Source organism: Gammaproteobacteria bacterium (assembly GCA_016195665.1).
Lineage (GTDB): Bacteria > Pseudomonadota > Gammaproteobacteria > SURF-13 > SURF-13 > JACPZD01.
The window spans coordinates 1-57,671 of record JACPZD010000020.1 but is presented as its reverse complement, the minus strand read 5'-3'; the positions used below and the strand labels follow the sequence as shown (position 1 = coordinate 57,671).

General features: G+C 58.5%; 54 protein-coding genes, 1 tRNA gene and 1 other RNA gene (1 of these 56 running past the window's edge). 10 read left to right on the top strand and 46 right to left on the bottom strand.

Translation table 11 applies throughout. The annotated features are described in order from the left end of the window. From HY028_05445 to HY028_05335, 23 genes are all read right to left on the bottom strand, one after another. Positions 1 to 753, bottom strand: partial view of an EAL domain-containing protein gene (locus HY028_05445; GenBank protein MBI3344289.1) — the 5' end (the start) only. 1,884 nt of this gene lie to the left of the window's left edge; only the first 753 of its 2,637 coding nucleotides appear in the window; its start codon is at positions 751 to 753; the stop codon falls past the left edge of the window. Continuing rightward, a complete protein-coding gene (locus HY028_05440) occupies positions 746 to 1,780 on the bottom strand; it encodes a c-type cytochrome (GenBank protein ID MBI3344288.1) in 1,035 nt (344 codons plus the stop codon). Before HY028_05440 ends, HY028_05445 begins: the two co-directional genes overlap by 8 nt. 197 nt (positions 1,781 to 1,977) lie before the next feature. Further along, positions 1,978 to 3,435 carry an NADH-quinone oxidoreductase subunit NuoN gene (nuoN, locus tag HY028_05435; protein ID MBI3344287.1) on the bottom strand — a complete coding sequence of 486 codons (1,458 nt, stop codon included), beginning with the start codon at positions 3,433 to 3,435 and terminating at the stop codon, positions 1,978 to 1,980. After that, entirely contained in the window at positions 3,432 to 4,946 is a 1,515-nt protein-coding gene (locus tag HY028_05430) for an NADH-quinone oxidoreductase subunit M (protein MBI3344286.1), read from the bottom strand. The genes nuoN and HY028_05430 overlap by 4 nt, the downstream gene beginning before the upstream one ends. 6 nt (positions 4,947 to 4,952) lie before the next feature. Further along, the gene (nuoL, locus tag HY028_05425) at positions 4,953 to 6,917 is read right to left on the bottom strand and encodes an NADH-quinone oxidoreductase subunit L (GenBank protein ID MBI3344285.1); all 1,965 of its coding nucleotides are present in this window, start codon (positions 6,915 to 6,917) and stop codon (positions 4,953 to 4,955) included. 3 nt (positions 6,918 to 6,920) lie between these two features. Then, positions 6,921 to 7,226, bottom strand: a complete 306-nt coding sequence (gene nuoK, locus HY028_05420) for an NADH-quinone oxidoreductase subunit NuoK (protein MBI3344284.1) — start codon at positions 7,224 to 7,226, stop codon at positions 6,921 to 6,923. Beyond that, a complete protein-coding gene (locus tag HY028_05415; protein ID MBI3344283.1) occupies positions 7,223 to 7,837 on the bottom strand; it encodes an NADH-quinone oxidoreductase subunit J in 615 nt (204 codons plus the stop codon). Before HY028_05415 ends, nuoK begins: the two co-directional genes overlap by 4 nt. A gap of 99 nt (positions 7,838 to 7,936) precedes the next feature. Then, complete coding sequence (gene nuoI / locus HY028_05410; protein ID MBI3344282.1) at positions 7,937 to 8,425, bottom strand: NADH-quinone oxidoreductase subunit NuoI; 489 nt, start codon at positions 8,423 to 8,425, stop codon at positions 7,937 to 7,939. 16 nt (positions 8,426 to 8,441) lie between these two features. After that, a complete protein-coding gene (nuoH, locus tag HY028_05405; GenBank protein MBI3344281.1) occupies positions 8,442 to 9,488 on the bottom strand; it encodes an NADH-quinone oxidoreductase subunit NuoH in 1,047 nt (348 codons plus the stop codon). Positions 9,489 to 9,502: 14 nt separating this feature from the next. Beyond that, positions 9,503 to 11,872, bottom strand: a complete 2,370-nt coding sequence (locus tag HY028_05400; GenBank protein MBI3344280.1) for an NADH-quinone oxidoreductase subunit G — start codon at positions 11,870 to 11,872, stop codon at positions 9,503 to 9,505. Positions 11,873 to 11,885: 13 nt separating this feature from the next. Beyond that, entirely contained in the window at positions 11,886 to 13,160 is a 1,275-nt protein-coding gene (gene nuoF / locus HY028_05395) for an NADH-quinone oxidoreductase subunit NuoF (GenBank protein MBI3344279.1), read from the bottom strand. 132 nt (positions 13,161 to 13,292) lie between these two features. Then, positions 13,293 to 13,796, bottom strand: a complete 504-nt coding sequence (locus HY028_05390) for an NAD(P)H-dependent oxidoreductase subunit E (protein ID MBI3344278.1) — start codon at positions 13,794 to 13,796, stop codon at positions 13,293 to 13,295. A gap of 196 nt (positions 13,797 to 13,992) precedes the next feature. Next, positions 13,993 to 15,267 carry an NADH-quinone oxidoreductase subunit D gene (locus tag HY028_05385; protein MBI3344277.1) on the bottom strand — a complete coding sequence of 425 codons (1,275 nt, stop codon included), beginning with the start codon at positions 15,265 to 15,267 and terminating at the stop codon, positions 13,993 to 13,995. Further along, the gene (locus tag HY028_05380; GenBank protein ID MBI3344276.1) at positions 15,230 to 15,919 is read right to left on the bottom strand and encodes an NADH-quinone oxidoreductase subunit C; all 690 of its coding nucleotides are present in this window, start codon (positions 15,917 to 15,919) and stop codon (positions 15,230 to 15,232) included. The genes HY028_05385 and HY028_05380 overlap by 38 nt, the downstream gene beginning before the upstream one ends. A gap of 19 nt (positions 15,920 to 15,938) precedes the next feature. Further along, positions 15,939 to 16,415, bottom strand: a complete 477-nt coding sequence (locus tag HY028_05375; protein ID MBI3344275.1) for an NADH-quinone oxidoreductase subunit B — start codon at positions 16,413 to 16,415, stop codon at positions 15,939 to 15,941. Between the two features lie 4 nt (positions 16,416 to 16,419). Then, entirely contained in the window at positions 16,420 to 16,776 is a 357-nt protein-coding gene (locus tag HY028_05370) for an NADH-quinone oxidoreductase subunit A (GenBank protein ID MBI3344274.1), read from the bottom strand. 84 nt (positions 16,777 to 16,860) lie between these two features. After that, positions 16,861 to 16,945: transfer RNA gene (locus tag HY028_05365), tRNA-Leu, on the bottom strand. Positions 16,946 to 16,967: 22 nt separating this feature from the next. Further along, the gene (gene secG, locus HY028_05360) at positions 16,968 to 17,429 is read right to left on the bottom strand and encodes a preprotein translocase subunit SecG (protein MBI3344273.1); all 462 of its coding nucleotides are present in this window, start codon (positions 17,427 to 17,429) and stop codon (positions 16,968 to 16,970) included. Between the two features lie 7 nt (positions 17,430 to 17,436). Beyond that, positions 17,437 to 18,198, bottom strand: coding sequence for a triose-phosphate isomerase (locus HY028_05355; protein MBI3344272.1), 762 nt, complete (start codon positions 18,196 to 18,198; stop codon positions 17,437 to 17,439). A gap of 377 nt (positions 18,199 to 18,575) precedes the next feature. Further along, the gene (locus tag HY028_05350) at positions 18,576 to 18,908 is read right to left on the bottom strand and encodes a hypothetical protein (protein MBI3344271.1); all 333 of its coding nucleotides are present in this window, start codon (positions 18,906 to 18,908) and stop codon (positions 18,576 to 18,578) included. After that, positions 18,908 to 19,267, bottom strand: coding sequence for a hypothetical protein (locus HY028_05345; GenBank protein ID MBI3344270.1), 360 nt, complete (start codon positions 19,265 to 19,267; stop codon positions 18,908 to 18,910). The genes HY028_05350 and HY028_05345 overlap by 1 nt, the downstream gene beginning before the upstream one ends. 55 nt (positions 19,268 to 19,322) lie before the next feature. Next, positions 19,323 to 23,714 carry a choice-of-anchor D domain-containing protein gene (locus tag HY028_05340; protein MBI3344269.1) on the bottom strand — a complete coding sequence of 1,464 codons (4,392 nt, stop codon included), beginning with the start codon at positions 23,712 to 23,714 and terminating at the stop codon, positions 19,323 to 19,325. A gap of 28 nt (positions 23,715 to 23,742) precedes the next feature. Beyond that, positions 23,743 to 24,048 (bottom strand): hypothetical protein, encoded by a 306-nt coding sequence (locus tag HY028_05335; protein ID MBI3344268.1) that lies wholly within the window; start codon positions 24,046 to 24,048, stop codon positions 23,743 to 23,745. On the opposite strand from HY028_05335, the gene HY028_05330 reads away from it, so the two are divergent. Beyond that, a complete protein-coding gene (locus HY028_05330) occupies positions 24,035 to 24,274 on the top strand; it encodes a hypothetical protein (protein ID MBI3344267.1) in 240 nt (79 codons plus the stop codon). The two genes, HY028_05335 and HY028_05330, sit on opposite strands and share 14 nt — an antisense overlap. On the opposite strand, the gene HY028_05325 is transcribed toward HY028_05330, so the two are convergent. After that, positions 24,218 to 26,029: a hypothetical protein gene (locus HY028_05325; GenBank protein MBI3344266.1), complete on the bottom strand. Its 1,812-nt coding sequence runs from the start codon at positions 26,027 to 26,029 to the stop codon at positions 24,218 to 24,220. The two genes, HY028_05330 and HY028_05325, sit on opposite strands and share 57 nt — an antisense overlap. Positions 26,030 to 26,657: 628 nt before the next feature. Between HY028_05325 and HY028_05320 the strand changes: the two genes are divergently transcribed. The 3 genes from HY028_05320 (at position 26,658) to HY028_05310 (ending at position 28,780) form a co-directional block, all read left to right on the top strand. Continuing rightward, positions 26,658 to 26,942 carry a DUF1778 domain-containing protein gene (locus HY028_05320; GenBank protein ID MBI3344265.1) on the top strand — a complete coding sequence of 95 codons (285 nt, stop codon included), beginning with the start codon at positions 26,658 to 26,660 and terminating at the stop codon, positions 26,940 to 26,942. After that, the gene (locus tag HY028_05315; protein ID MBI3344264.1) at positions 26,939 to 27,433 is read left to right on the top strand and encodes a GNAT family N-acetyltransferase; all 495 of its coding nucleotides are present in this window, start codon (positions 26,939 to 26,941) and stop codon (positions 27,431 to 27,433) included. Before HY028_05320 ends, HY028_05315 begins: the two co-directional genes overlap by 4 nt. Before the next feature lie 354 nt (positions 27,434 to 27,787). Beyond that, positions 27,788 to 28,780: a helix-turn-helix transcriptional regulator gene (locus tag HY028_05310; protein MBI3344263.1), complete on the top strand. Its 993-nt coding sequence runs from the start codon at positions 27,788 to 27,790 to the stop codon at positions 28,778 to 28,780. Here HY028_05310 and HY028_05305 read toward each other — a convergent pair. The 16 genes from HY028_05305 to hrcA form a co-directional block, all read right to left on the bottom strand. Then, the gene (locus HY028_05305; protein MBI3344262.1) at positions 28,755 to 29,150 is read right to left on the bottom strand and encodes a type II toxin-antitoxin system VapC family toxin; all 396 of its coding nucleotides are present in this window, start codon (positions 29,148 to 29,150) and stop codon (positions 28,755 to 28,757) included. The two genes, HY028_05310 and HY028_05305, sit on opposite strands and share 26 nt — an antisense overlap. Before the next feature lie 3 nt (positions 29,151 to 29,153). Further along, the gene (locus tag HY028_05300) at positions 29,154 to 29,393 is read right to left on the bottom strand and encodes a type II toxin-antitoxin system Phd/YefM family antitoxin (protein MBI3344261.1); all 240 of its coding nucleotides are present in this window, start codon (positions 29,391 to 29,393) and stop codon (positions 29,154 to 29,156) included. A gap of 121 nt (positions 29,394 to 29,514) precedes the next feature. Further along, positions 29,515 to 30,879 carry a phosphoglucosamine mutase gene (glmM, locus tag HY028_05295; GenBank protein MBI3344260.1) on the bottom strand — a complete coding sequence of 455 codons (1,365 nt, stop codon included), beginning with the start codon at positions 30,877 to 30,879 and terminating at the stop codon, positions 29,515 to 29,517. Between the two features lie 10 nt (positions 30,880 to 30,889). Continuing rightward, positions 30,890 to 31,681 (bottom strand): dihydropteroate synthase, encoded by a 792-nt coding sequence (gene folP / locus HY028_05290; GenBank protein ID MBI3344259.1) that lies wholly within the window; start codon positions 31,679 to 31,681, stop codon positions 30,890 to 30,892. A 145-nt stretch (positions 31,682 to 31,826) separates the two neighbouring features. After that, positions 31,827 to 33,746, bottom strand: a complete 1,920-nt coding sequence (gene ftsH, locus HY028_05285) for an ATP-dependent zinc metalloprotease FtsH (protein ID MBI3344258.1) — start codon at positions 33,744 to 33,746, stop codon at positions 31,827 to 31,829. A gap of 106 nt (positions 33,747 to 33,852) precedes the next feature. Further along, on the bottom strand, positions 33,853 to 34,473 hold the full coding sequence (gene rlmE, locus HY028_05280) for a 23S rRNA (uridine(2552)-2'-O)-methyltransferase RlmE (protein MBI3344257.1): 621 nt from the start codon (positions 34,471 to 34,473) through the stop codon (positions 33,853 to 33,855). Positions 34,474 to 34,529: 56 nt separating this feature from the next. After that, positions 34,530 to 34,994 (bottom strand): DUF4149 domain-containing protein, encoded by a 465-nt coding sequence (locus HY028_05275; protein MBI3344256.1) that lies wholly within the window; start codon positions 34,992 to 34,994, stop codon positions 34,530 to 34,532. 8 nt (positions 34,995 to 35,002) lie between these two features. Further along, complete coding sequence (gene greA / locus HY028_05270) at positions 35,003 to 35,479, bottom strand: transcription elongation factor GreA (protein MBI3344255.1); 477 nt, start codon at positions 35,477 to 35,479, stop codon at positions 35,003 to 35,005. Further along, positions 35,476 to 38,808 (bottom strand): carbamoyl-phosphate synthase large subunit, encoded by a 3,333-nt coding sequence (gene carB, locus HY028_05265; protein MBI3344254.1) that lies wholly within the window; start codon positions 38,806 to 38,808, stop codon positions 35,476 to 35,478. The genes greA and carB overlap by 4 nt, the downstream gene beginning before the upstream one ends. Then, positions 38,787 to 40,022, bottom strand: a complete 1,236-nt coding sequence (carA, locus tag HY028_05260; protein MBI3344253.1) for a glutamine-hydrolyzing carbamoyl-phosphate synthase small subunit — start codon at positions 40,020 to 40,022, stop codon at positions 38,787 to 38,789. The genes carB and carA overlap by 22 nt, the downstream gene beginning before the upstream one ends. Positions 40,023 to 40,149: 127 nt before the next feature. Then, a complete protein-coding gene (dapB, locus tag HY028_05255) occupies positions 40,150 to 41,007 on the bottom strand; it encodes a 4-hydroxy-tetrahydrodipicolinate reductase (protein MBI3344252.1) in 858 nt (285 codons plus the stop codon). A gap of 49 nt (positions 41,008 to 41,056) precedes the next feature. Beyond that, complete coding sequence (dnaJ, locus tag HY028_05250) at positions 41,057 to 42,196, bottom strand: molecular chaperone DnaJ (protein MBI3344251.1); 1,140 nt, start codon at positions 42,194 to 42,196, stop codon at positions 41,057 to 41,059. A gap of 78 nt (positions 42,197 to 42,274) precedes the next feature. After that, positions 42,275 to 42,451: a hypothetical protein gene (locus HY028_05245; protein MBI3344250.1), complete on the bottom strand. Its 177-nt coding sequence runs from the start codon at positions 42,449 to 42,451 to the stop codon at positions 42,275 to 42,277. 12 nt (positions 42,452 to 42,463) lie between these two features. Next, complete coding sequence (gene dnaK / locus HY028_05240; GenBank protein ID MBI3344249.1) at positions 42,464 to 44,395, bottom strand: molecular chaperone DnaK; 1,932 nt, start codon at positions 44,393 to 44,395, stop codon at positions 42,464 to 42,466. A gap of 86 nt (positions 44,396 to 44,481) precedes the next feature. After that, entirely contained in the window at positions 44,482 to 45,054 is a 573-nt protein-coding gene (gene grpE / locus HY028_05235; GenBank protein ID MBI3344248.1) for a nucleotide exchange factor GrpE, read from the bottom strand. A 94-nt stretch (positions 45,055 to 45,148) separates the two neighbouring features. Further along, positions 45,149 to 46,189 carry a heat-inducible transcription repressor HrcA gene (gene hrcA, locus HY028_05230; GenBank protein ID MBI3344247.1) on the bottom strand — a complete coding sequence of 347 codons (1,041 nt, stop codon included), beginning with the start codon at positions 46,187 to 46,189 and terminating at the stop codon, positions 45,149 to 45,151. A 166-nt stretch (positions 46,190 to 46,355) separates the two neighbouring features. Here hrcA and HY028_05225 point away from each other — a divergent pair, with 166 nt between their 5' ends. Both HY028_05225 and recN read left to right on the top strand, forming a co-directional pair. Continuing rightward, positions 46,356 to 47,234: an NAD(+) kinase gene (locus HY028_05225; GenBank protein MBI3344246.1), complete on the top strand. Its 879-nt coding sequence runs from the start codon at positions 46,356 to 46,358 to the stop codon at positions 47,232 to 47,234. 121 nt (positions 47,235 to 47,355) lie between these two features. Then, the gene (gene recN / locus HY028_05220; protein MBI3344245.1) at positions 47,356 to 49,071 is read left to right on the top strand and encodes a DNA repair protein RecN; all 1,716 of its coding nucleotides are present in this window, start codon (positions 47,356 to 47,358) and stop codon (positions 49,069 to 49,071) included. Positions 49,072 to 49,223: 152 nt separating this feature from the next. Here the strand turns inward: recN and HY028_05215 are convergent, their stop codons facing one another. The 3 genes from HY028_05215 to fur form a co-directional block, all read right to left on the bottom strand. Next, positions 49,224 to 49,805 carry a DUF882 domain-containing protein gene (locus tag HY028_05215; protein MBI3344244.1) on the bottom strand — a complete coding sequence of 194 codons (582 nt, stop codon included), beginning with the start codon at positions 49,803 to 49,805 and terminating at the stop codon, positions 49,224 to 49,226. Beyond that, positions 49,802 to 50,713 carry a L,D-transpeptidase family protein gene (locus tag HY028_05210; GenBank protein ID MBI3344243.1) on the bottom strand — a complete coding sequence of 304 codons (912 nt, stop codon included), beginning with the start codon at positions 50,711 to 50,713 and terminating at the stop codon, positions 49,802 to 49,804. The genes HY028_05215 and HY028_05210 overlap by 4 nt, the downstream gene beginning before the upstream one ends. A 72-nt stretch (positions 50,714 to 50,785) precedes the next feature. After that, a complete protein-coding gene (gene fur, locus HY028_05205) occupies positions 50,786 to 51,208 on the bottom strand; it encodes a ferric iron uptake transcriptional regulator (GenBank protein MBI3344242.1) in 423 nt (140 codons plus the stop codon). Between the two features lie 76 nt (positions 51,209 to 51,284). On the opposite strand from fur, the gene HY028_05200 reads away from it, so the two are divergent. Further along, complete coding sequence (locus tag HY028_05200) at positions 51,285 to 51,824, top strand: outer membrane protein assembly factor BamE (protein MBI3344241.1); 540 nt, start codon at positions 51,285 to 51,287, stop codon at positions 51,822 to 51,824. Between the two features lie 59 nt (positions 51,825 to 51,883). Here HY028_05200 and HY028_05195 read toward each other — a convergent pair whose 3' ends face one another. Continuing rightward, positions 51,884 to 52,333, bottom strand: a complete 450-nt coding sequence (locus tag HY028_05195) for a type II toxin-antitoxin system RatA family toxin (protein MBI3344240.1) — start codon at positions 52,331 to 52,333, stop codon at positions 51,884 to 51,886. Positions 52,334 to 52,490: 157 nt separating this feature from the next. Here HY028_05195 and smpB point away from each other — a divergent pair, with 157 nt between their 5' ends. Continuing rightward, positions 52,491 to 52,967, top strand: a complete 477-nt coding sequence (gene smpB / locus HY028_05190; GenBank protein ID MBI3344239.1) for an SsrA-binding protein SmpB — start codon at positions 52,491 to 52,493, stop codon at positions 52,965 to 52,967. Positions 52,968 to 53,046: 79 nt separating this feature from the next. Next, positions 53,047 to 53,416, top strand: a transfer-messenger RNA (tmRNA) gene (gene ssrA / locus HY028_05185). Between the two features lie 64 nt (positions 53,417 to 53,480). Here ssrA and HY028_05180 read toward each other — a convergent pair. Continuing rightward, a complete protein-coding gene (locus HY028_05180; protein ID MBI3344238.1) occupies positions 53,481 to 55,013 on the bottom strand; it encodes an FAD-dependent oxidoreductase in 1,533 nt (510 codons plus the stop codon). A 332-nt stretch (positions 55,014 to 55,345) separates the two neighbouring features. On the opposite strand from HY028_05180, the gene HY028_05175 reads away from it, so the two are divergent. Next, on the top strand, positions 55,346 to 56,557 hold the full coding sequence (locus HY028_05175; GenBank protein MBI3344237.1) for an NAD(P)/FAD-dependent oxidoreductase: 1,212 nt from the start codon (positions 55,346 to 55,348) through the stop codon (positions 56,555 to 56,557). 237 nt (positions 56,558 to 56,794) lie between these two features. Here the strand turns inward: HY028_05175 and HY028_05170 are convergent, their stop codons facing one another. Continuing rightward, positions 56,795 to 57,031, bottom strand: coding sequence for a hypothetical protein (locus tag HY028_05170; protein ID MBI3344236.1), 237 nt, complete (start codon positions 57,029 to 57,031; stop codon positions 56,795 to 56,797). Positions 57,032 to 57,671 lie beyond the last annotated feature (640 nt).

The window sequence follows — 57,671 nt, the reverse complement described above, 5'->3', positions numbered from 1 at the left end:
GTAGGCTTGGTAAGACCGAATAAGTTTGTCGGCGGCCTGGGCGCTAGGCGCGTGTATGATTCCGGCCACCAAGCCGTCTACTTCGCCCTTGTTGACCAGAATGGTACGTGCATGCGAAATCAGGATGTCAAGGCTGCTGAGCACTTCCGGTGAGACCGAGTCGCGTTTGCCCGCCAGGCTGTCCAGGGAGCGGCCGATTTGTTGTTTAAGCTCCGGGCTTGCGGTGAGATTGTAAATGAGCACGTCGGTTAATAGCTTGCCGAGCAGCAGGGTCAAATCATCGCCGCCCTTTGATGCCCTGACAAGGTTGATCAGCTCAGCGGTGACCACCGGGAAATATTTCAGTGAATTGTTGAGGATGGCGTTGTGCGACTTAAAGCGCTCTACAAAACCCTCCTTCTCTCTTACCATATCGTTCAGCGCATCTATCTGTGCGTCTATGTCCGTCTGCCCCCGATGATAGATACTGGAGGGACCGGTGACGAAATCATTAGTGATGGCGTGCAACCGCGTCAGGCTGCGGACGATAGGGTCGTAGTTATTGAGCAGGTGTGAGCGCGATTCGATGACATCCTGATTGAGGGTGGCGTCGAGCTGTTTGAACTGGCTGAGATTGGCGACGATTCTGTTATGCTGCTGTTGATTGAACGATTGTGTTTGCACGTATAAAAAGGATAACAGCGAAATGGCAGCCAGGCCCAGAAAAACGCGTACTACTAGCGCAGCGCTGAACTTGGAAAGAAAGTTACTCATAGTCGGAAAGGGATTTCCCTTTATATTGACCGGTCAAGGTGTTCAGAAAGGCGATGATGTATTCGATATCCTGGTGCGGAATGGGCCGTCCTAATTGATAACGGGCCATAACCTTGATGGCATCCTCTAAGGTCTGCGCCGAACCGTCATGGAAGTAAGGTGCGGTGAGCGCCACGTTACGCAGGCTGGCGACACGAAACCGGTGCCGGTCTTCCTCCTGCTGAGTGATATTGAAGCGGCCCAGATCTGCCTCCGTGATATTTCCGCGGTCGGCAAAGTAACCGTTCATCACGCCGAATTTCTGAAACATGTTTCCGCCCACATTGACGCCCTGATGGCAGGCGACACAGCCGTAGGATTTGAATAGATAATAGCCACGTTTTTCCTGTTCCGTAATCGCCTGTTGGTCGCCTCGCAGATATCTATCGAAACGGGAGTTAGGGGTGATAAGAGACCGCTCGTAAGTTACTATGGCGTCCTTGATGGTGGAAATTTGCATGCCATCGCGATAGATTCTGGAAAATTCGGCGACGTAGTTGGGGTCTTGTTTAAGTTTAGGGATGATTTCCTGCCAGGTGGTCTTTAAGCTGACTTTGAGCACCCTGTCAATCTGGTCTTCGAGGCGGGCAAACTCCCCGTTCCAATGCAGCCTGAAATTGAGACTGGAGTTAAATATCGTCAAGGTATTTACGGCGGTGGGTTTGCCGTCTACTTTAGGAGAGTGAGACTGGTTGTCTGTACCCCCTTTTTTGAAAATATGGCAGGTTACGCAGGCCATGCTACCGTCGGGCGAAAACCTGTAATCGTGAAATAGACGCTCGCCCAGGGCAACCTTGTCTTTATTTAACTCAACACGCTGCGGAATGGGTTGAATGGGCTCATTACCTGCCGCCCCGAGGGTAGATTCTGTGAATGGGGTCTCGGTGATGGAGGCGGAGGACTGTGAAGAATCCAGCCACCACCATGGCGCCAGAGCTAGCACTGCATAGGCGAGTATCAGGAATGGCAGGTAACGGCGTCTTTTCATATCCGGTTTATAGTATTCTGGTTGCAGCTATTCGGCACTTTACTCGAGGGCTTCTGTCCGATTCTACGTAGCAAATAACATGCCTACTCCGGGCAGAGTATAAATTTAGCGGGTGATAGGACGATTTAGGCTTGTTAGAGTCCGATAAGCGGCGGGTAAACGCTTAAACGGTGAGTATGAAGCAGGAGAAATGGCTATCAGCGGCTGAGCGCGCCGGCGCACAGAGCAAGCAGAGCACCGGGGAAGATGCCCAAGGCAAGCACGGCCAGACCGTTCGCGGTCATCGCCACGCGCATGTCGAGGCTGGCATCGAGAGGCGTGGCGTCTTCGGGCTGGTCAAAGTACATGAGCTTGATGATGCGCAGGTAGTAAAACGCCCCGATGACCGAGAGCAGCACGGCGAACGCTGCAAGCCAGACCAAATCGGCATGGACCACGGCCTGGAGCACCGAGAGCTTGGCGTAAAAACCCAGTGTGGGCGGTACGCCCGCCATAGAAAACATCAGGATCAACATCATGAAGGCGAACCACGGGCTGCGCTGGTTCAAGCCCTTGAAATCGTCCAGCCGGTCGGCCTCGAACCCGGTGCGGCCCAACAGGATAATCATGCCGAAACCGCCTATGCTCATGATGGCATAGGCGATGATATAAAACATCGCCGCCGAGTAGCCCAACTGGCTTCCGCTCAGTACACCCAATAACAAAAAGCCTACGTGGGCGATCGTTGAGTAGGCGAGCATGCGCTTCAGATTGGCCTGGGCGATGGCGATGATGTTACCGACCGCCATGGATAACACCGACAGGATGATGAGCATGTCCTGCCACTGGACATGCAGGTGACCGAGACCCTCCACCATCAGGCGCATCAGCATGGCGAAGGCGGCGATCTTGGGCGCACCGGCGATAAACAGCGTCACCGACGTGGGCGCGCCGTGATAGACGTCGGGTATCCACATGTGAAACGGCGCGGCGCCGAGCTTGAACATGACGCCGATGATGATGAACACCAATGCAAATACCAGCACAACGTTCGTCCCCGCCCCCTGCCCTGCTTGCACGCTGTGCGCCACTGCGGCACTGATCTGCGCTATATCCAGCGTACCGGTGACGCCATACAGCATGGACATGCCGTAGAGCAGCAGCCCCGAGGCCAGCGCGCCCAGCACGAAGTATTTCATCGCGGCCTCGGAGGCCTCCAGCGAATCGCGCCGCATGGCGACCATCGTATAGAGCGAAAGCGACAACAATTCCAACCCCAGGTATACCGTCAACAGACTGTGAGCGGAGACCAGCACCATCATTCCCAACACGGCGAACAATCCCACGACGAAATATTCGCCCTTGTAGAGCTGCCGGGTACGCAAATACTCGCGCGAGTAGAGAAACACCACGGCGGTGACGAGATAGATAAACATTTTCAACACGTCGCCCATGCGGTCGCGCACGAAGGTGTCGCTAAATGTCAGGGTAAGCTGGTCGGGGTAGGAGGCCAGGGTAAAAATCGCCGCGCCCAGCAGCGTGGCCTGCGTCAGCAAATAAGTAATGATGCGGTTGTCTTCGCGCAGAAAGAGATCCACGATGAGAACCAGGCAGGCCATACTCAGCACAAAGATCTCAGGAATGGCGGGGGCGAAATTTGGCATCACAAAGTTCATAGCTTGGATTTGGCTATATGCTCGAGCAAATTCTGCACGGTGGGGTGCATGACATCGATGAGCGGCGCGGGCCAGAGACCCAGCCACAACACGGCCACGGCCAGCGTCGCCAGTACGATACCCTCACGAAGGTTGATGTCCTGAAGACTCGCCACCCCGTCATTGGCGATCTTGCCGAAGATGACACGCTTCACCATCCATAATGTATAAGCTGCTCCCAGCACCAGCGTGACGCCAGCCAGCAAGGCGTACCAGAAATTGGCCTTGAAGGCGCCCAGTATGACCATAAACTCGCCGACGAAGCCCGAGGTCCCTGGCAGACCCGCGTTGGCCAAGGCAAACAACACCATGAGACTCGCAAACACCGGCATGGTGTTGGCGACACCGCCGTAGGCGCTGATCTCGCGGCTGTGCAGGCGGTCGTACAGAACACCGACGCACAGGAATAAGGCGCCGGACACGAAGCCGTGCGAGATCATCTGCACCAACCCGCCCTCTACGCCCAGCGCGGCCCCCTGGATGCCGCCGGTCTTGGCAAAGATCGTAAAGGGGATGAAAAATCCCAAGGTGACGAAACCCATGTGCGAAATCGAAGAATAGGCGATGAGTTTTTTGAGATCCTGTTGCACCAGGGCGACAAATCCGATATAGACCACCGCGATCAACGACAGCGCGATCATCAGCCAGTCCAACTCGTGACTGGCGTCGGGCGCAATGGGCAGACTAAACCGTACAAAGCCATAGGCGCCCATCTTCAACATGATCGCGGCCAGGATCACCGAACCGCCGGTCGGCGCCTCGACGTGGGCATCCGGCAGCCAGGTGTGCACCGGCCACATCGGCACCTTGACCGCGAAGGCGAGCAGGAAGGCGATAAAGATCAGTATTTGGGCCGTCATGCCGATTTTCAGATTATGGTAGTCGAGCACCGCAAAACTGTCCGACTGGAAAAACAGATAGAGTAGCGCGACCAGCATCAGCACCGAGCCCAGAAAGGTGTACAGAAAGAATTTGATCGTGGCGTAGACACGGCGCGGCCCGCCCCACATCCCGATGATGAGAAACATCGGAATCAGCATGCCTTCCCAAAAGACATAAAACAGGATCGCATCGAGAGAGGCGAACACGCCATTCATGAGCCCTTCCATAATCAAAAAGGCGGCCATGTATTGCGAGACCTTGTGTTGAATCACCTCCCAGCTTGCGATGACGACCAGCAGTGTGGTGAACGTCGTCAGCAGTATCAGCGGCATGGAAATGCCGTCTATTCCCAGGTGGTAGTTAATTTTGAAGGCAGTGATCCAGGGCGCCAGTTCTACAAACTGCATCACGGAAGTCGCGGCATCAAACCGGGTATAGAGAGGTATGCTCACCAGCAAGGTCAGCGCAGCGATCACCAATGCCAGGACACGGGCGCGCTGCGGCGCACTTTCTCCACTGGCGAGCAGTAAAAGACCACCCAGGATAGGTATCCAGATGACCAGACTGAGCAGGGGTAAATGTTCGGGCATGATGTTTTAGTGTGTAAGCCAACTTATCAACGGCCAACCCAGCAGCAGCATCAATCCGACAATGATGGCAAAGGCGTAGTGGTAAAGATAACCGGATTGGATTTGACGCACGATTGATGAGAACCAGCCGATGCTACGCGCCGTGCCGTTGACCATTAAGCCGTCTATCAGCTTGACATCCCCGGTTTGCCAGAGCACGCGGCCCACATCGCGCGCGCCTCCGGCAAAGAAAAAATCATTGAACTCATCGAAACCGTATTTCCGGTCCAAGATGGCGTAGAGCCCCGCAAAGCGGCGCTTGATCTGGCCCGCAAGTTCAGGCCGATGCAGGTACAGGAACCAGGCAACCAGTATCCCCGCTACGGCGAGCCAGAAAGGCGGCCCCATCATGCCATGGAGGGTGAAACTCAGGACGCCTTGATACTCCACGCCAAGCTCGGCGAGTACGTCGTGCTGCGGCAGGACAAAAATAGACTGGCCAAAAAATCCATGAAATAGCATCGGCCCGTTGTAGATCGCACCGATGATGACCGAAGGAATGGCCAGCGCCAGCAGTGGTAAGGTAACTACCAACGGGCTTTCGTGCAGATGGTGTTTGGTATGCTCGTCCATACGCGGCTTGCCGTGAAATACCAGAAACAGCAGCCTGAAGCCGTACAACGCCGTGATGAATACGCCGCTCAACACAGCGACGTAGGCAAATCCGGCGCCGGGGAGCACCGATTCGCGCACCGCATCGATGATGGCGTGCTTGGAATAAAATCCTGCAAAGCCGGGAAAGCCAATCATCGCCAGGGTTCCAATCAGAAAGGTCCAATAGGTGATGGGTAGATATTTTTTCAAGCCGCCCATGGTGCGAATATCCTGTTCATGGTGCATGGCGATGATGACCGAACCCGCCGCGAGGAACAGCAGCGCCTTGAAGAAGGCGTGGGTCATGAGGTGAAAGATCGCACCGGCATAGGCCGAAGCCCCTAACGCGACGGTCATGTAGCCCAGATGCGAAAGCGTCGAATAGGCGACGACGCGCTTGATATCGTTTTGCACAATGCCGAGCAGTCCCATAAACAGTGCCGTGATCGCGCCGATCACCAGCACAAAGCTGAGCGCCGTTTCGGAAAGCTCGAACAACGGCGACATGCGCGCGACCATGAAGATGCCTGCAGTCACCATCGTCGCGGCGTGGATCAGCGCGGAGATAGGTGTCGGGCCTTCCATGGAGTCGGGAAGCCAGACATGCAGCGGCACCTGCGCCGATTTGCCCATCGCGCCGATAAACAACAGGATGCAGATCACGGTCATGAGTAGCCAGGGACTACCCGGCATGATTTCCAGCGTGACGCCGGCAAGCTGCGGCGCCCGTTCAAAGACCGCTGCATAATCGAGGGTATTGAAGTGCATCAAGATCGCCGCGATCCCCAACAGGAAACCGAGATCGCCCACCCGGTTCACCAGGAATGCCTTGAGATTGGCATAGATCGCCGATTCGCGCTGATACCAGAAACCGATCAGCAGATATGAAACGAGGCCCACCGCCTCCCAGCCGAAGAACAGTTGCAGGAAATTGTTGGCCATCACCAGCATCAGCATGGAAAAGGTGAACAGCGCTATGTAACTGAAGAACCGCTGGTAGCCGGGGTCATCCTGCATGTAGCCAATGGTGTAGATGTGCACCATCAGCGATACGAACGTCACCACCACCATCATCAACGCGGTGAGTTCATCTACCAGGAAACCGATCTCGAATTTCACGCCGTCGCTCACCATCCAGGTGTACACGGAGGCGTTGTACGCGGGGGCGTGGTCTATGATGATCTGCTTGAATACCAGCAGCGAGAGCAGAAAGGAAGTGGCGACGCCGATGATCGTCACCCAATGCGCCCCGGCACGGCCGATCTGTTTGCCGAACAGGCCTGCGATGATGGCGCCGAACAGCGGGGCAAGCGGGATGAGCAGATAAACGTTAGCCATGGGCTAGCCTTTCAAGGAGTCCAGGTCATCAACGTTGATAGTGCCCCGGTTGCGGAACAGCACCACGAGTATTGCAAGGCCGATCGCGGACTCCGCCGCGGCGACAGTGAGAATGAAGAACACGAAAACCTGGCCGGCGCTGTCCCCTAAATAATGAGAAAAGGCGATGAAGTTCATGTTGACCGAGAGCAGCATCAACTCAATCGCCATCAACAGAATGATGACATTTTTGCGGTTGAGGAAGATTCCGGCCATGCTGATGCAGAACAAGGCCGCCCCCAGAATCAAAAAATCAGATAATGCAATCACTGCCGTTTCCCTATCCGCTTTTCGGACGCCATCTTCACGATGCGCACCCGATCCGCGCTCTTCACCTGTATCTGCTGCGCGGGATCCTGATACTTGGCCTGAGGACGCTTGCGCATGGTCAAGGCGATCGCGGCGATGATCGCTACCAGCAGAATCGCCGAGGCGATTTCAAATGGGTAGGCATAAACAGTATAAAGCACACGGCCCAATGCCTGGGTATTGCTGTAATCCGCAGCAGCATTCGCAGGGCTCGCCACTTGTTCCAGACCAAAGTGACGCGGCCCCACCACGACTACCATCTCCACGGCGATAATCACCGCCACCAGCCCTCCAACCGGAAGATAGCGGGCAAATCCCTCTCTCAAAGGGGCGATGTTGATGTCGAGCATCATCACGACAAACAGGAACAGCACCATGACGGCGCCCACGTAAACCAGCACCAGGGTAATGGCCAGGAACTCGGCCTCGAGCAGCAGCCACACCGCAGCGCTGGTAAAGAAGGCAAGCACCAGGAACAACGCCGCATGGACGGGATTGCGCACCGTGATGACCATGAGCGCCGCTCCGACAAGTATGGCGGCGAAAAGGTAAAAGATGATTTGTTCAGTCATAATTAAGCAAGATAAAAGATAAAAGATACAAGGTACAAGATGAAAACAAAATCTGAAGTTGTTTTCTTGTATCTTGTAACTTGTATCTTGCATCTGTCTTTAACGATAAGAAGCATCCTGCGCCCTGTCCGCGGCAATCTGCTTTTCATAACGGTCGCCGATCTCGAGCAGTTTACCTTTAGTGATGATATTGTCTCCCCGCTTTTCGAAGTGAAAGTCAAAGATCCGGGTCTCGACGATCGCGTCCACGGGGCAGGATTCTTCGCAAAATCCGCAATAAATACATTTGAACAAATCTATATCGTAGCGCGTGGTGCGGCGCGTGCCGTCCGCACGCTGCTCGGACTCGATAGTGATGCACGCCGCCGGACATACTGCCTCGCAAAGCTTGCAGGCGATACAGCGTTCCTCGCCGTTTGGATAGCGGCGCAGGGCGTGTAGGCCGCGGAAGCGGTTGGATTGGGGGGTAGTCTCTTCCGGGTATTGCACGGTGATCTTTTTGGAAAAAAGATATTTACCGGTCAGCCTCAAGCCGCCGAACAGTTCCCACAGAAACAGGCTTTTGATATAGTTGCGTATCGCGCTCATACTATAAGTACCTTTATCAGTCAAACCACCAAGGCAGTTTATAGAGTACCGCAAGCCCCACCACTATCAACCATACAATCGTGATGGGAATGAACACTTTCCATCCCAAACGCATGATCTGATCGTAGCGGTAGCGCGGGAAGGTGGCGCGAAACCACAAGAACAAAAACAGCAAAACGGCGATCTTGAGGAGCAGCCAGATCATGCCGGGCACCCAGGCAAACACCTGCTCCACAAAAGGAATGCCTTCAAACGGCGACAGCCAGCCGCCCAGGAATATCAGCGCGGCGAGCGCTGAGACCAGAATCATGTTGGCGTATTCGGCCAGATAAAACACCGCGAAGGCCATGCCGGAATACTCAACGTGAAACCCCGCGACGATCTCCGACTCGCCCTCGGCGACGTCGAACGGCGCACGGTTGGTCTCCGCCACGCCGGAGATAAAATAAACCAAAAACACCGGCAGCAAGGGCAACCAGAACCAGTGCGCGAAACTGCCCTCCTGCGCGCGCACGATGTCGCCGAGATTCAAACTCCCCGCCGCGATCAATACCGCCACCAGGGCGAAGCCCATGGCGATCTCGTAAGAAACGATCTGTGCGGCGCAACGCATCGCGCCGAGGAAGGCGTACTTGGAGTTGGATGCCCAGCCCGCGATGATCACGCCGTAGACGCCCATCGAGGTCACTGCGAGCACGTACAGCAGACCGGCATTGATGTCGGCGAGCACCAGAGTGCCGTCGAACGGGATGACCGCCCAGGCGATCAAGGCCGGCGCCAGCGACAAGATCGGCCCGATGATAAACAGTGCGCGGTTTGCCCCTGACGGAATGATGATCTCTTTCATCAGCAGCTTGACGATATCGGCGATCGGTTGCAGCCAGCCGCGCGGCCCTACGCGGTTGGGGCCGATGCGCACCTGGATGTAGCCGATGATCTTGCGCTCGGCATAGGTCAGCGCAGCCACGGTAAGCGTGACCGGCAACACGATCGCCAGGATCTTGAGGACGATTTGTGCGGTAACCGGGGTACTCGCCCATGCTTGGGGGATGAAATCAAACATATAATCCCCTCGCCTCAGGCCCGCTCGACGGTTATAGTCCCAAAGGCAGGTCCAAGAACCGCGCTCTTAGGTAATGCGGCGGAAATCAACGCGCAGCCGTCCGCGATCCGTTCATCAATCTCCACGGCGAGCAGCGCGCTCGCCTCGCCCTGCCGGGCCTGGGCGAACTGGCCCGCGCTTAAACCCGCGCGCCGGGCCGACGCGGCATTGAGGCGCAGCGTCGCATCTTGTGACTCGCCGGTCTCTTGCAAGCCCTGCGCGCGGCGCACCAGCCCGTCCATAGCATACATGGGCACATCAGCAATACGCGTCAGGCCGTCTGTGCTGTGGGGTAACTCGGCGGGTGTCCAACGGCCGGCCGGCGCCTGGCTGCCGGACTGATCTATCAGGCTCCGCACTTCGTCGCGCACCTCTTCGGAAGAGAGGTAATCAAAGCCATTCACGGCAAAGAGATTACCCAGCACGCGCAACACCTTCCACCCCGGCCGCGCCTCACCGGCAGGCGAAACAGCACCGGCGAAGCTCTGCCAGCGGCCCTCGGCGTTGACGAAGGCGCCCGATGTTTCAGCGAAGGCCCCGATCGGCAACAGCACGTCGGCATAGTCCCGCATCGCCTTGCTGTTGAAGGCGGAAAGTGCGACGACGAATTCGGCGTTGTGCAGTGACTTGAGCGCCGCTGCGGGATCGGCGCTGTCAAATTCGGCTTCGATACCAAACAGGACATAGGCCTTCAGCCCCTTTGTCAGCATCGCATGAGCATCCAATCCGGGTGCGGCGACGGCCTTACCCGCCGCCTCACGATGCGGCAAGGCGCCTGCGATCCAGCCACCCACGCTATTAGCGGCTTCGGGCAGATGGCCGAATCGCGCCCCGCTCAGCTCGGCGATCCGGCTCGCCAGGGCATTGAGCATGGAGAACTGAGGATGGGCCTGCGCCAGATTGCCGAGCAGCACCGCAGCCTGCGCGTTCTTTAATTGTTGCGCGATACTGCGCTCGGTCGGAGTGGGGTGTACCGTGGCCAACAGTTTTGCGAACTCGGCGGGGATGTGTTGGCCGCCGGTCTCCAACAAGGCCTTTGCTATCCCCGCCAGCGCGCGCACCATTCCGGCCGGATCGGTGATGATCTTTTCCGCCACCGGGAAGGCAAAGTCATAGTCCACCGGGTTGATGAACATCAAACGGGCGCTGTTCCATTGAGTGGCCTGACGCAAACGGTGGGCAATGATCGGTTGCTCACTGCGCACGTTTGAACCGATCAGCAATGCCGCATCGAGCTGCTGCAATTCAGCAATGGATGCGCCGAGACTTGGGAACACCGGCGCCCATTCCTGGCCGTTGAAATCAGCCTGCCTCAGGCGGTGATCTATATTGCTCACACCCAGGCCGCGCATCAGACGTTGCAGCAGGTACATCTCCTCCAGCGTCGCCGACGGGGAGATCAAAGCGCCGATTTGTTCAACACCGTCAGACTGAATCACGCCGCGCAGACCTTTTACCACCGCCTGCAGAGCAGTGTTCCAGTCGGTTTCCTCCCACGCCCCCTGCCGTTTAATCATGGGGACTTGCAGCCGGTCGGGACTGTTGAGGCCTTGATAACTAAAGCGGTCGCGATCGGAGATCCATACCTCATTGATCTCCTCGCTCTCGCGCGGCACCACGCGCATCACCTTGTTATCACGCACGTGCAGATACAGATTGGAGCCGACCGAGTCGTGCGGCGCGATCGTCTCGCGCTGCGCCATCTCCCAGGCACGGGCGGTGTAGCGGAACGGTTTGGAGGTGAGCGCGCCCACCGGACAGAGGTCAATGACATTGCCGGACAGCTCGGAGACCATCGCCTTTTCGATATAGGTGCCGATTTCCATGTGCTCGCCGCGGCCGGTAGCGCCGAGTTCCATCAGGCCGGCGATCTCCTGGCCGAAGCGTATGCAGCGGGTGCAATGGATGCAGCGCGTCATGTCGGTCATGATAAGCGGGCCGATGTCCTTGTCCTTCACCACGCGCTTCTTTTCCTGGTAGCGCGAGGCGCTCGCCCCGTAACCCATCGCCAGGTCCTGCAGTTCGCACTCGCCGCCCTGATCGCAGATCGGGCAGTCGAGCGGATGATTGATGAGCAAAAACTCCATCACGCCCTTCTGCGCCATGATGGCCTTGGGGGACTGGGTGTAGACCTTCATGCCCTCGGTCACCGGCGTCGCGCAGGCCGGCAAGGGCTTCGCCGCCTTCTCCACATCCACCAGACACATGCGGCAGTTGGCCGCGATGGAGAGCTTCTTGTGGTAACAAAAACGGGGAATGGGGATGCCCGCCTCATCAGCGGCCTCGATCAGCATCACGCCATCGCGCGCCTCGACGGCTTTACCATCAATCTCAAGGTTAATCATGCGCATCTGCCGCCTAGTGGGCGCCCGCCAGACAGCGGCCATGTTCGATGTGATGCTCAAATTCAGCGCGGAAGTGCTTGATAAAGCTCACCACTGGCATGGCCGCGGCGTCGCCCAAGGCGCAGATGGTGCGCCCCTCGATCTTGTTCGCCATGTCCACCAGAAGGTCGAGATCCTGCTCCCTCCCCTCACCATGTTCGATACGGTGTATGACCCGCGACAGCCAGCCCGTGCCCTCCCGGCAGGGCGTGCACTGGCCGCACGACTCTTCATAATAAAAATGAGAAATACGTGCTAAGGCATTAACCATACAGGTACTATCGTCCATTACGATCACCGATCCGGCGCCCAGCATCGAGCCTGCCTTGGAGAGCGAATCGTAGTCCATGTCGGTATTCATGATGATCTCGGCGGGCAGTACCGGCACCGAAGATCCACCGGGTATCACCGCCTTGAGGTTGTGTCCGTTACGCACCCCGCCCGCCATCTCCAGCAGCTTGGCGAACGGCGTCCCCATCGGGACTTCGTAATTGCCCGGCTTGTTGACATGGCCCGACACCGAAAAAATCTTGGGACCGCCGTTATTCGGTTTCCCCAGCTTTAAGAACCACTCACCACCGTGGGTCATGATGAGCGGGACAGAGGCCAGCGTCTCGGTGTTGTTCACGATGGTGGGACGGCCATACAGCCCATAGCTCGCCGGAAACGGCGGCTTGAAGCGCGGGAAACCTTTTTTCCCTTCCAGGGATTCCAACAGGCCGGTCTCCTCGCCGCAGATATAGGCCCCCGCGCCCAGGTGATTGTTCACGTCAAAATCCACACCGGAACCCAGGATATTCTCGCCCAACAGCCCCGCCTCGCGCGCCTCGCGCACCGCCTGCTCCATACGCTCATAGGGCTCCCAAAACTCGCCGCGCATATAGTTGTAGCCGACCGTCGCGCCGATGGTGTAACCGGCGATCGCCATGCCTTCAATCACCTGGTGCGGGTTATAGCGCATGATGTCGCGGTCTTTGAAGGTGCCGGGCTCGCTCTCGTCGGAGTTGCAGACGATGTATTTCTGGCCCGGCGCGCCGCGCGACATGAAGCTCCACTTGAGGCCGGTGGGAAAGCCGGCCCCGCCGCGTCCACGCAAAGCGGACCTTTTCACCTGGCTGATAATCTCGTCGGGTGCGGTCTTTTCGGCCAGAATCTTTTTCCATGCCGCATAGCCGCCCGTGCCGAGATAGGTCTTCAGCGACCACGGTTCCGGCAGATGCAAATTACGAAAGCAGACTTCGTTGGCCATCGGTTAGTCCAAACTGCTTAGAGCATATCCATAAATAGCTCCCCCTGTGTCCCTTGCGGGAGAAGGCTTCACCACGGAGGGCGCGGAGGAGAACCTTGAGAGTATTCCTCTGCGTCCTCTGCGGTAAGTTATTTATGGATAAGCTCTTAATATCTCGTCTATCTTTTCCGGCGTGAGATTTTCATGGTAGATCTTGCCGATCTGGCAGCATGGCGCTCCGGCGCAAGCGGCCAAACACTCCGCCACCTTCAGGGTAAACCTGCCATCCGGGGTGGTCTGCCCGGGCTCGATACCGAGCCGTTTCTTGAAGTGTTCGAGAATCTCGCTGGAGCCGCACAGCATACAAGAGATATTGGTGCAAACATAGATCTTGTGCCGGCCCACCGGTTTCAAATCGTACAGCGTGTAAAAGGTGGCGACCTCGTAGACCGCTATGGGCGGCAGGTCAAGGCAATCGGCCACGGCGTCCATCAACTCGGTGGTCAGCCATCCGCCGTTGGCCTCCTGGGTATAACGCAGCGCGGCCAGCAAGGCCGAGCGCTTTTGTTCCGGCGGATACTTGAGACATTCGCGGTCTATCGCCGCACGCACAGACTCAGGGAGTAAATCGGATTTTCTCTTCATCTGGGCAGCCATCTGGGCATCTCTAAAAATAGTGGATTTTGGCTTTAGGCAAGGCGGAATTCTGCGAGAAAGCGGTCGCTCCTGCGCATCCCTGCGCCCGCGACATTCGGGCTCCCTGCCCAGCAGAGTGTACACGACAGTACATGAGCATTTCGAGCAGAATTCCAACGCAGCATAAAGACAAAAGACACATTTTTAGAGGTGCCCATCAGCGATCTACTTCTCCGAAGACTATATCCTGCGAGCCTATAATCGCGACGACATCGGCCAGCATGTGGCCACGGCACATCTCATCGAGGGCAGCCAGGTGAGCGAAGCCCGGGGCGCGCACCTTGAGCCGGTAAGGTTTGTTGGCGCCATCGGAAATCAGATATACGCCGAACTCGCCCTTCGGCGCCTCGACTGCCGCATAGGCCTCGCCCTCCGGGATGCAAAAACCCTCGGTGAACAGCTTGAAGTGATGAATCAGGGCCTCCATATCGGCCTTCATCTCCTCGCGGCGCGGCGGCACGACCTTGTGGTCTTCAATCATCACGGAGCCGGGGTTGGCGCGCAGCCAGTCTATGCACTGCCGCACGATGCGATTGGACTGCCGCAGCTCCTCAATTCGCACCAGATAACGGTCATAGCAGTCACCGGTCACGCCGACCGGAATGTCGAAGTCGAGCCGGTCGTAGACCTCATAGGGCTGCTTCTTGCGCAGATCCCATTCGACCCCGGAGCCGCGCAACATCGGGCCGGTAAAACCCAATTGCAGGGCACGTTCCGGCGTGACCACACCGATGCCGACGGTGCGTTGCTTCCAGATACGGTTGTCGGTGAGCAGGCTTTCGTACTCTTCCACGTAAGCTGGAAAGCGCCGGGTAAAGTCTTCGATAAAATCCAACAGCGAACCCTGACGGTTGGCGTTCCGTTCAACGGTCTCTTTTTCGTTGTGCCACTTGGAGGATTTGTACTGCGGCATCCGGTCAGGCAAGTCACGGTATACGCCGCCGGGGCGATAATAGGTCGCGTGCATGCGCGCCCCCGACACGGCCTCGTAGCAGTCCATCAGGTCTTCGCGCTCGCGGAAGCAGTACAGGAATACGGTCATGGCGCCGATGTCGAGGGCGTGCGCACCGAGCCACAACAGGTGATTCAAGATGCGCGTGATCTCGTCGAACATCACGCGGATGTACTGTGCGCGAATCGGCGGCGTGATACCGAGCAGCTTCTCCATCGCCAGCACATAGCCGTGCTCGTTGCACATCATGGAGACGTAGTCGAGGCGGTCCATATAACCGATGCTCTGGTTGAAGGGCTTGCTCTCGGCGAGCTTTTCGGTGCCGCGATGCAGCAGGCCGATATGCGGATCGGCGCGCTGGATCACCTCGCCGTCCATCTCCAGCACCAGTCGCAACACACCGTGCGCGGACGGGTGCTGCGGACCGAAGTTCATGGTGTAATTACGAATCTCCATCATTCGCCCCCTGTTGGGTTTTATCCACCACGTAACGTTGGTCATGACGGATGACGCGCGGCACCAGCACGCGGTTTACGATCTTCACCGGTTCGTACACGACGCGCTGTTTTTCGGGATCATAGCGCATCTCGACATTGCCGATGAGCGGGAAGTCCTTGCGGAACGGATGGCCGACAAAGCCATAGTCTGTGAGGATGCGCCGCAGATCGGGGTGCCCTTCAAACACGATGCCGAACAGATCGAAGGCCTCACGCTCAAACCAGTTGGCGGAGGCCCAGACCTCGACCACGGAATCCACCATCGGCATGTCGGCGTCTTCAGCGAATATCCTGACACGCAAGCGCCGGTTGTGTTTGAGCGAGAGCAGGTGGTAGACCACGGCGAAGCGCGGTCCGCTCCAGTGTTGTTCGGGATAATCGGGGAATTCGATGACATCCTCGGCGATGAGCCCCGTCTCGCCGCGCGAACCGTGGCCGTATACGGAATAGTCCACGCCGCACACATCCATCAACTGCTCGAAGTGGAAAGCTTCCTCGTCGCGCAGTGCGCGGCACACCTCAAGCAGCCGGTTACGAGGGATCTCGATCGTCACCTCGCCTATGGATTCCTTGCAGGACGTCAGCAGGCCGCCAAACCTTTCTTTAAGGCGCGCGGCAAGGCTCTGAGTCGTCATGTCAGGCATAGAAGGCGTCTTAGCGGGCGATGGTGTTGGTGCGCTTGATTTTGTTCTGGAGCTGAATGACTCCATACAGCAGCGCCTCCGCCGTGGGCGGACAGCCGGGTACGTAAACATCCACCGGCACGATGCGATCGCAACCGCGCACCACGGCGTAGGAATAGTGATAATAGCCGCCGCCGTTGGCGCAGGAGCCCATCGAGATCACCCAGCGCGGCTCGGCCATCTGGTCATAGACCTTGCGCAACGCGGGCGCCATCTTGTTGACCAGTGTACCGGCTACTATCATGACGTCGGACTGGCGCGGGCTGGGACGAAATATCACGCCAAAGCGATCCAGGTCGTAACGCGCAGCGCCGGCGTGCATCATCTCGACGGCGCAGCAGGCGAGTCCAAAGGTCATCGGCCAGAGCGCGCCGCTGCGCGCCCAGTTGATGAGGCTGTCAAGGCTGGTGGTGACCATGCCTTTTTCAAGGATGCCTTCTATGCCCATAGGATCACTCCCATTCCAAGGCCCCTTTCTTCCATTCGTAAATGAAACCCACGACCAGAATTCCGAGAAACACCATCATCGCCATGAACCCGAACAGGCCGATCTCCTTCAACACGACGGCCCAGGGAAACAGGAAGGCGATCTCCAAATCAAAGATGATAAACAGTATCGCCACGAGGTAATAGCGCACATCGAACTTCATGCGCGAGTCTTCGAAGGCCTCGAAGCCGCACTCGTAGGGCGACAGCTTCTCGCTGTCGGGGCGGTGCGGGGCGAGCAAGAAACCGCCCACGATCGGCAGTACGCCAAAGGCGATGCCGACCACAATAAAAATCAAGATAGGCAGGTAATTCTCTAGCACACCAACCTCATTCTACAGGCCAACAACCTCTTTAGAGACAGTCTAAGCAGAAGATTTAAACAAGTCTAGTGACTATTTATTGTATGGTGCCGACGGCGAGACTCGAACTCGCACAGCTTACGCCACCGCCCCCTCAAGACGGCGTGTCTACCAATTCCACCACGTCGGCATTCATTAATAGAAGCTTGCCTCTAGTTCGGGATATCCGAAGCCGGATTTGGCGCAGACTGACCAGCAGGGTTCGCGGGCACTGGCGTCACGGGCCTGGCCGGCAGACCCGTAATGGGATCCGTTGCTCCCCTCTCAGCGGGTACCGCAGGCTGAGCGGGCAATGTCGGCAAATCGGTTTGCGGCGCCGGCGCCGGTTTATCAGCCGGGGCCGTGATGGGCGCAAGCCGCTCCACCGCACCCGTGGTTTTCGCACGCTGACCCGAGAGGTAAGCCAGACCCAGGCTTGCGGCGAAGAACACCACGGCCAATACCGCGGTGGTGCGTGTCAGAAACGAGGCCGAGCCTTGGCTGCCGAACACCGTCTGCGACGCGCCGCTGCCAAATGCCGCGCCGACGTCAGCGCCTTTGCCGTGCTGGAGCAGTATCAACACAATAAGGCCCGCGCAGGCCAGTACATCTATCACCAATAAAGCTGTAAGCATGCTTCCATCACCCTGCCGCCTGACAAATAGTCAGGAACTCATCGGCGTTCAACGACGCGCCGCCAATCAACCCGCCGTCTATATCCGCCATATTAAAAAGGTCATGGGCGTTTGCGCCCTTGACACTGCCCCCATAAAGAATCTGTATGGAATTTGCTATTGTAGCATTGTGTGCGGCAATCCGCCCCCGGATAAAGGCGTGAACGGCTTGAGCTTGTTCAGGCGTAGCCGTCTTGCCGGTGCCAATCGCCCACACCGGCTCATAAGCAATCAGCGCCCCGGCCAGCCGGGTTACTTCCACCTTGGCTAGAATCGCATCTAGTTGGCGGGCCACCACTGCCTCGGTTTGGCCGCCCTCCCGCTCCTCCAGCAATTCGCCCACGCAGATGATGGGCTTCAGCCCTGCATCCAGCGCACGCACGCATTTCTGCGCGACCACGGCATCGTTTTCCCCGTAATAGGCGCGCCGCTCGGAGTGCCCCACGATCACATAGCGGCAACCGGCATCCAGCAACATCGCCGCGGAGACCTCGCCGGTATAAGCCCCCGCCGCCTCCGCTTCGGCGCACAGATTCTGCGCCCCCAATGCGATCCGGCTGCCAGCAAGCAGAACCGCCGCCTCGGCAAGATACAAGGCCGGCGGACACACCACCACCGCGCCCGTTTTGACTCGGGCCATGCCTTGCAAAATACCCCCGATCAGCGACCGGGTAACGGCCCTGGAACCGTTCATCTTCCAGTTCCCGGCCACGAGCTTTTGGCGGCTCATGCGACCCTCCTAAAAGCCGCCAAGCTTACTGAGCTTAGCCAAAAATAGCAATTTGCTATTTGAAACCCTACGAAACGTATTTTGAGTGTCACCCCTACAACGGTTTTGACAGGGCGGATTCAAGTTCGAAGTGACCACGGTGGAGGAACTGCGTAAAGCGCGGTAGGCTGAGTTGATAAACCCAGCATTTTTGCGATCGTGATGGTTATCGCTGGGTTTCGTTCCTCAACCAGCCTACTGCACTATTACACTCAAGCGAGCGTAGCTCGGATGGAATGAAATGGGAATGAAATGAAATCCGGGAGTCAAAATCCTGATTGATCACCCTACCCTCAAGGGGGGGTGCTGCTGCGTTGCATCCAGGCTATTTGTTGAGATCACTTTCCGGCGGGCTTTGCCGCATTGGAATTGATGGTGACACCGCGCTTGCGCAACTCCTCCACCAAGAGCTTGGCGTTCGGGTTGCCTTGCTCCGCGAGTTTGGCGGTGTCTGCGGCGAGCGCATCCAGCGCCGCGCGCAGTTTTTGGGATTGCTGGACTTGCGCTTCCTGATTGGCTTCCATCGCCTTCAGATTCCCTCGCTCAGAGAGTAATTGGGTGGTTTGAAATGCTATCCACACCAACAGTGCGAGCAAAAGCAAGAGCAACGGGACAAGGGGGCTGTGCGCTTTGCTTTCGTTACGAGCCGGTTCTTCGAAGCCGGGTTCCATTATGGCTTGTTGTCCTTGGGCGTCACGGCGCCTGATACCGGTTGCGGTTCGCTTTTTCCTGCGGCAGGGGTGGTACTGCCGGCCGCTGCCGGTGGATTCACAGTGAAGGTGATCCCTTGCTTCGCCAGCAAGTCCTTGAGTTGTGTATCCTGGTTACGCGCCGACAGATCGGCCAGAGCCTTGACCATCTCGCGATACAAGCCCTCCAGTTGGAGGCTTTGCTGCAAGTATTGGTTGCGCGTATTCACGTCGGCTTGTGCCGAGCGGTTGCTCATAAACAGTCCCATGTTGACCAGGATCAGCGCCAGCAGAAGCAGCGCTGCCGCGGTCAAAATCCAAAATTCCCCTTTTTTAAGCATGTTTTTATTTTCTCAATTCGCTTTAATTCTAATCGTTTTTGACTGCGAAATGAAATTATCTCACCCCACGGCGCATCCGCATGAGCGTGAGCATGAAACAGCCCAGCGCCAGCAGTGCCCAAGTACCGGGTTCGGGGACTGTTCCCGGCGAGCCGGCGACGACATTGCCTTGAACACGCAGTTGGATGTCCTGCAGGGCGTCGCTATAGCCACTCGCATTGTGCCCCAGCGACGCGAGTTGAATGTCATCGCTGAACGAGCCTAGCGCCGTGGGATTGAAGCCGACACTCATGCCGCCATTTCCTTGCCCGGCAGCAAGATTGCTGAAGGAACCGAACCCGCTGTACGTGAAGTCCTGCGTATCGAGAAAACTAAATATCCCGTCAAGTAAATCCGCGGGGCCGAAGGCCGAGTTGAACGCCTCCAGAATAGATGCGATTGCACCCGATCCAAACACCACCGTGCCGAAATCCAGGACAAACAGATTGCCGCCGCCTGTAAATGAGCCGCCGCCGGAGTTCTTGCGTAGCGCTGCATCGGCATAGTTGTTGACCTGCGCATTCAGGTCTATAGACACGTCAGCCAGCGCCAGGTCGGGCATGTCGGGATTCTGGCTGGCCAGCATGAGGATGCCGTTGTCCGTGAATATGCCGGCGGTAGAGGTGCTCAAGCCGACTTGCAGACTGGTGGTATCGGCCGGTCCTCCGGCGGTCAGCCCGCTGACACTGCCGCTGGCCGAGAACGGCGCGGATGCGCCGCCTAAGCTGCCGCTGAGCGTGTCGTTCAAGGCCGTGGCCGGGGCGCTGTTGGCCAGAGACACCGTTTGTGCCGCTACCACATCGCCCACATGAACAATGCCAAAGTTGATGCTGGTTGTGCCGGCACTGGCTTGGGCGGGGGTATACACTTTACCGTTTAAGTTAACGTTGCCGGTTCCCACGGAAATATCCGCTGCGCCGGTGGTGCCCGCACCGGTGGAGACGAAGTTCAGCCCCTGGGTTCCGGTGAAAGTGCCCGCTGTGCTGGTATTTAAGGCGACCTGGATGGCGCTGCTATCGGTGGCGCCGGCCGCTAAGTTGCTAATGCTGCCAGAAGACGTGAAGTCTGCCGGTGTAGTGCTGCCGCGGGTGACGTTCAAGCCCTCGGTAAAACTATCGGGCGAGGTATTGGTCACGCTGATGCCCGCGGATGGGCTGGCGTCACCGACGCGCGCGGCAAGGGTGATCGAGCCGGTGTTAATAACCGGATCGGCTAAGCGATACCCGGTGGCCTGCACATTGACATTCGCATTCGCCAGTGCAAGGTCGCTAAGGCCGCTCACGGTGCCGTTCGACGCGAGATTCAGCGTCACCACCCCGGACTGCGCACCCGCCCCGCCGACGTTCAGACCCACGTTAATGGCGTTGCTGGTGCTGCCCGCGGCAAGATTAGTAATGGAGCCCGTGCCGGTTGCTCCGCCGGAGGCGCCGCCTACACTTGCGTTCAGTCCTTCCTGGAATCCCGCAGGCGAGATATTGGTGTTACCTATGGTAATAGCCTGAGTCGGGCTGCCGCCGATACGCACATTGCCCAGATTCACGTTCGCGGGCACGGTCGGCTGCGCCACCTGGAACACCCCACCCGTCACGTTCACCGTTTGTGAAGACAGCGTGGTTTGTGTGCCGTTGTTAAACGTGCCATCCGAGGCGAGCGCGATGGTGGCTGTGCCATTGCGCGACCCGGCAGTCGTGGTATTGATGCCGACGAGCAGGCTGGAGTTGTCGGTGGCGCCTGCTGCAAGACCGGTAAAGGAGCCAGCTGCGGTGAGGCCCGCGCTACCCGTGCTGATTGAGCCATTCAAGCCCTCTGCCGGACCGCTGGCTGTGTTGCTGATGGATAAGGCTTGTGTGGGCACGACTGTGCCAACGCGCACATTGCCAAAGTTAACCGGCTCCGGCGAATGGGGGCCGGCCTGGGCAAGGTTGCCCACCGTGCCGGTGACCAGGCCATCCAGGTTGATGACTTGAGTGGGAAGCGCAGCAATGCCCAAACCACTCGTGCCGGTTCCATCGGAGTTGAGCAGGATCTGCACGTTGGCCGAATAGGCGCCGGCGCTGCTGGTATTTAGCGTCACAATCATATTGGCATTGTTGTTTGCGCCCGCCGCTAATTGGTTGATGAAGCCTGCAGCCGAAAATTGGCCCGGATTCGCCCCGCCGATGGCGCCGAACGCGGCGTTCAACGCTTCCGAGAAGCCATCGGCAGTGGCTAGGTTGCTGATGGACACGGTCTGGGTCTGCGACGAGCCCACCAGCACATTGCCGAAGTTGATCGGGGCGATGCTGTTCGCTTGCGCCAGGCGATAGACATTGCCTGAGACGTTAATCGTCTGCGAGCCCACGCTGGTCGTTCCCAGGCCGCTGGCGCCGGCGCCGTCGGAGACGTAGTTCACCGTCACTGTACCGCTACGCGCGCCCGCTGCCGTGGTGTCAAGCGTGGCCGACAGATTGGTATTGTTGGAAGCCCCGCCCGCGAGCAGGCTGACCGAACCAGCGTTGTTACCGGCGTTGCCGGTATTGGACCCGAAGCTTGCGTTGAGCCCCTCGGTAAAGGCGCCCGCCGGGGCGGTGTTGCTTACCGTGAGTCCCTGAGTAAGTACGTCACCCACATGGGCATTGCCAAACACCACCGGTGAAGGCGTGGTATTGCCCGCAGCGAGGTTATAAGCCGCGCCGGTGATCGTCAGGTTCTGCGCGTTGGTATTGTCGAAGTTGTTGCGGATGTGCACTTGCTGACCGGTCAGCGCGCCGCCGCTGGCCGCACTGAACGTGACGCCTAAATTGCCAGTATTACCACCGGCGGCGACTGGCCCCCAATTCGAGGCTGTCACGCCCGCTCCCGACAGGCGCGCATCGGTAATGTTGCCGCCATTGACCGTGGTCTGGATCGCGCCGAGCAGATCCGGGCCACCCGTATTGGCGTTGCCAATCTGGTAATTAAGCGTGCTTGAGCTGCCGACGTGAATGTTGCCGAAATTCATCGTCGCATTGCCACTGGTGGGCGTGGGTACAATATTGCCCGAGAGTGTCTGGGCGGTGCTGGGGCTCAACCCCGCCGCCAGAATCTGGCCGGCGCCGGTGACATTAGCGCGATTGTTGAAGCTGTTCCCTGAGCCGAAGTTTGCATTGTTATAAGCGTTTGACACCGTAATGTTGTTGGTACCGAGTGCGAGATTACCGTTGTTGGTCAAGGTACCCGCCGTGCTTGCGGCGCCAATCGCCAAGGCGCCGCCGGCATCGCTTTGCACGGCGCCGGCGGCGCCCGTGATGCCATTGGTCGCGGTCAACGTGCCGCCGAAGGCCTGGACAGTGCCGGTATTCTGAATATTGGGATTGACTATGCCGCTGCCGTTGACCACGCCGGAGTTTATCAAGCTGGCAGGTGCGTCGAACGTGCCGCCGCGCATGGCCAGTGTGCCGCTGTTGGTGAATGCACCGGTCGAATTAAATGTGCTGCTGTTGCCGACAGTGACCACGCCCAACGCGTTATTAATAAAGGCGCTGGCGGTGGTGAAGTTGCGTCCGTTCTGGATCGTAAAATTACCGGGCGTCGTCGTGGTTGCGTTGGTGGCCAGACTGGCCAGCGCATCGCCGCTCGTGTTGTTGTTAAGCAGATTGGAGTTCGCGCCGTCGAGCAGGATCGTCGCCGCGTTAGTGACGATGTTGGCATTGGGCAGGCGCAGATTCGAAGTTCCGCCGCCCGCAATCACTTCATAAGCGCCGCCAGTGAGGGTCGTGCCCGACAAATTGGTGAAGGCGACCGCCGGTGAGACGGTCAGCGTTCCTCCATTCGCCGCGCGTAGTGTCCCACTGTTGGTAAGGTTACCGTTCGGCGCAATCGTGATCAATCCGCCATTGACATCCGTGGCAATCGTGCCATTGTTGATTAGATCGGCCGCACCGCCGGCAAAGATTTGACTGCCAATCGTCCCGTTTTGACCGTGAATGATGACACCTGGATCGACCGTCAGGGTCGTACCGCCTTCAATGGCGATGCGGTTACTGCTTCCGGTGTTGCCCAGCACGATGTTGCCTATACCCGTGGTGCCGATGCTTTGCGTCCCTTGGAAAGACAAGATGCTGTTGTTGTTGATGTTGAACGCACCGCCCGTATTAATCGTCGTTCCTCCGCCGATGCGCTCAATAGCGGTGGCCGTAGCGAGATCGATGGTGCCGTTGACCGTTACGCCGTTCAGAAAATTGTTTCCGTTGTTTGTCGGCGCCAGAACCCCGCCGCCGGTGGTGTTGATCGTCCCACCGGTAATCGTTACGCCGTTTTGGACGACACTACTCCCCGCACCGGTGGCGTCGATGTGGCCGCTGCCGGCGTTGGTGACCGCACTACTCAACTGCAAGGTGCCGCCGTTTTGAGCAGACAGTGTGGCATTGTTGGTGGTGAGACCATTCACCGCAAGATTGACCGTTCCACCCGAGACGTCAGCCGAGATGGTGCCGTTGTTGGTCAGCGTGGCCGCACCACCAATAAAGCTCTGATTGCCGATGGTGCCGTTCTGCCCTGATGGTGCCCGTGCCGCTGACCGTCTGATTGCCTTCGAATGCCAGGATGCTGTTGTTGTTGACGTTGATGGCGCCGTTAAGGGTGAGGCCGTTCTTGACCTGCTCTTCACCTGTGGCGGTGGCTAGATCGAGGGTGCCGCCCAAAGTTACCCCGCTTAAGAAATTGCCGCCGCTGTTGGATGCTGCAAAGCGTCCGGTGCCGGAGGTGTTGATGACACCGCTCACGGTCACGCCATTTTGTAACACGAGGCTGCCCGCGCCGGCGGCGATCTGCCCGGTGACACTGCCCGCGACATTGCTGCTGAGCAGTAGCGTGCCGCCGTTTTGCGCTGCCAGCGTGCCGTTGTTGGTGGTGAGGCCATTTACCGCGAGATTAACCGTTCCACCCGAGACGTCAGCCGAGATGGTGCCGTTGTTGGTCAGGGTGGCGGGACCGCCGCTGAAACTCTGATTGCCGATGGTGCCGTTCTGCCCTGATGGTGCCCGTGCCGCTGACCGTCTGATTGCCTTCGAATGCCAGGATGCTGTTGTTGTTGACGTTGATGGCGCCGTTAAGGGTGAGGCCGTTCTTGACCTGCTCTTCACCTGTGGCGGTGGCTAGATCGAGGGTGCCGCTGAAAGTGACACCATCGAGAAAGTTGCCGCCGCTGTTAGTGGCGTTAAAACTGCCCGTGCCTGAAGTATTGATAACACCGCTGATAGTGACACCATTTTGAACGACTGCGCTGCCCGCGCCCGCGATGATCTGACTGCCGACATTACCAACCACGTTCGTACTCAACAGCAACGTCCCGCCGCTTTGGGCAGACAGCGTCCCGTTATTGGTCGTGCCGCCATTCGGAGTCAGATTGATCGTGCCGCCCGCGACATCGGCCGAGATGGTGCCGTTGTTGACCAGGTCATGCGGCGCGCCGCCAATAAAGGACTGTTGACCAATGGTACCGTTCTGCCCATGAATGAGTATTCCGGTAGCGATGGTACTGGTGCCGATATTCTCAAGATTGATGCGGTTGCTGCCCCCGGTCGCGCCGAGAACGATGGCACCCGTGCCGCTCAAACCGGCACTGCCTTCCAGGGTCAGGATGCTATTGCCGTTGATGTTGATGGCGCTGCCACTCACCATGGTCAGCCCACTGCCGCCCAACCGCTCTATCCCGGTGCCAGTGGCAAGGTCGAGCGTGCCGTTGAGGGTGGCGCTGTTGAGGAAGTTGTTGCCGTTGTTTGTCGGCGCCAGAACCCCGCCGCCGGTGGTGTTGATCGCGCCGCCGCTGACGGTTACCCCATTCTGCACCACCTGACTGCCCGCACCTATCGCATCAATGTGGCCGCTGCCCGCGTTGGTCACGGCGCTGTTCAATTGCAGCGTGCCGCCATTCTGCGCTGATAATGTGGCATTGTTGGTGGTGAGTCCATTCACGGCAAGCGTAATCAGACCCCCTGAGACATCGGCAGAGATGGTGCCGTTGTTGGTCAGGGTGGCGGGACCGCCGATGAAACTCTGATTGCCGATGGTGCCGTTCTGTCCATGCAGGGTAATGCCGGAACCCAGCACCAGATTCCCCGCTTCGAGGTTCACGCGGTTGCCGCCCCCGGTGTTGCCGAGGGTGATCGTGCCCGTGCCGCTGACCGTCTGATCGCCCTCGAATGCCAGGATGCTGTTGTTGTTGACGTTGATGGCGCCGTTAAGGGTGAGGCCACTGCTGACACGCTCAATCCCGGTGTTGGTGGCTAGATCAAGACTGCCGTTGAGGGTGACGCCGTTGAGGAAGTTGCTGGAGCTGTTGAACGCAACCAGCGCGCCGGTTCCCGTGGTGTTGATGGTGCCGCCTGTAATCGTGCTACCAAACTGGTTGACGACACTGCCGACGGCGATGTTGATGACGCCGCCGGCGTTGTTGATGTTGTGCCCGGCCGAGACACCCAGGTTGGCGGTGCTGGCGCCACCGACGTTGATAGTGCCGGTGTTGACGGTGCTGCCACCGCCCACCAAATTCAGGCCGAAGGCGTCGATGTTGACGCCGCCGCTGTTGCCGAGCGTCAAGATCGATTGGCCGGACGTAATGGTGACCACTTTGCTGGCACCGATGTTTGCGGTGTCGGTACTGGCGGGCACGATGCCGCATGACCAATCACTGGCGGTGCTCCAGTTACCGGTCGCCGGGTTCCAGGTGCAACTGGCCGCCGATGCCTGCGGTGGCACAGCCAACGCAGCAATCACGCCGGCCGCGGCCAGGATCGACAGGCAGATCCGTTTTTGGCGGTTTAAGCTCCGGTTCTTCATGACGTACTCTCCCAGTTAAATATTACCCACAGGCAACCCGCGTAGCGTGTCCTTGACTAATTTATATAAAGGGGAAATGCACAAACCATGCCCGCAAAAAAATTATAATTTATTCAGTAAGATAGGACTATGACAGGGAGTAGTTGTAAAATTTCTCGACAAACAGCGCAGGGTACAATCCGGCTCCATACGTGGGTGGCGGTGGTCTGATCCAGCAATGTAAGCGGGGTGGTAGGAGTCGTCATTCCCGAGCGAAAGCAAACCACCTGTGCGTGGCACGCAGACAGATTGGAATTAGGGGCAACGCGCAGACGAGCGGGCTATGTGAGGCAAATGCCTCAACGCCCGGATAGAATGTAGGGGCAGTAGATGTAAAATTTACCGACATAGGCTGACCCGCAGACTGAAGAGGGAAAGTGACTGATGTAATCACCCCAACGATTGCTCACTTGGCTTTTCAAGATTAAGAATTGCACTACGGTGCTGTAAAGTATGTATTATAATGTTCAATACAATAATGTATTATTATTTGCCTACAATAGGAGGCGCCACAATGAGACACAGGCAAGCACAGAAACATCACCCCGTCACTATCAGCATCCGTGCAAAAGCGCAGCAACGCGATTTGATTGACCAAGCCGCAGAACGTCTCAACCGCAGCCGATCTGATTTCATGCTTGAAGCATCGTGCCGTGAAGCAGAAGACGTACTGCTTGACCAGACATATTTTGCGCTTGATGCCGATGTTTTCGCTCAGTTTCAGGAGATGTTGGACAACCCGCCTACACAAACGGACAGGTTACGCCGGCTGCTCACCACGAAAGCACCGTGGGAATGACAGCGGGCACGTTATCGGCGCCCGTCCCGCTTTCGGAAGACCACAATCTCGAAATGTTTGATTGCGGGGAAGCAGGACTCAATGAATGGCTGAAAAAACGAGCCATACGAAACAACCGCTCTGGTGCATCGCGCACCTATGTTGTGTGTCATGGTAAAGCAGTGATTGGCTATTACTGTTTATCGGCGGGGGCTATCGGCCACAAAGAAGCACCCAAGGCCATGCGGCGGAATATGCCCGACCCCGTGCCCGTTTTAGTGCCGGGACGGTTGGCTGTGCACAAGGATTATCATAATCGTGGCCTTGGCAGCGCCCTGTTGCGGGACGCACTGCTTCGGGCCCTGCAAGCGTCAACGATTGCGGGTGTGGCGGCGCTGCTCGTTCACGCGCGCTCTGAGCCAGCAAAACGATTCTATTTATCGCGCGGCTTTCTGGAATCGCCCATTAACCCGATGACGCTATGCGTGATGCTGACAACCGTTGAAAAATAGTATGGAGCCCTAAAACCAAGGCGGCGGCGCTGTCATGTTACTCGGTGTTGGCTCGAGTGTGCATCGCACAAGCCCAATTGCAGGACAAGCCGTAGAAAATCCGCTTGCGGAATGTTGCCGCGCAAGGCTTACTGAGGAGGCCGGTAAATAGTGCGTAGTTTTTCAGGCAGGAAGTAGGTACTGCAGCGTTTTGACCGGAATGCCAAGTAGTTTCGCCGCCTTCGCGCATTATTTGGCAAACTAGAGTTTAACTCCCCTCCCCCATGCGTGGGGAGAGCGTAGCGAGGAGGGCGAAGCCGGTCGGGGGGTGGTAATGACGCATTTTTTATTTGGAATTGGAATAAGCCAGCCGCTATGAAAAAGAAAACTGGCGAAGGGACTCTCTTGGAGCGCGGCCTCAACGCCCTCGTCCACTGTTTGTACCAGGGCGCCCATCAGTGGCCAATGGAGCGCTTCCAGGAGACGGCGCTGGAAGCGCTGCGGGGGGTCATCCCCTTCGACAGCGCCATGTGGGGGCGAGGCTCAGGGGTGCCCAATGCCTTGTTGGACGTGTATCTGTTCCGTCAGCCCCGGACCATGATGGACGAGTATCTGGCAGAATATCAGGCCTTGGACTTCTTGGCTGATGCGGTGCGGGCCAAGCCGGGGGTGAGCTGCAACCTGGCCGACCTGATCTCGCGCGAGGAATTTGTGTCTACTTCCCTCTACCTTGGCTTTGCGCGGCGCTGGGGCATTGAGCAGGTCCTGTGTACTGTTCTCCCCGACCCAGTATCCAGTTTGTATGAAGTGATCTCCCTCTGGCGCCGGAACCCGAAGCGGCCCTTCAGCGAGCGGGAGCGTCAGCTTAAAGAAAGCCTGATGCCTCATTTGGTCGAATCCCGTCGTATCAACCGGCTGTTCTTCTTGCGCCAGCGACAGCCACAAGGCGGCCAAAACTGCGCTCTGGGTCTGGCTAACGACAGCGGCATCCTGTTCGACGCCGAGGCCGGTTTCTACGAGGTGGTCCGAAAGGAATGGCCCGATTGGCGCGGCGCCCGACTGCCGTCGGCGCTGGTCGGGACTGTCGGGAGTCCCGATGGTTTTGTCGGCAAGAAGGCCGTGCTATACGCCAGCGCCTTGGGCGACATGATACTGCTGAAGGCCCGCGCCCTGACGGCAGCGGACCGTCTGGGTGAGCGGGAGAAGGCGGTCGCCACCCGCTATGGACGGGGTGAGACCTATCGAGAAATCGCCCAGGCGCTGGGCATCGCCGAGTCCACGGCACGCAATCATCTGTACCGGGTATTCAAGAAACTGCGAGTGCGCAGCAAGCTGGGCCTGGCTAAGGTGCTCGATGCGGCGGAATGAGGGTCACCAGGTCGCTGTACTGCAACAGAGTTTTGTCATGCGTCAGCAGCCGCAGCGGCTCTGTCTGGGCCTGGGCGATCAGCATCCGATCGAAGGGATCTTTGTGGTATTCGGGCAAGTCACTCACTGCTTTGGCGTGTTCCCACGTCACGGTTAGTTGTTCAAATCCGGCTTCCTGCAAGCAGGGGATAAGCCGGTCGAGATTGATTTTCAGTTTACCGATTCCCGCCTTGATGCCGATTTCCCATATCGAAGCGGCGCTGACATAGACGATAGCGGCCTGTTGAATTTCAGACCGTGCGGCATCGGACAATTTCGGATCGTCGTTCATTGCCAGAATCAGGACACTGGTATCGAGCAGGACCCTCATCGCTTAGCCACACTCAAACGACTCGATGATATCGGCGGGTAATGCAGCATCGAAGTCATCGGCCATGATGATCTCGCCTTTCATAAGACCGAACTTGATTTTGCCGCGCCTGCCTTCATTGAGCGGTGTCAGCTTCGCCAGCGGCGTGCCTGATTTGGCAATCACAAACGTCTTGCCCTTGCTGGCCTCATCCACTAAGCGAGAAAGCTGCGTCTTGGCGTCGTAGATGTTCAGTTGTTTCATGGCGCACTCCTTAACCAAGGTTAGTTAACACCAGTATATCAATTTGGTTAAGTTGGTCAAGATGTCTGGCGTATTTACTTTTTAGCATCTTAAGGGTGCATGAAGCGCCCCGCACCTTGACTTACAGGGCTCTGAGATCAGAAGTATCGGACGCTGCCTGGATGACTATTCCGGCAAGGTAGTGGACGAGTGCTTCAACTTGCTCTTCGTCTCGACCTTCGACCATGACGCGAAGCAGCGGCTCGGTGCCGGAGGGACGCAGCAGTACCCTACCCCGCCCCGCGAGTTGCGCCTCGGCCTCACGCACCGCATCTTGCAGCAATTTGGATTTCATGGGCTTGCAACGGGGTTCGAGCGGTACGTTGATCATGCGCTGGGGATATTTCGTCATGCCCGCTTTCAACTCGCTCAGGGTGCGGCCGGAGTTGATCATGGCGGCGATGACCTGCAGGGCGGAGACGATACCGTCACCGGTGGTGGTGCGATCCAGGCAGATGATGTGGCCGGAGGATTCGCCGCCCAGCGTCCAGCCGCCTTGCTGGAGCATGTCGAGCACGTAACGGTCGCCCACTGCGGCGCGCTTGAGTTCGATGCCCAGTTGTTGCAAGGCATGCTCGAGGCCGAGATTGCTCATGTGCGTGCCGACCACCACGTTGGAGTGCCCTGCATGCCCGCGCCTTGATTGCGCGATGATGAACAGCAGTTCATCGCCGTCCACGATTTCGCCCTGATGATCCACCATGATGACGCGATCACCGTCGCCGTCCAGGGCGATGCCGAGTTCTGCGCCCCGCGCCAGCACCTCGGCGCACAGCGCCTCCGGGTACGTGGAGCCGCACTGTTCATTGATATTGAGGCCATCGGGCTGGGCGCCGATCTTGTAGACATCCGCTCCCATTTCCTCAAAAACGCGAGGGGCGATGTTATAGGTGGCGCCGTGGGCGCAATCCACCACGATCTTCATGCCGCGCAGGTCTATGCTGCGCGGGATGGTGCTCTTGCAAAATTCGATATAGCGCCCTCCGGCATCGGGCATGCGTTCAGCCTTACCGAGCAGCGCCGAGTCCACGGTCTGCATGGGCTTTTCAAGCTCCGCCTCGATGGCAAGCTCGACGTCGTCGGGGAGCTTGGCGCCGCGCGCGGAAAAAAATTTAATGCCATTGTCGTAGTGAGGGTTGTGCGAGGCGCTGATGACGATGCCGGCCTGTGCGTGCAGGGTGCGGGTGAGGTAGGCGATGGCGGGGGTAGGCATGGGTCCTAACAGACGGATATCTACGCCGGCTGCACACAGCCCCGCCTCCAGTACCGATTCAAACATGTAGCCGGAGATGCGGGTGTCCTTGCCGATCAACACCTTGCTGCCGTTGCCCTCGCTGCCCAGCACGCGACCCACCGCCCAGCCGAGCTTGAGTACGAACTCGGCATTGATCGGTGCTATTCCTACCCTGCCACGGATGCCATCGGTACCGAAATATTTTTTTTGCACGGCATGTTCCTTATGGGCTTTGTTTGACGGCTTCATATATTTTAAGCGCCTCGACCGTGGCGCGCACGTCGTGCACCCTGACCAGCACCGCTCCTTGTGCGACGGCCAGCACGGCGGCGGCGAGGCTGCCATAGAGGCGCTGAGTCACCGGGCGATCCAGTACCGCCCCTATCATGCTCTTGCGCGACAACCCCACCATGATGGGCAGTCCCAATTTCCCCAGTTCATCGAGGCGCTTCAGCAGGCTTAAATTATGCTCCAGTCGCTTGCCAAATCCAAAACCCGGGTCCACCACCAGGCGTTCCCTGGGGATGCCGTGCCGGACACAGGCCTGCACACGCTCAGCCAGAAAGACGCTAACTTCTTGAACGACATCGCTATAGTCGGGCTGCTGCTGCATCGTGCCCGGCTCGCCCTGCATGTGCATGAGACAGATCGGGACACTGAGTCTACGATTGATATCTGCGGCGGCCTCTAAAGCGCCCGTCAGCCGCAGGGCGCGTACGTCATTGATCATTCCCGCGCCGGCCGCCACCGCGGCGCGCATGACCTCGGGTTTGCTGGTGTCTATCGAGACGGGAACGGGAAGTTCGGCGCTGAGGGCCTCGATCACAGGGACGATACGATCCAGCTCTTCTTGGACAGAGATGGCCGGTGCGCCCGGTCGAGTGGATTCGCCGCCGACATCAATGATAGCGGCGCCCTCCTCGACCATCTGCCTGGCGCGCTCGACGGCGGCTTGTGGCGATAAAAAATCACCCCCGTCCGAGAAGGAGTCGGGGGTGACGTTTAATATCCCCATAACCTGGGCTTGGCTTAAATCGAGGAGCTTGCCTTTACAGTTTAGATATAGGTGGGTTATCACTCATTTATTTAAGAAGATACAAGGGAAAAGGTGTTAGCTTTTTAACTTGTATCTTGTATCTTTGCTCTTTTCCCTGCCTTTATTAATGTTCACCCGCCGGGCCGCCGATCTTGCCGGGCGCCTTGTCATCCTTGGCCGGGATCCCGCCCGCACTGCGCGGCGGCTTGGCCTGCACGTCTGTACTGTCTTGCGGCGGGCGCGGCGGTTTGCCCGTCATGATGTCGTTGATTTGCAGACTGTCTATGGTCTCGTACTTGATCAGCGCCTCGGCCATCAGATGTAATTTCCCGATGTTGTCATTGAGTATCTTTGTGGCGCGCTTGTAGTTGCGATCTATGATGGCGCGGATCTCCTCGTCTATCACATGTGCGGTCTCATCCGACACCATCTTGTGGCGCGACACGCTGTGGCCGAGAAACACCTCACCCTCGTCTTCGCTGTAGGTGAGCGGTCCGAGTTTCTCGGACAAGCCCCATTTGGTCACCATGTTGCGGGCGATTTCGGTAATACGCTGGATGTCGTTGCTGGCGCCGGTGGTGACCGCCTCCGCACCGAAGACCAACTCTTCGGCGACGCGCCCACCGAACATGCTGCAAATCTGGCTTTCCAGACGCTGTTTGCTATAACTGTAACGATCTCCCTCCGGCAGGAACATCGTCACGCCCAAGGCCCGGCCGCGCGGAATGATGCTCACCTTGTAAACCGGGTCGTGCGCGGGCACGGTCAAGCCTACGATAGCGTGCCCGGCCTCGTGATAGGCGGTGAGTTTTTTCTCGTCTTCGCTCATGACCATGGAGCGGCGCTCGGCGCCCATCATGATCTTGTCCTTGGCTTTCTCGAAATATTCCATACTCACCAAGCGGCTGTTGGAGCGCGCGGCGAACAGGGCCGCCTCGTTCACCAGATTGGCGAGATCGGCGCCGGAAAAACCGGGCGTGCCGCGGGCGATCACGCTCGCATCCACATCGTCGGCGATGGGCACCTTGCGCATGTGCACCTTGAGAATCTGCTCGCGGCCCCGCACATCCGGGAGCGGCACCACGACCTGGCGGTCGAAACGGCCGGGCCGCAGCAGCGCTGGGTCGAGCACGTCGGGCCGGTTAGTGGCGGCGATGACGATCACGCCTTCGCTCCCCTCGAAGCCGTCCATCTCGACCAGCAATTGATTCAGAGTCTGCTCGCGCTCGTCATGACCGCCGCCGAGACCCGCGCCACGGTGCCGCCCGACCGCATCAATCTCATCTATGAAGATGATGCACGGCGCGTGCTTCTTGGCCTGCTCGAACATGTCGCGCACGCGCGAAGCGCCGACGCCCACAAACATCTCCACAAAATCCGAACCGGAGATGCTGAAAAACGGCACCTTGGCTTCGCCGGCGATAGCCTTCGCAAGCAGCGTCTTGCCCGTACCGGGGTTGCCCACCATCAGCACGCCGCGCGGGATCTTGCCGCCCAATTTTTGGAACTTGCCGGGGTCGCGCAGGAACTCCACGAGTTCGGCCACTTCCTCTTTGGCCTCGTCCACACCCGCGACATCGGCAAAGGTGATTTTCACCTGGTCCTCACCGACCATGCGCGCGCGGCTCTTGCCGAACGACATGGCGCCACGCCCGCCAGCACCGCCCTGCATCTGGCGCATAAAGAAGATCCACACGCCTATCAGCAGCAACATGGGGAACCAGGAAATAAACATCTGCATGAGCAGCCCTTGCTGCTCGGGCGGGCGCGCATCAATCTTGACGCCATTGTTAAGCAGGTCGCCGATCAACCCGGGGTCGCCCGGATTATAGGTCGTGAACCGTTCGTCATTGTCCTTGATACCGCGAATGACACGGTCTTCGATACTGACCTTCTGCACCTTGCCGGCCTTTACATCGGCGATAAACTGGGAATATTCGATCGGCTGGGCGGCAGTCTGGCGCGGGCCGAAATTATTGAACACCGACATCAGTACGATGGCGATCACAACCCATAAGATCAAATTTTTGACAATGTCATTCAAGATGGATGTCCTCTGTTCACTCTCTACGGCTAGCTTATCACACCTACCGGCCTGGAACTAACGGCTGGCCTGGTAAAGTACTGATGCAATTAAGTATTAGACGCGGCTAACCCGTATAGTTCCGCGCCAGCAGATATACTTCACGGGTACGGGCCCTGGAGGCCTTGGGTTTGCGCACCAGGACTTGCTTAAATGAGCGGCGCAGGTCCTTGCACAGTTCATCAAAGCCGCTGCCCTGAAACACCTTGATGAGGAGGTCACACCCCGGAGCGAGCACATCGCGTGCCAGCGCCAGGGCAAGTTCAGCCAAATACATCACGCGCGGCTGGTCTACACTGTACATACCGCTCATATTGGGGGCCATGTCCGATATTACAAGCCCCGCCCTGGCCGCGCCCAACGTGCCCAACAGGTTTTGATAAACCTCGTCAGACGTGAAATCACCCTGGATAAACTCAACGCCCTTGAGGGGTTCCATCGGCAGAATATCCAAGGCCAGCACCCGGCCTTTACTACCCACTTTCTGCGCCGCGTACTGCGCCCACCCCCCGGGCGCGGCGCCGAGATCCACCACCGTCATACCCGGCTTGAGGAGATGATCTTTCTCGTCCATCTCGATGAGTTTGTACACCGAGCGTGCCCGATAACCTTCCTGCTGGGCGCGCTTGACGTAGGGATCGTCAAAATGTTCTTTGAGCCACCGGTGGCTGGTTTTGGAGCGGGACATAATTTTGAACGTCTAATGATGTGCGAATGAATTCGCACCTACTGGTAGGGCCGAATTCATTCGGCCGCTCTTCGCTCAAGCCCAAACACTACCAACACCAACCCCAGCAAACTCGTCACAAGATAGAGCAAAGAGGAAACCCCATGCAACAGGCCAAAGCGCCCTGCTTCGGCGCTGCCTGGAACAAACCCCTGCGGGGTAGCCGCTTTAAGCGCCTGCATCATGGGCTGCAACATAAACTCACCGATGGCCACTATGAGCAACATGGTCACAAGCACCCACACCTGCCAGCTACGGCGCCACTCATGCCCTGCCTGATAGATCACCGAGGTCAGCAGCAGCGTACCGCACACCAGACCTATGTAACTCATGATGCCGAACAGGCGGCCCGCGATGCCGCCCGCCACGAAACGGTCGAAAACCATATTAAACAGCACCGGCACCGCGACGTAACCGATGGCCCAGAGACCGCCCACCCAAAAGGTCAAGAGTATGCGCTGGCTGACGGTATTAAAATGCATGGCCGGGCTTAAATGTAACGCACCGCAACGATCTCATACTCCTTGTTGCCGGAGGGTGTTTGCACCACCGCAATATCACCCTCCTCTTTGCCTATCAGCGCACGCGCGATGGGCGAGCTGATGGAGATCATGCCCGTCTTGATATCAGCCTCGTCATCGCCGACGATTTGATAAGTAACTTCTTCACCAGTCTCTTCGTTGACGAGATCCACGGTCGCGCCGAACACTACCTTACCCTGTGCGTTGACGGTGCTGACGTCTATCACCTGGGCGTTGGAGATTTTTCCCTCCAGTTCGGCGATGCGGCCCTCGATAAAGCTCTGCTGATCCTTGGCGGCGGCGTATTCGGCGTTTTCCTTGAGATCGCCGTGCGCGCGCGCCTCGGCGATGGCCGTAATCACCCGCGGACGCGCCACGGACTTGAGTTCCTGCAACTCCTCGCGCAGTTTTTGCAAGCCCTTTACCGTTATAGGTACCTTGTTCATGCAGACAGTTCCTTATGCAAATCTTGCAAGCGGTTCACATCCTGCGCCGAGAGTTCCTTGAGCGCAAGACACACCGCCCTTGCCCCGGCCAGAGTAGTAGTGTAGCTCACCTTGTGCTGCAGCGCCGCCCTCCTGATCGCAAAGGAAGCGGTGCTCGCCTGACGCCCTTCCACCGTGTTGACGATAAGGCTGATTTCGTCGTTTTTAATCATGTCCACGATGTGCGGGCGACCCTCGCCCACTTTGTTGACCACCGTGTGTGTCACGCGCGCTTGTTCGAGCACCTTGGCCGTGCCGCGCGTAGCAAAGACCTCAAAGCCTTGCTCTACCAGCGCGGCGGCGACCTCCGGCAGTTGTGGTTTATCGGTGTCGCGCACGCTCAAGAATGCGCGTCCGCCGCGCGGTATGCTGACGCCCGCCCCCTGTTGCGACTTGGCGAAGGCCTCGCCGAAGCTGCGTCCCACGCCCATCACTTCGCCGGTGGATTTCATCTCCGGTCCGAGTAGGACATCCACCCCCGGGAATTTGATGAAGGGGAACACCGCCTCCTTCACCGAATAGTAATGCGGAATCACCTCTTTAGTCACGCCTTGCGCGGCGAGGGTCTTGCCTATCATACAGCGCGCGGCGATGCGCGCGAGTTGTAGACCCGTGGCCTTGGAGACGAACGGCACGGTGCGCGAGGCGCGCGGGTTGACCTCCAAGACATAAACTTGGCCGTTCTGAATCGCAAACTGGGCGTTCATCAGGCCGATCACGTGCAGTTCGCGGGCCATGACGCTCATCTGCCGCCGCAATTCGTTTTGCAGGGCGGCGCTCAAACTGAAGGGCGGCAGCGAACACGCCGAATCACCGGAATGTATACCCGCCTCTTCAATGTGTTCCATGATCCCGCCGATGAGTACCTGCTTGCCGTCGCAGACCGCATCCACGTCCACCTCGATGGCGTCGCGCAGAAACCGGTCGAGCAGCACCGGCGAGTCGTTGGAGACCTGCACCGCCTCGCGCATGTAGCGGCGCAGATCCTCCTCGTGATACACGATCTCCATCGCCCGTCCGCCCAGCACATAAGAGGGACGCACCACCAGCGGGTAGCCGATTTCCTGCGCTAGACGCACCGCCTCATCGCTGTTGCGCGCGGTCCGGTTGGGCGGTTGATGCAAGCCGAGCTTGGTAATCATTTGCTGGAAGCGTTCGCGGTCTTCGGCGAGGTCTATCGAGTCGGGCGTGGTGCCGATAATCGGCGCGCCCGCGGCTTCCAACGGCCGGGCCAGCTTGAGGGGCGTCTGCCCGCCGTATTGCACGATCACGCCCTTGGGCCGCTCGACGCGAATGATCTCCAGCACGTCCTCCAGCGTCAGCGGCTCGAAATACAGGCGATCGGAAATGTCGTAATCGGTGGACACGGTCTCCGGATTGCAATTGACCATGATGGTCTCGTAGCCTTCCGCGCGCATCGCCAGCGCCGCCTGCACGCAGCAGTAATCGAATTCGATACCCTGGCCGATGCGGTTGGGGCCGCCGCCCAGCACCATGATCTTGTCACGCGCAGTGGGCGCGGCCTCGCATTCTTCTTCATAGGTGGAGTAGAGATACGCCGTCGCAGTGGCGAACTCGGCTGCGCAGGAGTCCACACGCTTGTAGACCGGGTGCACACTCAGGCGTTCACGCAGCGCACGTATTTCATGTTCACTGGTGCGCAGTAGCGCCGCCAGCCGCCGGTCGGAGAAACCCTTGCGCTTGAGGGCAAACAGACGCGCGGCGTTGAGTCCCGCTTCAAGATATGAAGCGTCTCCGGCTAGTGAGGCGTGAGGCGTGAGGTGTGAGGGGTTACTCCTCACTCCTAACTCCCCACTCCTCACCGATTTTTCACGCCTTACCCCCGCCGGAACTAATGCGCGCACTTCCGCCTCGATGGCGATCAGTTCCGCGATCTGCACTAAAAACCACGGATCTATGTGGGTCTGGGCGTGCACCTCTTCCACCGTGAGACCGAAGCGGAAGGCGTCGCCGATATATTGGATGCGGTCCGGGCCGGGGACACGCAGATCGTGATAAATCCGGTCCGCGGCGTCGTCGGCAGCGAGATCCACCTTTTCATTTAGACCGTCTATACCGGTCTCCAGGCTGCGCAAGGCCTTCTGCAGGGATTCCTGAAAGCTGCGCCCGATCGCCATCACCTCGCCCACCGATTTCATCTGCGTGGTGAGACGCGGGTCGGCGTGGGGGAATTTTTCGAAGGTGAAGCGAGGTATCTTGGTGACCACATAGTCTATGGCCGGCTCGAACGAGGCGGGCGTGGCGCCACCGGTGATCTCGTTGCGCAGTTCGTCGAGCGTATACCCCACGGCGAGCTTGGCCGCGACCTTGGCGATGGGAAAACCGGTTGCCTTGGAGGCCAGCGCCGAAGAGCGCGACACGCGCGGGTTCATCTCGATGATGATCATCTTGCCATTCGCCGGATTGATGGCGAACTGCACGTTGGAGCCGCCGGTATCCACGCCGATCTCGCGCAGCACCGCGATGGAGGCGTCGCGCATGATCTGGTATTCCTGATCGGTCAGCGTCTGCGCGGGCGCGACGGTGATGGAGTCACCGGTATGCACGCCCATCGCATCAAAATTTTCGATCGAGCAGACGATGATGCAGTTGTCCTTGTGATCGCGCACCACCTCCATTTCGAATTCCTTCCAGCCGATCACCGACTCCTCAATCAGCAACTCGTGCGTGGGTGAGGCTTCCAGACCGCGCTCGCATATCTCGATGAACTCCTCGCGGTTGTACGCGATGCCGCCGCCGCTGCCACCCATCGTAAAGGAGGGCCGGATGATGGTGGGAAAACCGATCTGGGCCTGGACTTGTTGCGCCTCTTCCATACTGTGCGCCAGGGCCGAGCGCGGCGTGTCCAGGCCGATCTTGCGCATCGCCTTACGGAAGCGGTCGCGGTCCTCGGCCTTGTCTATCGCCTCGCGCGAGGCGCCGATCAACTCTACCCCGAATTTCTCCAGCACGCCTTCGCGTACCAGATCGAGAGCGCAATTGAGCGCGGTCTGGCCACCCATAGTCGGCAACAAGGCATCGGGGCGCTCCTTCTCGATGATGCGCGCGACCACCGGCCAAGTGACAGGTTCGATGTACGTCGCATCGGCGAGTTCCGGGTCGGTCATGATAGTCGCCGGATTCGAGTTGACCAAAATCACGCGGTAGCCCTCTTCACGCAGCGCCTTGCAGGCCTGCGCGCCGGAGTAATCAAACTCGCAGGCCTGGCCGATGACGATAGGACCCGCGCCGATGATAAGGACGCTTTTTATGTCGGTGCGTTTGGGCATAAATTCAGATACAAGAGAAAAGAGGAAAGATACAAGTAAAAACAATCATGAAGGTGCCTTCTCTTGTATCTTGTATCTTTTCTCTGCCTCTCCATTAACTCCACAAAATGGTCAAACAAGGGAATCACATCGTGCGGCCCAGGGCCGGCTTCCGGGTGACCCTGAAAACTAAATGCAGGCCGGTCGGTGCGTTCCACGCCTTGCAGCGAACCGTCGAATAAGGATTTGTGCGTGGCGCGAAGAGTGGACGGCAGTGTCGCTTCATCCACTGCGAAGCCGTGATTCTGGCTGGTAATGAGCACCTTGCCCGTATCCAGATCCTGCACCGGGTGATTGGCGCCGTGGTGACCGAATTTCATCTTCACGGTCTTCGCGCCGCTGGCAAGCGCCAACAGTTGATGGCCGAGACAGATTCCGAACACCGGCACGCCCGTATCCACAATCTTGGCGATGGCGTGGATGGCGTAGTCGCAAGGCTCCGGGTCTCCGGGGCCGTTGGAAAGAAACACCCCATCGGGCTGCATACCGAGCACCTGCTCGGCGGATGTTTGAGCGGGCACCACCGTCACGCGGCAACCCGAATCCGCCAGCACTCGCAGGATGGTGTGCTTGATCCCGTAGTCGTAGGCCACTACGTGATAAGGCGACTGTTCTTTTGGAGTAGCATCCGCCCGGCCATTTTCCAACACCCAGCGCCCTTGCCGCCATTCATAAGGCTTAGGCGTTGTAACCACTTTGGCGAGATCCATCCCCTTGAGGCCGGGAAACGCACGCGCCATGGCCAGCGCCTCGGCTTCGTTGATGTTATCACCCGCCATAATGCAGCCGTTCAGCGCGCCCTGCTCGCGCAACTTGCGTGTCAGCCTACGCGTATCAATTCCGCAAATTCCAACCACCTTGTGGTGACGCAGACAATCCTCCAGGGATTGTTCGGAGCGCCAATTGGAGGCGAGCGGGGAAACTTCGCGGATGATCAGGCCACTCGCCACGACGGTGGGGGCATTGTCGTCTATCGAATTGCAGCCGACATTGCCGATATGGGGATAGGTGAGAGTGACAATTTGCCGGCAGTAAGAAGGATCAGAAAGAATCTCCTGATACCCGGTCATGGCGGTATTGAACACCACCTCGCCGGTTGCCTGTCCCTCGCTGCCAATAGACTCGCCCCGGAACAGGGTACCGTCTTCCAAGGCTAACAAGGCGGGCTTACGCAGGCTCATCTCTCACTCCGCATGTGAAAAGCGGGAAGGCGAACGAGTCGTCCTTCCCGCTTGGGGATTGCTAAATCTTATTAGACGAAATTTTACTTTATCCGGTGATGACTGTCCATTAAACGTGTTCCTATCGCAATCCCAACACGTCCTGCATGTCGTACAGCCCACGCTCCTTGCCCATCAGCCAGCTCGCGGCGCGCAGCGCGCCGTTAGCAAACGTCAGGCGGCTGGAGGCCTTGTGGGTAATCTCGACCCGCTCGCCGGCGCCCGCGAACAGCACGGTATGGTCGCCGACGATGTCGCCGGCGCGGATGCTCTCAAAGCCGATGGTCTCACGCTGCCGCTCGGCGCCGATTCCGCGGCTACGCCCGTAGACGGCGCACTCCTCCAGATTTCGCCCGAGTGCGCCGGCGATCACCTCACCCATCCGCAAGGCCGTGCCGGAGGGGGCGTCGCGCTTGTGGCGGTGATGGGCCTCGATGATTTCAATATCCGTCTCGGAACCGATGACCTGTGCGGCCAGTTCAAGCAGCTTAAAGCACAGGTTCACGCCGACGCTCATATTGGGCGCCAGCACGATGGCGATCTCCTTGGCGGCGGCCGCGATTTCTTCGCGCTGCGACGGTGTAAAGCCGGTGGTGCCGATCACCATGCGCCGTTGGTGTTCACGGCAATAAACGAGATTGTCCAGGGTGACGACGGGTTGGGTGAAATCTATCAGCACGTCGAAGGGCTGCTCCACCTTGGCGAGTCTGTCCACCACCTCGACGCCCAGCACCGGCACACCGGCGAGCCAGCCGGCGTCCTCGCCCGTCGCGGGACTGCCGGGCCGTGCGGTGGCGGCCGTCACCGTCCAATCGGGTTTGGCGTGGGTCGCTCCCGGCGTCCTGCCTCCCGCGACATTAGTACGGCCCTGTACGTCACAAGCCTGGATGATGCTCTTGCCCATGCGCCCGCCGGCGCCGCTGATGGCTAGTCTGATCATGTGCCCCTCCCCTCACCCTACCCTCTCCCGCGAGGGGAGAGGGGATGTTTTATAATTGCATATTCTCGAAGAACTTCTTGACGCCGTCGAGCCAGGAACTGGCCTTCGGGTTGTGTTTCTTGCCGCCTTCTTGCAACGCCTTCTCGAATTCCGTCAGCAGGGCCTTTTGTTTGGCATTGAGATTGACCGGTGTCTCCACCATGACCTTGCATAAGAGATCGCCCGTCGCACCGCCTCGCAGCGGCTTCACGCCCTTGCCGCGCAGGCGGAACAACTTGCCGGATTGAGTCTCCGGGGGAATCTTGAGCTTGACCCGGCCGTCGAGCGTCGGCACATCAAGTTCTCCGCCCAAGGTCGCGGTGACAAAACTTACCGGCACTTCGCAAAACAGGTCGTTATCCTCGCGGCTGAAGATCGGGTGCTCGCGAATGCTGACCTGCACGTAAAGATCGCCCGGCGGGCCGCCGCTGTCGCTCGGCTCGCCTTCCCCCGACAAGCGGATCCGGTCGCCCGTGTCCACGCCGGCGGGCGCCTGCACCGACAGCGTCTTGTGCTCTTGCAGCCAGCCTTGTCCCTGGCAGGTGACGCAGGGATCGGAAATCAGTTTACCGCTGCCGCGGCAGCGGGGGCAGGTCTGTTGTATCGAGAAGAAACCCTGCTGCATGCGCACCTGCCCTTGACCGGCGCAGGTGGGACAGACCGTGGGGCTGGTCCCCGGCTTGGCGCCGCTGCCGCTACAAACCTTGCAGGTCGTGCGGGTAGGGATGCGGATCTTGACGGTGGTGCCGTGCACCGCGTCTTCCAGACTGAGATCGAGGTTATAGCGCAGATCCGCGCCGCCCTGTGGACGCCCCCCCGCGCGCGCGCCGCCGAAGATGTCGCCGAACACATCCCCGAAGATGTCGCTGAAGTTGGCGCCGCGCCCATGGCCCGCACCGGCCCCGGCGCCCGCAGCGGCGGACGGGTCAACTCCGGCATGGCCGAACTGGTCGTAGGCGGCGCGCTTGCGCGCGTCGGTGAGGACTTCATAGGCCTCCTTGGCCTCCTTGAATTTTGCTTCGGCCTCTTTATCGTCCGGGTTGCGATCCGGGTGATGCTTCATGGCGAGACGCCGATAGGCCTTCTTGAGATCGTCTTCGCTCGCGTTGCGCGCGACGCCCAGCACTTCGTAAAAATCCCGTTTCGGCATTGCGTTTATGTTCCTACCGTATAAAAGCCACAGGCGCGGGGATCGCCTGCGCCTGTGTGTGTGCTACTGCATTATAGCTTATTGAAACAGGCCGAATGAATTCGGCGCCACAGGATGTTGGAAAAGGCCATCCATGGCCTTTTCCAACTCACAAAGCAAAAAATGCGATTTTTGCTTTGCGCCATTCTTCAAGCACATAAACCGTGCTTGAAGAATGGCGGCGCATCCATGCCCTGCACGCAGGCCTTTTTTCAACAGCCTGCTACTCTATTTTTTATTATCCTTCACCTCTTCAAACTCTGCATCCACAACATTGCCATCGCCGGGGCTCGCGCCTGCATCCTGGCTCGTAGCGCCCGCCGTTTCAGCGCCCGCTTGTGGCTGTTGTGCATAGAGCCGCTCGGCCATTTTTCCGGAGGCCTCGGTGAGCTCGCGCGTCCTGGCCTCAATGGCCGCCGCGTCATCGCCCTTCATCGCCTCTTGCAGAGCCTTGATGGCGGATTCGATACGTTCCTTCTCGCCTGCCTCGAGCTTGTCGCCCAGCTCCGTCATGGATTTGGTGGTGGCGTGGATCATGGCGTCCGCCTGATTGCGCGCCGTCACCAGGGTGTGGAACTTGCGGTCTTCCTCGGCGTGCGCCTCGGCGTCCTTGACCATGCGCTGCACTTCCTCCTCGGACAGGCCGCTGGAGGCCTTGATAACGATGGACTGCTGCTTGCCCGTGGCCTTGTTCTTGGCGGACACGTTCAAGATGCCGTTGGCGTCTATGTCGAACGACACCTCGACCTGCGGCACGCCGCGCGGCGCGGGCGGAATATCGGCAAGATCGAAGCGGCCCAGCGATTTGTTGGCTGAGGCGATTTCGCGTTCACCTTGCAACACGTGCACGGTCACCGCGGTCTGGTTGTCATCGGCAGTGGAGAACACCTGCGCCGCCTTGGTCGGGATGGTGGTGTTTTTTTCGATGAGCTTGGTCATCACGCCGCCCATGGTCTCGATGCCCAGCGACAGCGGGGTGACGTCGAGCAGCAGCACGTCTTTGACCTCGCCGCCCAACACGCCGGCCTGAATCGCGGCGCCGATCGCCACGGCCTCGTCGGGGTTGACGTCCTTGCGCGGTTCCTTGCCGAATAAATTCTTTACCACCTCCTGCACCTTGGGCATGCGGGTCTGGCCGCCGACCATAATCACGTCATCAATCTGCGCGGTCGTGAGGCCGGCATCCTTGAGGGCGATCTTGCACGGCTCGATGGTGCGCTGGATCAGCTCCTCGACCAGGGCTTCGAGTTTCGCGCGGGTAACCTTGATGTTAAGGTGCTTGGGGCCGCTCGCGTCCGCCGTGATATAAGGCAGGTTCACTTCGGTCTGCTGGCTGGAAGACAGTTCGATCTTGGCCTTCTCCGCGGCGTCCTTGAGGCGTTGCAGCGCAAGCGGGTCCTTGTGCACGTCTATCCCGGCGTCCTTTTTGAACTCGTCGGCCAGATAATCAATCAGGCGCAGATCGAAGTCCTCGCCGCCGAGGAAGGTGTCGCCGTTGGTGGACAACACCTCGAACTGGTGCTCGCCGTCCACCTCGGCGATTTCAATAATCGAAATATCAAAGGTGCCGCCGCCGAGATCATAGACGGCGATCTTGGTGTCGCCGCGTTTTTTATCCATGCCATAGGCGAGCGCCGCAGCGGTCGGCTCGTTGATGATGCGCTTGACCTCCAGGCCGGCGATACGCCCGGCGTCTTTGGTGGCCTGACGCTGCGAGTCGTTGAAATAGGCGGGCACGGTGATCACCGCCTCGGTGACCGGTTCACCCAGATAATCCTCGGCGGTCTTCTTCATCTTCATCAGCACGCGCGCGGAAATCTCCGGCGGCGCGATCTTCTTGCCGTTGACCTCCACCCAGGCATCGCCGTTGTCGGCGGGGACGATCTTGTAAGGCACCATCTTGATGTCGCGCTGCACGATATCGTCGGCGAATTTACGACCGATCAGGCGCTTGACGGCGAACAGGGTATTCTTGGGGTTGGTGACGGCCTGGCGCTTGGCGGACTGGCCGATCAGGATTTCATTGTCGTTGGTGTAGGCGACGACAGAGGGTGTGGTGCGGTCGCCTTCGCTGTTTTCAATGACACGCGGCTTGCCTCCCTCCATCACTGCCACGCAGGAATTGGTGGTGCCTAAATCTATGCCTATTATCTTTGCCATATCAGCTATCTCCGGTTATTCGGGTAAAGGGCCTAAGGCCCATTTAATTCGGGTATACGGTGTATATTGAGGCGGACGAGGCAATTTCAAGCCTGCCCATCCTCTACAGGAGCTGCGGACTCCGGCGCCTTGGAAACAATCACCATCGCCGGGCGGATCAAACGGTCGTGGAGCAGATAGCCCTTTTGACAGACGAGCAACACCGTATTGGGCTCGGCATCGGCCCGCTCCTGTACCGACATGGCCTGGTGTAATTCCGGGTTAAAGCGTTCGCCCTGCGGGTTGAGTTCCTTCACTCCGAACTTCTCCAGGGCGTTTTGCAGCATCTTGCGGGTAAGCTCCATGCCCTCGCGCAAACCCTTTACCGCATCCCCTTCGCCTTGACTGGCGGTTAAACCCAGCTCCAGGCTGTCTTTGACCGGCAGCAGTTCCTGCACGAACCTCTCCAGGCCATAACGGTGGGCCTGTTCCAGGTCGCGCTCGCCGCGGCGGCGCAGGTTTTCCAGATCGGCCTTGACCCTGAGCAGTTGGTTCCAGTGTTCATCGGCCTTGTTACGGGCGTCCTGCAGCAACAGGTGCACGTCCTCGGGGCCTTGTTCTGCGGATGCCTCGGGCGACACGGCCTGCTCCTGAGCGGCGCCAGGTTCTATATTCTCCATAACCACACTCCATAATTCAGATACAAGAGAAAAGATACAAGTGCCCTTTTCTCTTGCCTCTTTTCTCTTGTATCTGTATCTCAATAAAGCCTAGTCAGGCCAGATTCAAGGCCGCGCTCAGCAATTTGGCAGTGGTGTCCACCACCGGGATGATGCGCTCATAGACCATGCGCGTCGGCCCCACCACGCCCAGCACCCCTACTACTTTGCCATCCGCCTCATAGGCCGAGGTAACCACACTATACTCTTGTAAGGATTCGTGACCCGACTCCGCTCCAATAAAAATCTGCACCCCGCGGGCGTTGAGGCACTGATCCAGTAAATGCAGTATGTCGCGGCGGTGATTGAAGGCCTCGAATAACTGCCGCAGCTTGTCCACACTCGACATCTCCGGCAGGTTCAGCAAATTCGCTTGGCCACCCACCAGATAATCGCCCGCCTGGGGGACGCTTGGAAAGCCCTTTTCGGTCATTTCCACCGCCATCAGCATTAATTGATTAATGTGCTCGCGGGTCTCATGCAGGTCCTTCAGCAGGTTCTCGCGCACGCTGAAGACGTCCTGACCGGCAAAGCCCGCATTCAGATAGTTGGCCACGTGCTGCAGCTCGTTCGCGCTGTATTGACGCTCGGTCTGAATGATCCGGTTCTGCACGTCCCGCTCATTGGTCACCAGAATGACCAGCACCCGTTGCTCCGACAATAGCAGAAACTCGACCTGGCGCAACGTCATATGTTCGCGGCGCGGCAACATGACCACGCTGGCAAGCTGGGTGACTTCCGACAACAAACTAGACGCGTTCTCCAGCAGGCCCTGTGTATCCTTGTTCGGGTCAAGCTGATGCTTGAAGGTCTCCACCTCACCCTGGCCCAGGGACTGGATCGTAATCAGGCTGTCCACAAAAAAGCGATAGCCCTGAACCGTGGGGATACGCCCCGCCGACACGTGCGGCGAGGTAATCAGATTGAGATCCTCCAGATCGGCCAGGACATTGCGCACGGTCGCTGCGCTGATGTCCATGCCGGCGTCGCGCGCCAGCGCGCGCGAGCTGATGGGTTGCCCCTCGCGGATATAACGCCCGACCAACGCCTTCAAAAGCAGTTGGGCACGTTCACTGATGATGTGTTGAGTCGCCACGGTTACTACCTATTTTAGCAGTCTCAGGGCGAGAGTGCTAAGCCAAGTTACCAACCCCATCCCCGGCTGTCAATAACCGGGCATTCCATGGCTATTCCCCGTCAAATAAGGTATAGCTGCAAATGAGGCTATGTGCTAACTTGAATACAAAAAACGGATAGGAAAAATGGGACAGCCATTCAACTGTGTAGGCCTGATAGGCCGGTACGGTGATTCCAGCGTTGGAGATACCCTCAAGACGCTCAGTAATTACCTAAAGCACCGGGCTATCAAGGTGTGGTTAGAAGAGGCCACCGCAAACCGGGTGCCTGACCACGGCCTCGAGACGGCCTCGCTTTCCGCCATGGGCGCCTCCTGCGACCTGGTGATTGTGGTGGGAGGTGACGGCACCCTGCTCAACGCCGCGCGCGCGCTGGTCGGCTATTCTATCCCCTTACTGGGGATCAACCTCGGCCGGCTCGGCTTTCTGGTGGATCTTTCGGCGAGCGAGATGCTGGTGAGGCTGGACGAAATCCTGGACGGCCACTATCTGCAGGAGGAGCGCATCCTGTTGCATACGGAAATCCTGCGCGATGGAAAGTGTATCAGCCATAGCAACGCCCTCAATGACGTGGTCGTGCACAAGTGGAATGTGGCGCGCATGATTGAGCTCGACACCTACATCAACGGCCAGTTCGTCAACAACCATCGTTCCGACGGCATCATTATCGCCACTCCCACCGGCTCCACGGCCTATGCCTTGTCGAGCGGCGGGCCGATCCTGCACCCCGCCCTGGACGCCATCGTGCTGGTGCCGATCTGCCCCCACACGATGAGCAACCGGCCCATCGTGGTGCAAGGCGGCAGCCAGATCGAGATCGTGGTGAAAGACAGCGCCCGCTCGCACGCGCAGGTGACCTGCGACGGCCAGATCCGTCTAAATCTCGCACCCGGCGACCTCATCAAGATCCAAAAAAAGGACCAGCCGATACGCCTGCTTCACCCCGCGAATCATGATCCCTACGCGATTCTGCGGGCGAAGCTACACTGGGGCGGGCAACTGTAATCTATAAATAATTTACCGCAGAGGACGCAGAGGAATACCATCAAGAAGATTTTGTTTCACCTCCTCGTCCTCTGCGGTGAAGCTTTTTCATCTTATCTTATGGATACGCTTTAAGTCTTTTATGCTCACCCACATCGCCATCCGTGATTTTGCACTGATCGAGCGCCTGGAGTTGGACTTCGGCAGCGGGCTCACCGTGCTCACCGGCGAGACAAGCGCGGGTAAATCCATCCTCATAGACGCGCTGAACCTGGCGCTGGGGGACCGCGCCGACAGCACGGTGGTGCGCAGCGGCAGCGAACGTGCCGAGATCCGCGCCGTGTTTGGTATCGGTGCGCTGCCGGCCGTCAAACACTGGCTTGCGGAACACGACATCGAGGCCGATGACGAGTGTCTGCTGCGCCGCGCCATCACCCAGGAAGGCCGTTCCCGCGGCTATATCAACGACAATCCCGTCACCCTGCAATCCTTGCAGGAATTAGGTGAAATGCTGGTGGACATCCACGGCCAGCATGAACACCAGTCCCTGCTGCGCACCGAGATGCAACGCCAGATGCTCGATGATTACGCCGGCCACGCCGCGCTACTCAATGCAGTGGCGGCTCTTTATCAACGCTGGAAAATGGCGGTTAAAGAACTGGCCGAACTGGAGCGCAGCACCGCACAAGGCCGCGCGCGCGGGGAGTTGCTGCGCCACCATGTACAGGAACTCTCCGCCCTGCAGTTGGGTGCTTCAGAGTGGGCGGACCTCAACGAGGAACTCAGCCGCCTCGCGCATGCCGGGCGCCTGATGGACACCTGTCAAAACGCCCTCGACCGCCTCTACGAGGCCGACGAAGGCGCGCTGTACAGCATCCTGACCGGTCTCCAGAAAGATCTCGGCGCGATGCAGGGGCTGGATCACCGTCTCGATCCGCTGACGCCACTGCTCGAAGGCGCCGCGATTCAGATTCGAGAGGCCGCCGACGAGCTGCGCCGTTACCTCGACAAACTCGATCTCGATCCGCAGCGCCTGCAGTCGGTGGAGCAGCGCCTCGGCAGCATTCACGATCTCGGCCGTAAACATCACGCCGCCCCTGAAGCGCTGCCCGATCTGCTTGTTCGCCTCACCCAGGAACTCACCGCATTGCAAAACAGCGATCAGCGCCAGGGCGAATTAAAAGAACTCATCGCGGCGCACCGCAGCGCCTATCTGGAGCGGGCCGAGGCGCTCAGGCTAGGCCGCGCCAAGGCGGCGCGCACGCTGAGTGAGCGGGTCACCGCGGCCATGCAGCAACTCAACATGGCGGGCGGAAGTTTTGAGGTGAAGCTGGAATCGTTGCCTGAAGAGCAGTACTCGGCGACGGGAAAAGAGCGCGTGGAATTTCTGGTGAGCGCGAATCCGGGTCAGCCTCTGAAACCGCTCAACAAGATCGCCTCGGGGGGTGAGTTGTCGCGCATCAGCCTCGCCATCCAGGTCATCACCGCCCAGAACGGCCGCATCCCCACGTTGATCTTCGACGAGGTGGACGTAGGCATCGGCGGAGCGGTCGCCGAGATCGTCGGACAACAGTTGCAGGCACTGAGCCAAACCCGGCAAGTCCTCTGTGTGACGCACTTGCCGCAGGTCGCCGCCCAAGGCCGTCACCATTTGCAGGTGAACAAACAAACCGGCAAAGGCGTCACCCGGATCAGTCTCAAGGAATTATCCTCTGCGGAGCGAGCCGATGAGATCGCCCGTATGCTGGGCGGTGTCAAGATCACCGAGCAGACGCGCTCGCACGCCGTCGAAATGCTGGCGCAGGCGCAGTCGAAAGAACAGAAGCTAAAAAAACCCCGGCGCAACTCTGGTTACTAGGGAGTTCATTAGTAAGATGACATCTCCATTACGTCCCCGCCCCCTGTTCAGGGGGCGGGACAGGGTGGGGGTAGAGTAAAAATTAAGATTTTTACTAAGAAGAAACGAAGTAAGCGAACATCGCTTACTTCGTTTCTTCTTAGTACGCAGCGCTACCAGTAGCGCACTCGTCCCACATCCACATGCACGAAATCGGAGCGCGGATAATAGCCCACCCCGCCACCTTGTAACGCGACGGCCGTCTTACGCAGTACGGCGAGATCGCATCCCGGCACGCGTATGTCTATCGCCAAGCCCTGCATGTGCAGGCTGTGCTTCGCCACGCCTCCGCTGCGTTCGGCCAGCATGGCGTTCGTCTCCTTGGAACGGAAACCTGAAATAACATGGAAGGGTTGCCGGCTGTCAAGCCTGGCGCTGATGGAATGCAACAGGTCCAGAAGCTGCGGATCCATGGCGCCGACCTGTTCGTTGCGGTGATCGCGCAGGATGTGGTTGATCTCGGCCAGGGCGCTGGGGATATATTCGCCATTGGCGCAGTACACCGTCTTGATCTGCTCGCCGGTGTGGGTGTTGTAGAGCCCCAACGCACGTTCCGGGAGAGCTGCGGGATGCACGCCTGCAAAAGACTTGAAAGGCGCCAGGCTTGCCATGCCTGCGAAGGCGCCGAGCTTTAAGAAATGCCGGCGGGTAAGGTGATCGGGTACAAGTGATATGTACTTACACCAGTCATTCATTCAACAACCTCCTGCTGGTTAACTGCATACAAACCGACCTCGCGGGCCACGCCTTCCTTGCGCTGCACGACCTCCTGCACCCGTTGCCAGTCAATTTCGCCGTCAATTCTGGCATCCGCGGCCAAATTTTGCACCCTTTTTAACGGATCACCCCCCTTCCTGTAAATATCCCGATGGACTTCGAGAAAGATGCGGCCGTCGTCCAGCCGTGCTAACAACACCGGCGCATAGACAATCTCACCGTCCTGTTCGTCGGAAATAAGTGGAAATAACGCCGCAATATCATCGGGATGGAGACGGATGCAACCGTGGCTGCGAAACTGATAAACGCTGGTCGGGGCGATGGTGCCGTGAATGCCGATACCCGGAATGCTGAGACCCAACCAGTAACGGCCCAGTGGGTTGTCCGGTCCCGGCGGCACCTTGGTCTTCACCACCTTACCCTCGCGGCGCATCTCTTCCTGGATGGAGATGGGGACATCCCAGACCGGGTCTTCCTCTTTGACTAATACCGTGAATTCACCCGTGGGCGTGGGCCAGTCGGGGCGTCCCAATCCCACCGGATAGTAGACGATAGGACTGCCGCCCTGTAACAGAAACAACATGCGTTGTGGCAGATTGATAAGGATGCCGTCTTCAAGTTGTTTAGGAATGATATGGCGGTTATCAATGAGCAGAACTTGACCCGGCTGCAAACGGCTGTTGGGGGCTAAGCCGTTGTCCCTCGCCAAGACCGCCGCCTGAACACCGTAGCGTGCCCCAAGGGCTAGTAGGGTGTCGCCAGCCCGCACGGTATAGGCCAGTTCCACGCCGGCTAAAGTATCAGGAAGCTCGGTCTGATCCTGTGCATGGGCTATCGAAATCCAGACGCACAGCGATACCAGACAACCAAAAAATCCGTTTTTCATTGTTGTTGTAGGTTGATGAGCGCATATACTGAGTCCGCGCGCCAAGCGGCCCTAAGCTCCGCCCGCCCGTGCCTACTCAGTCTTGCCCTGCTGACAGTTCTTACAAATTCCGTAGATGTACAGCGAGTGATCGGTCATCGCGTAACCCGCCTTCTTGGCGATGGCGCGCTGCCGCTCTTCTATGACTTCGTCCACAAACTCTTCAATCCTGCCGCATTTGACACAGAGCATGTGGTCGTGGTGCTTGCCTTCGTTGACTTCAAACACCGAGTGGCCGCTCTCGAAATGATGCCGGGTGACGAGGCCCGCGGCCTCAAACTGGGTGAGCACGCGGTACACGGTCGCCAGACCCACATCCTCGCCGCTGTCGAGCAGGGCCTTGTAGACATCTTCCGCACTGAGGTGTCTGGCCTTGCTCTGCTCCAGCATGTGCAGGATCTTGATGCGCGGCAGGGTCGCCTTGAGGCCCGCCTTTTTAAGATCACGACTCTCCATGTCAACGTCCTCCCTGCAATTCTATTCGCGGCTGGCTTGGGGTATCATTCATTCTTTCATTATAAAGCAGATCAAGATGCAAAAGCTTCTCATTTCTCTAGTAACCGGCGCCGCCCTCATGGTGTCCGCCTGCTCCGCCCCATCCATACCCGGCGCTTACAAGATTGATATTCCTCAGGGCAACGTCATCACCCAGGAGATGGTGGACAAGTTAAAACCCGGTATGGACAAGAGCCAGGTCGTGTTTGCCCTCGGCTCACCGATGCTTGTGGACGTGTTTCACCAGGAGCGATGGGACTACGTCTACAGCCTGCAACCCGGCGGCCAGGATCGCCAGCAGCGCCGTATCTCGTTGTTTTTTGAGGATGGAAAATTGAAGCGGGTGGAGGGCGACGTGAAGGCCGGCTCGGCTCAGCGAATACCCCAGGATAAAAAAGAGAGCACTGTGATCGTGGACACCCAGCCACAAGAGCAAGGGTTTTTTAGCCGTCTGAAAGGTTCTCTGGGGCTGGGTGGCAAGGAATCCGGTTCAAGCCCCGCGCCCGAAAACACGCAACCCGCCCAGCCCAGCGAGGAAACGACAGGCGCCCCGTTACTTACCGCCCCAGCGCCCTAGCCTATCCGCCCTCTTCTTCAGTAGCATCGAACCCGGCCACTGCACCTGTCGTTCAGTTGCTAGCTAGTCACTGTATCTTTGCCATACATATCGTTGGCGCGCTGGCAAAAGGCATCCACCAGCGTATTGGTGATTTGATGAAAGACGGGTCCAAACACCATCCCGACCAGTCTATTTGAAAATTCAAAATCCATATCCAGAGACACCTTGCAGGATTCCGGCGCCAACGCGTCAAAACGCCAGAAGCCTTCCAGATGACGAAACGGTCCTTCCAGCAAGCGGATCTCAATCATCTTGTTTTTCTGCAAGCGGTTACAGGTGGTAAACGACTTCTGCAACCCGGCCCGCGCCAGTTCGAGCACCGCGCGCACTTCGTCGGCGTCGCGGCTCAGTATCTCGGCGGAAACACACCACGGCAAGAACTTCGGGTAAGACGCGATATCATCCACCAGCACGTACATCTGCTCGGCGGAGTAAGACACCAAGGCGCTGCGGCTGATCGTTGTCATGTCATTCTTGGTCCGGCCCACTTGGTCAAGCAGATTAAACTTCTTGGCAACTCTCGAATCACGCTTAGTCAAAAAGGTAGTCATTGTCGGCGAAAATAACCTTCCCCTCAAGCCTTCTAAAGTATACCTGCTGCCGGCCGTCCTCTATAATGGCTTGATGTCCAAAGCAAAAACAAAGGGAGCCACCCCGGCGACCATCGCCCTCAACAAAAAAGCCCGCCACGATTATTTTCTGGAGGAGCGCTTTGAGGCCGGCCTCGCCCTGGAGGGCTGGGAGGTCAAAAGTCTTCGCGCCGGACGTATCCAGCTCAAGGAAAGCTACGTGCTGCTCAAGGATGGCGAGGCCTGGCTGTTTGGGGCGCACCTCTCGCCGCTGCCCACCGCCTCCACCCACATTCACCCCGACCCCCTGCGCACCCGCAAATTGCTGCTGCACAAAGACGAGTTGAGCAAGCTGATCGGCGCCGTGGAGCGCAAGGGCTACACCTTGATACCGCTTGCCATTTACTGGAAAAAAGGCCGCGCCAAGCTGGAGATCAGCCTTGCCAAAGGGAAACAGACCCACGACAAACGGGACACGGAACGCGACCGCGACTGGCAGCGCGAAAAGGAGCGGTTGCTCAAGACCCATTGATGCTGGCCGGGAACTTTTAGAAGGGCTATACTGTCTACCATCATGCAATCCAGGGACGGGTTGCGACGATTTACTCCATGGGGGCGACCTGGCTTCGACGCGGGTTACAAAACCTGAGGGGCATGCCGAGGTGCAGTTCACCTCGTAAATCAAACTGCAAAAATATAGTTGCCAACGACGACAACTACGCCTTAGCGGCTTAATCCCCGCTAACCTCTGACTGAAGCCGTGCTTGTGCGTTCAGAGTCCGCAAGGACATTCAGAGGTCGACTCTCACAAGATCGCGCTGCGGTTCGTCCAGGGTCAATGCGCTAAATTCTTACTGGACTCGCCTGTTGTGTTCCCTGCCTGTCGGGTAGCAACGGGTTAAATCCAATGACCAGGCTACGCATGTAGAACCAAGGGCGGCGAACTTACGGACGCGGGTTCGATTCCCGCCGCCTCCACCATCTAACAAAGGCCGGAGATCTCCGGCCTTTCTTTTTTCCGCTCTTCTGCGCCCTTTGGCCGATTTCAAGTCACGCACCCCGCCACCTCACCCATATCGACCGCCGCACGCAGACTCTCCCGATCCCGGAATATCGTAAGTACAGCACGCACCCTGCCGTCCGCGAAGTAGCGCAGCGTACAGTCGTGGTCCTGGATGCTGCCGTCGATCTCGATGCGGTCCCAGTGTTCGGCGTGGCCGACGTAGTTGAGCGTGACGTCGTAGTGCGCGCTCCAGAAGAACGGTACGGCGGTGTAACGTTCGCGGCGTCCGAGCATGTTGCGCGCGGCGGTTTGTCCCTGCCGCTGCGCCACCACCCAGTGTTCGATACGCACGCGTTCGCCGCTGCGTGAGTCGAGATAACGCGCAATATCGCCGGCGGCGTAAATACCGGGAACGCTGGTTTCGAGATATGCATCGACCAGCACGCCGTTGTCGACAGCCAGCCCGGCCTGCTGCGCAAGATTCACCGCCGGTCGGACACCGACGCCGACCACCACCAGATCGGCGGAAATGCGTTCCCCGTTCTTGAACGTGACCGCTTCGTCGGTGATCGCTATCGGTTTGGTATCGAGATGAAAGATGACGCCGTGCGTCTGCTCGTGCAGGGCGCGGATGAAGTCGCCGATCTCCGCACCCAGGATGCGTTCGAGTGGCCGCGCGCCCGGCGCGACCACATGCACCTCCAGCCCGCGCGCGCGTAACGATGCCGCCGCCTCCAGCCCGATGAAACTCGCGCCGATCACCACGGCGCGTTTGGTATTTGCAGTGGCGGCGATGATCGCACGACTGTCGGGCAGACTGCGCAGGTAATGGACGTGCGGCAGATCCGCGCCGGGTATCGAGAGGCGCACCGGTTCGGCGCCGGTCGCGAGCAGTAACGCGCCGTAGCTGAGCGCACGACCATCCGCGAGCTTGACCTGACGCCGCGATGTATCGATCGCTGTCGCCGCGACGCCGGTAATTAGCTCGATGTCGTGGTCGCGGTAATACGCCTCCGGCATCAGCCACAACCAGTCTTCCGGCATGCTGCCCGCGAGATACTCCTTGGAAAGATTCGGGCGATCGACCGGCGGATTCGCTTCGGCGCCGATCATGGTGATGGCGCCGCGATAACCTTCCCTGCGCAGCATATCGACCGCCGCGGTCCCGGCGGCGCCCGCGCCGATAACGACTACCGAGTCCGGCGCCTGCGTCGGTGCGGGGCGCGGTTGCGGCGCCGGTTTGCGCACGGCGAGACGAACGTTATCGCCTTCCCGCTCCACCCGCCAGCACGGCAGGGGTTTGAATGCCGGCGCCGCCAAGGCCTCGCCCGTGCGCAGACTGAAACAGGCGTGATGCCACGGACAGCGCACCGTGTCATCGACCAGGATGCCGTCGGTCAACAGCGCACCGTAATGCGTACACGCCGCGCCAACGGCGAACACCTCATCGCCACGACGCGCGAGCAGCACGTGTTCGCCCTCGGCGTGCCCGAGCAGCATTTCGCCATCGCGCAACTTGGCGAAGGAGTAACCTTGGGTGAAATCGGGACCGCTCAATTGTTTTGGTTTGGACATGGTCGACCTCTTCAGTATTCCATTCCGCAAATGCGTCGTCCGGATAGCAGTACGGCCATCGTTCCTTGGCGCCGCCGAAGCCGAAGTTGGACAGCACCACATCAATCTTCTTTTGTCATTCTCAGCCTGATTTCAAGGATTGTAACGCAATCCTGTCCGACCGCAATTATAATGTTGGCACATTGCATGGCGCTTCCCTGTGTAATGAGGGCAATGGCCGGAATCCGTGAAGGTGCATCCGGCTTGATACAATTCCAGAAGACATGAACGAAGGTGACCCGCCCCACCGTTTAACAACGGCCTGAAACCTCCGGCCTTTATATATCCATCCTATGCGCTTTGATGTCATTGTGGTTGGCGCCGGCGCCGCCGGCATGATGTGCGCCGCGCAGGCCGCAAGGCGCGACCGGCGCGTATTGTTGATAGATCACGTACAACAGATCGGCGAGCGCATCCGCATCTCCGGCGGTGGGCGCTGCAATTTCACCAACCGCAACATCGGCCCGGATAATTTCCTCTCGCAGAATCCGCATTTCTGCCGCTCGGCGCTCGCCCGCTACTCGCAACACGACTTCATTGCGCTGATCGAGCGTTATCGCATACCGTATCACGAGCGCGAACACGGCCAGCTTTTCTGTGACGATACCGCGCAGGACATCGTTGACATGCTCAAAGCCGAGTGCGACGAGGGCGGCGTGCAGTGGATGTTTCCATGCGCAGTGCAGGGCATCGAACGCATAGCGGGTGACGACGGCCTGCGCTTCGCGGCCGCTACTGACCGTGGCGCCTTCCGCTGCCGGTCGCTGGTGATCGCCACCGGCGGCCTCGCCGTTCCGAAACTCGGCGCCAGCCCCTTCGGCTACAAGGTCGCCGAGCAGTTCGGACTGCGCGTCGTACCGCCCAAACCCGCGTTGGTGCCGCTGGCACTCGCGCCGGAAACACTCACGCCGCTGAAACCTCTCGCCGGCGTTGCACTTGATGTCGCCACGCGCTGCGACGGCGTGCAATTCCGCGAGAACGTGCTCATCACCCACCGTGGACTTTCCGGCCCTGCCATTTTGCAAATTTCAAGCTATTGGCAGATGCAGGACTATAACGAGATTCCCAACGGCAAAAAGCAGCCCGTAACCATTGATCTTCTACCCGGCGCCGACGCCGCAGCATGGCTCGAAGGACACCGCAACAGCAAGGCGCTGCTGTCCAACCTCCTCGCCGAACGACTGCCGCGCCGCTTCGCGCACGAGTGGTGCGCGCTGCACGGCTGGGAAAGGCCGCTGAATGAATACTCCAGGCGCGACCTCGAAGCCATCACGCACGCCCTCAAGGCATGGACGCTGACGCCCTCCGGCACACTCGGTTACGCCAAGGCCGAAGTTACCTTGGGCGGCGTGGACACCAACGAACTCTCGTCGAAAACGATGGAGTCAAAGACCGTGCCGGGCCTCTACTTTATCGGCGAGGTGGTGGATGTCACCGGCTGGCTCGGCGGCTACAACTTCCAGTGGGCCTGGTCGTCGGGCCGGGTTGCGGGACAGTTTGTGTGATTCTCGATATCACCCTAGGGCGAGACTGGCATATTCACGCCGCCTCCATTAATTTTAAAATACAGGAACGGCTTAGTTACAACAAGCTGGTCTGAAGCACTCCTGTCTATTCCCGCAGGCGCGCAAAATCCAGCATCTCCGCCATGCGCGCGTTTTTGTCGCGCCATTCGTAAAACACGGTCTCGGATAACTTTGCCCACGCGATGGCGCCTCGGCCTGTCGATTGTGACGGGCGCCTCACACCCGGCTTTTCGGTCCAGGCAGCTCGGACCAATCGAGGCCGAGTTCCTCGCAGACCCGGCGCACGTCGCGCGGATCGAGGTCCTTGCGCGAACCACCAAGAGGCGCCTGTGATGTCCGCCCTTCTCGATGCACAGTCACCATGACATGACCCTCGCCGCGCTCCTGATGCTCATGAGGGTCGAAGCGACACCCTTGCGCCGCCAGCCATTTCCGAAATGTAGCGCTTTCCATTACCGTCCTCCTGTTCATGACGTGACTTAGCCCGCATTCATTAAGAAGAATAAACGCCCCTTTTCTGAATAGCCAGCCTCTTTATCTGAATAGCCACCCGTATTCAACAGGTTGCTCGCCCCGCCATAGCCACTAAAAATGGCTCGATTAGGCAGCCCTGCCGAGTAAAACCGGCAATTCATCCGAAAGGACTGCTCAAGAAACCCACCCGGCCATATTGGGAGCAACTTTGGGGGCAACAAAGAAATACAAACTGGTTTACAGCAAGCATTCATAAGGCTTTCAGAGGCGAAAGCGAGTGACGCCGCCCTACCATTTATATTCTATAAATAAGATTAAAAAACATCTTCAATATATTGAAATACATTTATTTTTAATCATAAATGCCCTGGCAAATACCGTCTGATTTTGTCCCTGCGTTCCGCCTTACAGTCATCCGGCTTGGTCTTGGTAGTGGTCGAACAGCTCGTCACCATCATAAGAATTCGCCCTCTCCCTCCGGGAGAGCAACCGTGTTCCAAGTCAAGCGATTTTGGGGTTCCACGGGGTATTGTTTTTTAACATAGAATTCATGATGGTTAACAATTTTCTCATGCAAGCAACGATCACGACTTTAGGCGGTTTGCCAGCCTTTTTCAGG

Coding starts and splice junctions, on each gene's coding strand:
- HY028_05310 (MBI3344263.1), top strand. CDS start 27,788: ATGAAAAAGAAAACTGGCGAAGGGACTCTCTTGGAGCGCGGCCTCAAC.
- nuoF (MBI3344279.1), bottom strand. CDS start 13,160: ATGGCCAACGAAGTCTGCTTTCGTAATTTGCATCTGCCGGAACCGTGG.
- rlmE (MBI3344257.1), bottom strand. CDS start 34,473: ATGTCCCGCTCCAAAACCAGCCACCGGTGGCTCAAAGAACATTTTGAC.
- carB (MBI3344254.1), bottom strand. CDS start 38,808: ATGCCCAAACGCACCGACATAAAAAGCGTCCTTATCATCGGCGCGGGT.
- HY028_05275 (MBI3344256.1), bottom strand. CDS start 34,994: ATGCATTTTAATACCGTCAGCCAGCGCATACTCTTGACCTTTTGGGTG.
- HY028_05210 (MBI3344243.1), bottom strand. CDS start 50,713: ATGAAAAACGGATTTTTTGGTTGTCTGGTATCGCTGTGCGTCTGGATT.
- greA (MBI3344255.1), bottom strand. CDS start 35,479: ATGAACAAGGTACCTATAACGGTAAAGGGCTTGCAAAAACTGCGCGAG.
- smpB (MBI3344239.1), top strand. CDS start 52,491: ATGTCCAAAGCAAAAACAAAGGGAGCCACCCCGGCGACCATCGCCCTC.
- fur (MBI3344242.1), bottom strand. CDS start 51,208: ATGGAGAGTCGTGATCTTAAAAAGGCGGGCCTCAAGGCGACCCTGCCG.
- dnaJ (MBI3344251.1), bottom strand. CDS start 42,196: ATGCCGAAACGGGATTTTTACGAAGTGCTGGGCGTCGCGCGCAACGCG.
- HY028_05195 (MBI3344240.1), bottom strand. CDS start 52,333: ATGACAACGATCAGCCGCAGCGCCTTGGTGTCTTACTCCGCCGAGCAG.
- HY028_05440 (MBI3344288.1), bottom strand. CDS start 1,780: ATGAAAAGACGCCGTTACCTGCCATTCCTGATACTCGCCTATGCAGTG.
- HY028_05345 (MBI3344270.1), bottom strand. CDS start 19,267: ATGCTTAAAAAAGGGGAATTTTGGATTTTGACCGCGGCAGCGCTGCTT.
- nuoN (MBI3344287.1), bottom strand. CDS start 3,435: ATGAACTTTGTGATGCCAAATTTCGCCCCCGCCATTCCTGAGATCTTT.
- HY028_05215 (MBI3344244.1), bottom strand. CDS start 49,805: ATGAATGACTGGTGTAAGTACATATCACTTGTACCCGATCACCTTACC.
- dnaK (MBI3344249.1), bottom strand. CDS start 44,395: ATGGCAAAGATAATAGGCATAGATTTAGGCACCACCAATTCCTGCGTG.
- HY028_05430 (MBI3344286.1), bottom strand. CDS start 4,946: ATGCCCGAACATTTACCCCTGCTCAGTCTGGTCATCTGGATACCTATC.
- HY028_05375 (MBI3344275.1), bottom strand. CDS start 16,415: ATGGGCATAGAAGGCATCCTTGAAAAAGGCATGGTCACCACCAGCCTT.
- HY028_05225 (MBI3344246.1), top strand. CDS start 46,356: ATGGGACAGCCATTCAACTGTGTAGGCCTGATAGGCCGGTACGGTGAT.
- HY028_05300 (MBI3344261.1), bottom strand. CDS start 29,393: ATGAAACAACTGAACATCTACGACGCCAAGACGCAGCTTTCTCGCTTA.
- secG (MBI3344273.1), bottom strand. CDS start 17,429: ATGCTTACAGCTTTATTGGTGATAGATGTACTGGCCTGCGCGGGCCTT.
- HY028_05400 (MBI3344280.1), bottom strand. CDS start 11,872: ATGATTAACCTTGAGATTGATGGTAAAGCCGTCGAGGCGCGCGATGGC.
- recN (MBI3344245.1), top strand. CDS start 47,356: ATGCTCACCCACATCGCCATCCGTGATTTTGCACTGATCGAGCGCCTG.
- nuoH (MBI3344281.1), bottom strand. CDS start 9,488: ATGTTTGATTTCATCCCCCAAGCATGGGCGAGTACCCCGGTTACCGCA.
- HY028_05200 (MBI3344241.1), top strand. CDS start 51,285: ATGCAAAAGCTTCTCATTTCTCTAGTAACCGGCGCCGCCCTCATGGTG.
- folP (MBI3344259.1), bottom strand. CDS start 31,681: ATGGGGATATTAAACGTCACCCCCGACTCCTTCTCGGACGGGGGTGAT.
- dapB (MBI3344252.1), bottom strand. CDS start 41,007: ATGATCAGACTAGCCATCAGCGGCGCCGGCGGGCGCATGGGCAAGAGC.
- HY028_05315 (MBI3344264.1), top strand. CDS start 26,939: ATGACAGCGGGCACGTTATCGGCGCCCGTCCCGCTTTCGGAAGACCAC.
- HY028_05320 (MBI3344265.1), top strand. CDS start 26,658: ATGAGACACAGGCAAGCACAGAAACATCACCCCGTCACTATCAGCATC.
- HY028_05415 (MBI3344283.1), bottom strand. CDS start 7,837: ATGACTGAACAAATCATCTTTTACCTTTTCGCCGCCATACTTGTCGGA.
- HY028_05380 (MBI3344276.1), bottom strand. CDS start 15,919: ATGACGACTCAGAGCCTTGCCGCGCGCCTTAAAGAAAGGTTTGGCGGC.
- HY028_05350 (MBI3344271.1), bottom strand. CDS start 18,908: ATGGAACCCGGCTTCGAAGAACCGGCTCGTAACGAAAGCAAAGCGCAC.
- nuoI (MBI3344282.1), bottom strand. CDS start 8,425: ATGAGCGCGATACGCAACTATATCAAAAGCCTGTTTCTGTGGGAACTG.
- HY028_05175 (MBI3344237.1), top strand. CDS start 55,346: ATGCGCTTTGATGTCATTGTGGTTGGCGCCGGCGCCGCCGGCATGATG.
- HY028_05330 (MBI3344267.1), top strand. CDS start 24,035: ATGACACCGCTCACGGTCACGCCATTTTGTAACACGAGGCTGCCCGCG.
- HY028_05305 (MBI3344262.1), bottom strand. CDS start 29,150: ATGAGGGTCCTGCTCGATACCAGTGTCCTGATTCTGGCAATGAACGAC.
- HY028_05355 (MBI3344272.1), bottom strand. CDS start 18,198: ATGAGCCGCCAAAAGCTCGTGGCCGGGAACTGGAAGATGAACGGTTCC.
- HY028_05390 (MBI3344278.1), bottom strand. CDS start 13,796: ATGGCTGCCCAGATGAAGAGAAAATCCGATTTACTCCCTGAGTCTGTG.
- grpE (MBI3344248.1), bottom strand. CDS start 45,054: ATGGAGAATATAGAACCTGGCGCCGCTCAGGAGCAGGCCGTGTCGCCC.
- HY028_05170 (MBI3344236.1), bottom strand. CDS start 57,031: ATGGAAAGCGCTACATTTCGGAAATGGCTGGCGGCGCAAGGGTGTCGC.
- HY028_05180 (MBI3344238.1), bottom strand. CDS start 55,013: ATGTCCAAACCAAAACAATTGAGCGGTCCCGATTTCACCCAAGGTTAC.
- nuoL (MBI3344285.1), bottom strand. CDS start 6,917: ATGGCTAACGTTTATCTGCTCATCCCGCTTGCCCCGCTGTTCGGCGCC.